Origin of the sequence: Rhodoferax ferrireducens (genome assembly GCF_031458075.1) — a bacterium.
In the GTDB taxonomy this organism is placed as follows: Bacteria; Pseudomonadota; Gammaproteobacteria; order Burkholderiales; family Burkholderiaceae_C; genus Rhodoferax_B; species Rhodoferax_B ferrireducens_A.
Genome location: NZ_JAVDXT010000001.1, coordinates 1,085,787 through 1,141,043, shown reverse-complemented (window position 1 = coordinate 1,141,043; position 55,257 = coordinate 1,085,787). Strand labels below are relative to the sequence as shown.

Annotated in this window: 57 protein-coding genes and 1 tRNA gene (2 of these 58 running past the window's edge); 16 read left to right on the top strand and 42 right to left on the bottom strand. The window is 63.4% G+C overall.

The window, feature by feature from the left end:
- A protein-coding gene (locus J2X19_RS05390) for an LLM class flavin-dependent oxidoreductase (protein WP_310371310.1) crosses the window boundary here: on the top strand, positions 1–882 show its 3' portion. It extends 471 nt beyond the left edge of the window; 882 of the gene's 1,353 nt are visible here — the last part of the coding sequence; the start codon falls outside the window, past its left edge; its stop codon occupies positions 880–882.
- A 66-nt stretch (positions 883–948) separates the two neighbouring features.
- Here the strand turns inward: J2X19_RS05390 and adk are convergent, their stop codons facing one another.
- The 9 genes from adk to J2X19_RS05345 all read right to left on the bottom strand — a co-directional run bounded on the left by adk (position 949) and on the right by J2X19_RS05345 (position 10,643).
- Positions 949–1,605: an adenylate kinase gene (gene adk / locus J2X19_RS05385; RefSeq protein WP_310371309.1), complete on the bottom strand. Its 657-nt coding sequence runs from the start codon at positions 1,603–1,605 to the stop codon at positions 949–951.
- A 24-nt stretch (positions 1,606–1,629) separates the two neighbouring features.
- Positions 1,630–3,528, bottom strand: coding sequence for an acetate--CoA ligase (gene acs, locus J2X19_RS05380; protein WP_310372637.1), 1,899 nt, complete (start codon positions 3,526–3,528; stop codon positions 1,630–1,632).
- Positions 3,529–3,658: 130 nt separating this feature from the next.
- Positions 3,659–4,522 carry a triphosphoribosyl-dephospho-CoA synthase gene (locus tag J2X19_RS05375; RefSeq protein WP_310371307.1) on the bottom strand — a complete coding sequence of 288 codons (864 nt, stop codon included), beginning with the start codon at positions 4,520–4,522 and terminating at the stop codon, positions 3,659–3,661.
- 14 nt (positions 4,523–4,536) lie between these two features.
- Positions 4,537–5,238, bottom strand: a complete 702-nt coding sequence (locus J2X19_RS05370) for a biotin-independent malonate decarboxylase subunit gamma (RefSeq protein ID WP_310371305.1) — start codon at positions 5,236–5,238, stop codon at positions 4,537–4,539.
- Positions 5,239–5,251: 13 nt separating this feature from the next.
- Complete coding sequence (locus J2X19_RS05365) at positions 5,252–6,130, bottom strand: biotin-independent malonate decarboxylase subunit beta (protein ID WP_310371303.1); 879 nt, start codon at positions 6,128–6,130, stop codon at positions 5,252–5,254.
- On the bottom strand, positions 6,127–6,459 hold the full coding sequence (gene mdcC, locus J2X19_RS05360; RefSeq protein ID WP_310371301.1) for a malonate decarboxylase acyl carrier protein: 333 nt from the start codon (positions 6,457–6,459) through the stop codon (positions 6,127–6,129). The genes J2X19_RS05365 and mdcC overlap by 4 nt, the downstream gene beginning before the upstream one ends.
- A 13-nt stretch (positions 6,460–6,472) precedes the next feature.
- A complete protein-coding gene (mdcA, locus tag J2X19_RS05355; RefSeq protein WP_310371299.1) occupies positions 6,473–8,155 on the bottom strand; it encodes a malonate decarboxylase subunit alpha in 1,683 nt (560 codons plus the stop codon).
- Positions 8,156–8,194: 39 nt separating this feature from the next.
- Positions 8,195–9,568, bottom strand: a complete 1,374-nt coding sequence (locus J2X19_RS05350) for an SLC13 family permease (protein ID WP_310371297.1) — start codon at positions 9,566–9,568, stop codon at positions 8,195–8,197.
- 160 nt (positions 9,569–9,728) lie between these two features.
- The gene (locus J2X19_RS05345; RefSeq protein WP_310371295.1) at positions 9,729–10,643 is read right to left on the bottom strand and encodes a LysR family transcriptional regulator; all 915 of its coding nucleotides are present in this window, start codon (positions 10,641–10,643) and stop codon (positions 9,729–9,731) included.
- A gap of 414 nt (positions 10,644–11,057) precedes the next feature.
- Here J2X19_RS05345 and J2X19_RS05340 point away from each other — a divergent pair, with 414 nt between their 5' ends.
- Both J2X19_RS05340 and pyrF read left to right on the top strand, forming a co-directional pair.
- Complete coding sequence (locus J2X19_RS05340; RefSeq protein ID WP_310371293.1) at positions 11,058–11,549, top strand: GNAT family N-acetyltransferase; 492 nt, start codon at positions 11,058–11,060, stop codon at positions 11,547–11,549.
- Between the two features lie 619 nt (positions 11,550–12,168).
- Positions 12,169–12,870: an orotidine-5'-phosphate decarboxylase gene (pyrF, locus tag J2X19_RS05335; RefSeq protein WP_310371292.1), complete on the top strand. Its 702-nt coding sequence runs from the start codon at positions 12,169–12,171 to the stop codon at positions 12,868–12,870.
- Here the strand turns inward: pyrF and J2X19_RS05330 are convergent.
- The 3 genes from J2X19_RS05330 to J2X19_RS05320 all read right to left on the bottom strand — a co-directional run bounded on the left by J2X19_RS05330 (position 12,867) and on the right by J2X19_RS05320 (position 15,692).
- A complete protein-coding gene (locus J2X19_RS05330; protein ID WP_310371290.1) occupies positions 12,867–13,304 on the bottom strand; it encodes a hypothetical protein in 438 nt (145 codons plus the stop codon). The genes pyrF and J2X19_RS05330 overlap by 4 nt on opposite strands.
- 177 nt (positions 13,305–13,481) lie before the next feature.
- A complete protein-coding gene (locus J2X19_RS05325) occupies positions 13,482–15,080 on the bottom strand; it encodes a rhodanese-related sulfurtransferase (protein ID WP_310371288.1) in 1,599 nt (532 codons plus the stop codon).
- 21 nt (positions 15,081–15,101) lie between these two features.
- The gene (locus J2X19_RS05320) at positions 15,102–15,692 is read right to left on the bottom strand and encodes a cysteine dioxygenase family protein (protein ID WP_310371286.1); all 591 of its coding nucleotides are present in this window, start codon (positions 15,690–15,692) and stop codon (positions 15,102–15,104) included.
- Between the two features lie 198 nt (positions 15,693–15,890).
- On the opposite strand from J2X19_RS05320, the gene J2X19_RS05315 reads away from it, so the two are divergent.
- The 6 genes from J2X19_RS05315 (at position 15,891) to J2X19_RS05290 (ending at position 22,163) form a co-directional block, all read left to right on the top strand.
- Positions 15,891–16,916: an ABC transporter substrate-binding protein gene (locus J2X19_RS05315; protein ID WP_116604453.1), complete on the top strand. Its 1,026-nt coding sequence runs from the start codon at positions 15,891–15,893 to the stop codon at positions 16,914–16,916.
- A gap of 15 nt (positions 16,917–16,931) precedes the next feature.
- Entirely contained in the window at positions 16,932–17,972 is a 1,041-nt protein-coding gene (locus J2X19_RS05310) for an ABC transporter permease (RefSeq protein WP_310371283.1), read from the top strand.
- On the top strand, positions 17,966–18,751 hold the full coding sequence (locus J2X19_RS05305) for an ABC transporter ATP-binding protein (RefSeq protein ID WP_310371282.1): 786 nt from the start codon (positions 17,966–17,968) through the stop codon (positions 18,749–18,751). Before J2X19_RS05310 ends, J2X19_RS05305 begins: the two co-directional genes overlap by 7 nt.
- A 13-nt stretch (positions 18,752–18,764) precedes the next feature.
- The gene (locus tag J2X19_RS05300; protein WP_310371281.1) at positions 18,765–19,922 is read left to right on the top strand and encodes a c-type cytochrome; all 1,158 of its coding nucleotides are present in this window, start codon (positions 18,765–18,767) and stop codon (positions 19,920–19,922) included.
- 131 nt (positions 19,923–20,053) lie between these two features.
- The gene (locus J2X19_RS05295; RefSeq protein WP_310371280.1) at positions 20,054–21,208 is read left to right on the top strand and encodes an acyl-CoA dehydrogenase family protein; all 1,155 of its coding nucleotides are present in this window, start codon (positions 20,054–20,056) and stop codon (positions 21,206–21,208) included.
- A 16-nt stretch (positions 21,209–21,224) separates the two neighbouring features.
- Positions 21,225–22,163, top strand: a complete 939-nt coding sequence (locus J2X19_RS05290; protein WP_310371278.1) for an ABC transporter substrate-binding protein — start codon at positions 21,225–21,227, stop codon at positions 22,161–22,163.
- Between the two features lie 250 nt (positions 22,164–22,413).
- Here the strand turns inward: J2X19_RS05290 and J2X19_RS05285 are convergent, their stop codons facing one another.
- The gene (locus J2X19_RS05285; protein ID WP_310371276.1) at positions 22,414–23,307 is read right to left on the bottom strand and encodes a helix-turn-helix domain-containing protein; all 894 of its coding nucleotides are present in this window, start codon (positions 23,305–23,307) and stop codon (positions 22,414–22,416) included.
- Positions 23,308–23,479: 172 nt separating this feature from the next.
- On the opposite strand from J2X19_RS05285, the gene J2X19_RS05280 reads away from it, so the two are divergent.
- The 3 genes from J2X19_RS05280 (at position 23,480) to J2X19_RS05270 (ending at position 24,876) form a co-directional block, all read left to right on the top strand.
- Entirely contained in the window at positions 23,480–23,611 is a 132-nt protein-coding gene (locus J2X19_RS05280; protein ID WP_310371274.1) for an EthD domain-containing protein, read from the top strand.
- A gap of 29 nt (positions 23,612–23,640) precedes the next feature.
- Entirely contained in the window at positions 23,641–24,186 is a 546-nt protein-coding gene (locus tag J2X19_RS05275; protein ID WP_310371271.1) for a DUF2867 domain-containing protein, read from the top strand.
- Between the two features lie 84 nt (positions 24,187–24,270).
- Complete coding sequence (locus tag J2X19_RS05270; protein WP_310371270.1) at positions 24,271–24,876, top strand: DJ-1/PfpI family protein; 606 nt, start codon at positions 24,271–24,273, stop codon at positions 24,874–24,876.
- Between the two features lie 148 nt (positions 24,877–25,024).
- Here J2X19_RS05270 and J2X19_RS25905 read toward each other — a convergent pair whose 3' ends face one another.
- The 15 genes from J2X19_RS25905 to J2X19_RS05200 all read right to left on the bottom strand — a co-directional run bounded on the left by J2X19_RS25905 (position 25,025) and on the right by J2X19_RS05200 (position 36,418).
- Positions 25,025–25,162: a helix-turn-helix domain-containing protein gene (locus J2X19_RS25905; RefSeq protein ID WP_405048620.1), complete on the bottom strand. Its 138-nt coding sequence runs from the start codon at positions 25,160–25,162 to the stop codon at positions 25,025–25,027.
- 25 nt (positions 25,163–25,187) lie between these two features.
- Positions 25,188–25,982, bottom strand: coding sequence for a MetQ/NlpA family ABC transporter substrate-binding protein (locus J2X19_RS05265; RefSeq protein WP_310371268.1), 795 nt, complete (start codon positions 25,980–25,982; stop codon positions 25,188–25,190).
- A gap of 160 nt (positions 25,983–26,142) precedes the next feature.
- Positions 26,143–26,811: a methionine ABC transporter permease gene (locus J2X19_RS05260; protein ID WP_310371266.1), complete on the bottom strand. Its 669-nt coding sequence runs from the start codon at positions 26,809–26,811 to the stop codon at positions 26,143–26,145.
- Positions 26,804–27,844, bottom strand: a complete 1,041-nt coding sequence (locus tag J2X19_RS05255; RefSeq protein WP_310371263.1) for a methionine ABC transporter ATP-binding protein — start codon at positions 27,842–27,844, stop codon at positions 26,804–26,806. The genes J2X19_RS05260 and J2X19_RS05255 overlap by 8 nt, the downstream gene beginning before the upstream one ends.
- 19 nt (positions 27,845–27,863) lie before the next feature.
- Positions 27,864–28,079 carry a TOBE domain-containing protein gene (locus J2X19_RS05250; RefSeq protein ID WP_092758745.1) on the bottom strand — a complete coding sequence of 72 codons (216 nt, stop codon included), beginning with the start codon at positions 28,077–28,079 and terminating at the stop codon, positions 27,864–27,866.
- 25 nt (positions 28,080–28,104) lie between these two features.
- Complete coding sequence (locus J2X19_RS05245) at positions 28,105–28,701, bottom strand: malonic semialdehyde reductase (RefSeq protein WP_310371260.1); 597 nt, start codon at positions 28,699–28,701, stop codon at positions 28,105–28,107.
- A gap of 98 nt (positions 28,702–28,799) precedes the next feature.
- Positions 28,800–30,092, bottom strand: a complete 1,293-nt coding sequence (locus tag J2X19_RS05240; RefSeq protein ID WP_310371257.1) for an O-acetylhomoserine aminocarboxypropyltransferase/cysteine synthase family protein — start codon at positions 30,090–30,092, stop codon at positions 28,800–28,802.
- Between the two features lie 27 nt (positions 30,093–30,119).
- Positions 30,120–30,926 (bottom strand): ATP-binding cassette domain-containing protein, encoded by an 807-nt coding sequence (locus J2X19_RS05235; RefSeq protein WP_310371254.1) that lies wholly within the window; start codon positions 30,924–30,926, stop codon positions 30,120–30,122.
- Between the two features lie 8 nt (positions 30,927–30,934).
- Positions 30,935–31,816: an aliphatic sulfonate ABC transporter permease SsuC gene (ssuC, locus tag J2X19_RS05230; protein ID WP_310371252.1), complete on the bottom strand. Its 882-nt coding sequence runs from the start codon at positions 31,814–31,816 to the stop codon at positions 30,935–30,937.
- Positions 31,813–32,199, bottom strand: a complete 387-nt coding sequence (locus J2X19_RS05225; RefSeq protein ID WP_116604470.1) for a VOC family protein — start codon at positions 32,197–32,199, stop codon at positions 31,813–31,815. The genes ssuC and J2X19_RS05225 overlap by 4 nt, the downstream gene beginning before the upstream one ends.
- A gap of 15 nt (positions 32,200–32,214) precedes the next feature.
- Positions 32,215–33,384 carry an FMNH2-dependent alkanesulfonate monooxygenase gene (ssuD, locus tag J2X19_RS05220; RefSeq protein WP_310371250.1) on the bottom strand — a complete coding sequence of 390 codons (1,170 nt, stop codon included), beginning with the start codon at positions 33,382–33,384 and terminating at the stop codon, positions 32,215–32,217.
- A 33-nt stretch (positions 33,385–33,417) separates the two neighbouring features.
- The gene (locus J2X19_RS05215; RefSeq protein ID WP_310371247.1) at positions 33,418–33,645 is read right to left on the bottom strand and encodes a hypothetical protein; all 228 of its coding nucleotides are present in this window, start codon (positions 33,643–33,645) and stop codon (positions 33,418–33,420) included.
- Between the two features lie 10 nt (positions 33,646–33,655).
- The gene (locus J2X19_RS05210) at positions 33,656–34,606 is read right to left on the bottom strand and encodes a sulfonate ABC transporter substrate-binding protein (RefSeq protein ID WP_310371245.1); all 951 of its coding nucleotides are present in this window, start codon (positions 34,604–34,606) and stop codon (positions 33,656–33,658) included.
- 91 nt (positions 34,607–34,697) lie between these two features.
- Positions 34,698–35,294, bottom strand: coding sequence for an NADPH-dependent FMN reductase (gene ssuE / locus J2X19_RS05205; protein WP_116604473.1), 597 nt, complete (start codon positions 35,292–35,294; stop codon positions 34,698–34,700).
- Positions 35,295–35,395: 101 nt separating this feature from the next.
- Positions 35,396–36,418, bottom strand: coding sequence for a sulfate ABC transporter substrate-binding protein (locus J2X19_RS05200; protein WP_116604474.1), 1,023 nt, complete (start codon positions 36,416–36,418; stop codon positions 35,396–35,398).
- Between the two features lie 457 nt (positions 36,419–36,875).
- Here J2X19_RS05200 and J2X19_RS05195 point away from each other — a divergent pair, with 457 nt between their 5' ends.
- Both J2X19_RS05195 and J2X19_RS05190 read left to right on the top strand, forming a co-directional pair.
- Positions 36,876–37,433 carry a C40 family peptidase gene (locus J2X19_RS05195; protein ID WP_116604475.1) on the top strand — a complete coding sequence of 186 codons (558 nt, stop codon included), beginning with the start codon at positions 36,876–36,878 and terminating at the stop codon, positions 37,431–37,433.
- Positions 37,434–37,598: 165 nt separating this feature from the next.
- Positions 37,599–38,489: a dienelactone hydrolase family protein gene (locus tag J2X19_RS05190; protein WP_116604476.1), complete on the top strand. Its 891-nt coding sequence runs from the start codon at positions 37,599–37,601 to the stop codon at positions 38,487–38,489.
- 23 nt (positions 38,490–38,512) lie between these two features.
- Here J2X19_RS05190 and J2X19_RS05185 read toward each other — a convergent pair whose 3' ends face one another.
- From J2X19_RS05185 to J2X19_RS05120, 14 genes are all read right to left on the bottom strand, one after another.
- Complete coding sequence (locus J2X19_RS05185; RefSeq protein ID WP_310371240.1) at positions 38,513–39,655, bottom strand: HPP family protein; 1,143 nt, start codon at positions 39,653–39,655, stop codon at positions 38,513–38,515.
- Positions 39,656–39,739: 84 nt separating this feature from the next.
- A tRNA-Pro gene (locus tag J2X19_RS05180) sits at positions 39,740–39,816 on the bottom strand.
- Between the two features lie 26 nt (positions 39,817–39,842).
- On the bottom strand, positions 39,843–40,292 hold the full coding sequence (locus tag J2X19_RS05175; protein ID WP_310371238.1) for a MerR family transcriptional regulator: 450 nt from the start codon (positions 40,290–40,292) through the stop codon (positions 39,843–39,845).
- 161 nt (positions 40,293–40,453) lie between these two features.
- A complete protein-coding gene (locus J2X19_RS05170; RefSeq protein WP_176955070.1) occupies positions 40,454–40,765 on the bottom strand; it encodes an integration host factor subunit alpha in 312 nt (103 codons plus the stop codon).
- 40 nt (positions 40,766–40,805) lie between these two features.
- Positions 40,806–43,253, bottom strand: a complete 2,448-nt coding sequence (gene pheT / locus J2X19_RS05165; RefSeq protein WP_310371236.1) for a phenylalanine--tRNA ligase subunit beta — start codon at positions 43,251–43,253, stop codon at positions 40,806–40,808.
- A gap of 20 nt (positions 43,254–43,273) precedes the next feature.
- A complete protein-coding gene (gene pheS / locus J2X19_RS05160) occupies positions 43,274–44,326 on the bottom strand; it encodes a phenylalanine--tRNA ligase subunit alpha (RefSeq protein WP_116604480.1) in 1,053 nt (350 codons plus the stop codon).
- Positions 44,327–44,433: 107 nt separating this feature from the next.
- Complete coding sequence (gene rplT / locus J2X19_RS05155) at positions 44,434–44,793, bottom strand: 50S ribosomal protein L20 (RefSeq protein ID WP_092758774.1); 360 nt, start codon at positions 44,791–44,793, stop codon at positions 44,434–44,436.
- A 26-nt stretch (positions 44,794–44,819) separates the two neighbouring features.
- Positions 44,820–45,023, bottom strand: a complete 204-nt coding sequence (rpmI, locus tag J2X19_RS05150) for a 50S ribosomal protein L35 (protein WP_092758776.1) — start codon at positions 45,021–45,023, stop codon at positions 44,820–44,822.
- 221 nt (positions 45,024–45,244) lie between these two features.
- On the bottom strand, positions 45,245–45,847 hold the full coding sequence (infC, locus tag J2X19_RS05145; protein WP_116604481.1) for a translation initiation factor IF-3: 603 nt from the start codon (positions 45,845–45,847) through the stop codon (positions 45,245–45,247).
- Between the two features lie 89 nt (positions 45,848–45,936).
- The gene (gene thrS / locus J2X19_RS05140; RefSeq protein ID WP_310371232.1) at positions 45,937–47,844 is read right to left on the bottom strand and encodes a threonine--tRNA ligase; all 1,908 of its coding nucleotides are present in this window, start codon (positions 47,842–47,844) and stop codon (positions 45,937–45,939) included.
- 220 nt (positions 47,845–48,064) lie between these two features.
- Positions 48,065–49,630 carry a DHA2 family efflux MFS transporter permease subunit gene (locus tag J2X19_RS05135; RefSeq protein ID WP_310371230.1) on the bottom strand — a complete coding sequence of 522 codons (1,566 nt, stop codon included), beginning with the start codon at positions 49,628–49,630 and terminating at the stop codon, positions 48,065–48,067.
- A gap of 28 nt (positions 49,631–49,658) precedes the next feature.
- On the bottom strand, positions 49,659–51,011 hold the full coding sequence (locus J2X19_RS05130; RefSeq protein ID WP_310371228.1) for an efflux RND transporter periplasmic adaptor subunit: 1,353 nt from the start codon (positions 51,009–51,011) through the stop codon (positions 49,659–49,661).
- A 52-nt stretch (positions 51,012–51,063) separates the two neighbouring features.
- Complete coding sequence (locus J2X19_RS05125; protein WP_310371226.1) at positions 51,064–52,548, bottom strand: efflux transporter outer membrane subunit; 1,485 nt, start codon at positions 52,546–52,548, stop codon at positions 51,064–51,066.
- Positions 52,538–53,068: a MarR family winged helix-turn-helix transcriptional regulator gene (locus J2X19_RS05120; protein WP_310371224.1), complete on the bottom strand. Its 531-nt coding sequence runs from the start codon at positions 53,066–53,068 to the stop codon at positions 52,538–52,540. The genes J2X19_RS05125 and J2X19_RS05120 overlap by 11 nt, the downstream gene beginning before the upstream one ends.
- A gap of 81 nt (positions 53,069–53,149) precedes the next feature.
- On the opposite strand from J2X19_RS05120, the gene J2X19_RS05115 reads away from it, so the two are divergent.
- Both J2X19_RS05115 and yccS read left to right on the top strand, forming a co-directional pair.
- Positions 53,150–54,982, top strand: a complete 1,833-nt coding sequence (locus J2X19_RS05115) for an ABC transporter transmembrane domain-containing protein (protein WP_310371222.1) — start codon at positions 53,150–53,152, stop codon at positions 54,980–54,982.
- A 106-nt stretch (positions 54,983–55,088) separates the two neighbouring features.
- Positions 55,089–55,257: the 5' end (the start) of a YccS family putative transporter gene (gene yccS / locus J2X19_RS05110; RefSeq protein ID WP_310371220.1), read on the top strand. Its footprint extends 2,015 nt past the window's final position; the window shows 169 of its 2,184 coding nt (coding positions 1–169); its start codon is at positions 55,089–55,091; its stop codon lies off the right edge, out of view.

Below are 55,257 nucleotides of genomic sequence, written 5' to 3'. Positions count from 1 at the left end.
CAAGGCCTGTGGGATTCCTGGGAAGACGACGCCCTGGTGCGCGACAAGGAAACCGGCGTGTTCTTCGACCCGAAGAAGCTGCACCGCCTGGACCACAAGGGTGACTTCTTCTCGGTCGAAGGGCCGCTGAACATCAGCAGATCCCGCCAGGGCCAGCCGGTGATCTTCCAGGCCGGGGCCTCCGAAGACGGCAAGCAATTCGCCGCCACCCAGGCCGACGCCATCTTCTTCCACGCCGACACGCTGGAGGAAGCCCAGGCCTACTACCGCGATGTCAAAGCCCGCGTCGCCGCCGCCGGTCGCAACCCCGATGAAGTGCACCTGCTGCCCGGCATCCGCCCCATCGTCGGCCGCACCGCCGAAGAAGCCGAGCGCAAGTACGAAGAATCCGCCAGTCTGGTGCCGATAGAGAACGCCATCGCCGCCCTGGCCCGGCCCTTCAACGACCACGACTTCTCGGCCTACCCGCTGGACGCCCCCTTCCCCGACCTGGGCGACCTGGGCCGCAACAGCCAGCAAAGCGCCAGCGACCGCATCAAACAGGTCTCCAAAGACAAGGGCTGGACGCTGCGCGAAGTGGCGCTGTGGCACGCCCGGCCCAAGCGCACCTTCGTCGGTACGGCCGAGCAGGTGGCCGACGAGATCCAGCGCTGGTTCGAAAACGGCGGCGCCGACGGCTTCAACTTCTTCGAAGCCCTGCCCAACACCTCGCTGAAAGACTTTGTGGCGCTAGTGGTGCCGCTGCTGCAGGCGCGCGGCATCTACCGCACCCAGTACGGCCAGGGCACGCTGCGCGACAACCTGGATCTGCCGGTGCCGGTGAACCGCTATGTGGAGGTGGAGGAAACAGCCGAGGAGGAAGCTACTGCCTGCAGTTTCTAAGGAAAAAGAGCTGCTAGCGCTTTCAACATCTGCGCCAGCAGCTCTTTATTTGATAGCAAACCAGACTCAATCGCCCAAAGCGGCGAAGACCTGCGACTTGATCTGATCGACGCTGCCGACCCCGCTGATGGCCCGGTATCGGGGTGCGGCCGCGGGATCGGACCGGGCCCAGCGGGAGTAGTAGTCGATCAGCGGACGGGTCTGCTGGCTGTAGACCTCGAGACGCTTGCGCACGGTGTCTTCTTTGTCGTCCTCGCGCTGGACCAGGTCTTCTCCGGTCAGATCGTCCTTGCCGGCGAACTTGGGCGGGTTGAACGTGAGGTGGTAGGTGCGCCCCGATGCGGGGTGCGAGCGGCGTCCGCCCATGCGCTCGACGATGTCGGCGAAGGGCACATCGATCTCGAGTACGTAGTCGAGCCGAACACCGGCCGCACGCACGGCATCGGCCTGTGCAAGTGTGCGCGGGAAGCCGTCAAACAAAAAGCCGCTGGCGCAGTCGGGTTGCGCGATACGGTCCTTGACCAGGCCGATGATCAGCTCGTCGCCCACCAGCGCACCGGAAGCCATCACAGCCTGGGCCTGCAGGCCCAGCGGCGTACCGGCTTTGACTGCCGCACGCAGCATGTCGCCGGTCGAAATCTGTGGAATGCCGAACTTCTGGCAGATGAACGCAGCTTGCGTGCCTTTGCCCGCGCCGGGGGCCCCCAGCAAAATCAGTCTCATGGTGTCTCCTGTGCCATTGCCATCTCAATTGCTTTGCGCCAGTTGCTCCAGCACCGCCGGGTTCTCCAGCGTGGAGATGTCCTGTGTGATGGCCTCGCCCTTGGCCACTGCACGCAGCAGCCGCCGCATGATCTTGCCGCTGCGTGTCTTGGGCAGGTTGTCGCCGAAGCGGATGTCCTTGGGCTTGGCGATGGGGCCGATTTCCTTGGCAACCCAGTTGCGCAGTTCGGTCGCAATCTTCTTCGCCTCGTCGCCGCGCGGGCGCGGCCCCTTCAAGACCACGAAGGCACAGATGGCTTCGCCCGTGGTTTCATCCGGGCGTCCCACCACGGCGGCTTCCGCCACAAGGGCCGTGCACGACACCAGGGCGGACTCGATCTCCATGGTGCCCATGCGGTGGCCGGAGACGTTCAGCACATCGTCAATGCGCCCCGTGATGGTGAAGTAGCCGGTTTGCGCGTCGCGGATCGCGCCGTCGCCGGCCAGGTAATAGCCTTTGAGCTCGGGCGGAAAGTAGCTGGACTTGAAGCGCTCGGGGTCGCCCCAGATGGTGCGGATCATGCTGGGCCAGGGCTTCTTGACCACCAGGATGCCGCCCTGCCCGTTGGGCACATCGCCGCCCATCTCATCCACGATGGCCGCCGCGATGCCCGGAAATGGCAGAGTGCAGGAGCCGGGCACAAGCGGTGTCGCGCCGGGCAACGGCGTGATCATGTGGCCGCCGGTTTCGGTCTGCCAAAAGGTGTCGACGATCGGGCAGCGGCCACCGCCGATATGCTCGTGGTACCACTCCCAGGCCGCCGGATTGATGGGCTCACCGACCGAGCCGAGGATGCGCAAGCTCGACAGATCGTAGCGCCGGGGATGCACGCTCTCGTTGCTTTCTGCGGCCTTGATGAGCGACCGGATCGCGGTGGGTGCGGTGTAGAAGATGCTGACCTTGTGGTCCTGGATCATCTTCCAGAAGCGCCCGGCGTCCGGGAATGTGGGTACGCCTTCGAACACCACCTCTGTCGCTCCCAAAGCCAAGGGGCCATAGGTGATGTAGGTATGGCCGGTAACCCAGCCTATGTCGGCGGTGCACCAGAACACGTCGTTCGGTTTCAGGTCGAATGTCCATTGCGTGGTCAGCGCGGCATGCAGCAGATAGCCGCCGCTGGAATGCTGGACGCCTTTGGGCTTGCCGGTGGAGCCGGAGGTGTACAGCACGAAGAGCGGATGTTCAGCCCCCACCCATTCGGGTTCGCAGGTTTCCGGCTGGTCTTGCATCTCCTCGTGCAACCAACGGTCGCGGGCTGCGTGCCAGTGGATGGCGCCGCCGGAACGCCGATACACCAGCACATTCGCCACCGATTCGCAGCCACCCATGGCAATCGCATCGTCAACAACGGCTTTGAGAGGCAGCGGTTTGCCGCCCCGCACCTGCTCGTCCGCTGTCACCACCATCACCGCACCGGCATCCTGGATGCGGTCGCGCAGGCTCTGCGCCGAAAACCCGCCAAAGACCACCGAATGGGTGGCCCCGATGCGCGCGCAGGCCTGCATCACGACCACGCCTTCGATGCTCATCGACATGTACAAAACAACGCGGTCGCCCTTTTTGACACCGCGGGCCTTGAGCGCATTGGCCATGCGGCAGGTACGGGCCAGCAGTTCACGGTAGTTGATACGCGTCACCTGCCCGTCGTCGGCTTCGAAAATGATGGCGGTCTTGTCACCCAACCCGTTCTCGACATGGCGGTCCAGGCAGTTGTAGGAAACGTTCAGCGTGCCATCCTCAAACCACTTGAAGAAAGGTGCCTGGCTTTCGTCCAGCCCTTTGGTGAACGGTGTGCGCCAGCTCAGGAATTCGCGTGCCAGCCGCGACCAGTATGCGTCGTGGTTGGCATCTGCCTGGGCAACCAGTTCGTTGTAGGCCGACATGCCCGGCACATGGGCGTCCCTGATATCCGCTGCGGGGATCAAACGGTTCTTTGCATCATTCGTACTCACGGTGAATCTCCTAGGGCCTGGGGGGTTGCGACTTTGAAACGGACGGGATGATTTGAGAGGCTCATGGGCTGGCACAGACACGTGTGACCCAGCAAGCTGCAGCGAGCGTGTCTGCCGAACCGCCGGGCGACAGCCGCTGTGCCACAAAGGCATCGGCAATCGCATGCAACTCCAGCAATCCTCCGGCACGGGCGATACCACCACGATCCAGGAAGCCTTGCGCGCTGCGTTGGGCGTAGCGCAGGCCGGCCAGGCCTCCACGGTGGGCAAGATTGCTGTCGTCCAGAACGGCCAGGGTATGGAACAAAGCGTCAATCCGCGCCTCCTGGGGTGCCAGGCCGCGGTTCAGTGCCTGCGTGAGCGCGGGCAGCGCCGTGTCGAACAGCACCGGGAAAGCCAGAGCTGCTTCTTCAGATGCGCCGCGCAGACCGAAGCGTGCCGCGGCCATGCCTCCAGGCAAGCGGGATGTGCGCTGGCTGCGTCTGGACAGCGCATCGCCCCAGTACCTGCGCAAGGAGGACCGCAACAGGTCTGGATGCAATACACCACCGTGGTCGCGCAGGGTGGCGCCAGCCGATGCACACAGCAGGCCAAGCATGAAGATGGCCCCGCGGTGCGTGTTGATGCCACCGGTCGCGGCCAGCATGCGGGCCTCTGCGGCCATGCCGTATTGCTCCAGCACCCCGAACTCGGCGCCGCCGAAGCCCGCCTCGGCGATCTGCACAAAGTAATGGCGAAGCGAGAACAGGCTGCGCATGAATGTGTGGGCATCCATGTCGCCATGGCTACCACTGTCGATCAAGGTCACCAGCCCGGGCTTGGGGGTCAGCGACAGCTCGTCATACAGTGCCAGCGTGGCGGCGCGCCCGATCTCAGCGGGGCTCAGCCGGGGCTGGGCAAGGGGGTGGCTTCGCAAACCGCGCATGGCTGTTGCTTCTTTCAGGCGGCGTCCAGCACACGCTGTACCACGGGTGCGGCAAGACGGCGCCCGCCGCGCTGGGCACCGTCTTGCGCACGGGTGTCTTCGGTGGGGGTATGGCGCAGCGCGTCGCGCAAGGCGGCCGGCAGGTCGCCCTGCCACAGCGCACGCACGCCACCCATGGCCACGTAGTTCTGCACGCCAGGGGCAAACACCGGGTTGGATTGCGAGAGCGCCGCCAGCTTTTCCTCGGGCAGCTTGGTCACGCGTGCCATTGCGGGAATCCGCATCACCCGGATCTCCGCTTCTGGCAGGGCATAGCAGGCGTCGGCAATCAGGCCGGAGGTGATGAAGCCACCCGACAGTGCCTGGTCGTACACCAGCCCGATAACCCGATGGCCGCGGCGGCGGGCCACGTCAATGGTGGTGCCAAGGTGCGCCATCGCACGGTTGATGCCCAGAAGCTCGTCCCGGCGGCGCAACTGCTGCCCCTGGGTGTCGATCAGCAGCAGAATCGGCCGCCCCGGATGCTGCGCCATGGTGTCTAGCACCACGCGGGCCTGGGCCAGCGCGAGCTTGACGCCAATCGGCGCATGATTCGTCGTGCCGATCACGGTGACATGTTCGCCTTCGAACACCACATCGCCCTGCAGGAAGTCGCCGTCAGCGCGTATGCCGTGGCCAGAACCGAAGAGTTGCGTGGCGAGAGATATCCACTCCATATGAGGCTCCTTCTTAGATGGTGCGCAGCGCGCGCACCGCGTCGACCGAAAGCTCGGGCACCTTGTCCGCGTCGACAACGCCGAGCGCGGTCCAAAGCAATTCCGCATCGTCGCGCTCGATGTTGTCGGGTGGCAGCGCGAGCCATCGCCGGGTCAGCAATGCATGCTCGACTTCCAGCGCGGCGGGGGTCAGCGGCATGGATTGCCCGATGGCCGCAATCGCAGCTTCGCGAAAGGCTGCGACGTCGTCCTCCACCAAGCTATCGCAATCTCCGGTGAGCCAGCGGTGTTTGCCACCGGTGGTGCGCCAGACCAGCGCGCGGTCGCGCGAGTCGAACTCGTCCACACCGTGCGAGGCTTCGATAACCTCGGGACCTGACATGGCCAGCCGGCCGGAGTCGCTCATCACAATATGGTCGGCACAGCGCGCCACGATGCCCATGCCACCGAAGCAACCGTTGGCACCGCCAATCAGCACCACCACCGGGATACCTGCAGCACGTACATCAAGCAGCGCGCGCATCACTTCCGATACCGCAATCAGTCCCGCATTGGCCTCGTGCAGCCGCACGCCGCCGGATTCGGCCAAGAGCAAAACCGCCGTGGGACGGTCACGCAGCGCACGCTGCAGCAGACCGACCAGCTTGGCGCCGTGGACTTCGCCGACACCGCCGCCCATGAATTCGCCCTCTTGCGCGGCCACGAACACGCTGTGGCCATCGAGTGTCGCCCGGCCTACGGCCACGCCGTCGTCAAAGGCCGATGGCACGCCCAGCTGCGCCAGGTGCGGGCTCCTGACCCGCTCGCTGGGCGGCAGCCATTCATGGAAGGTGCCTGGATCGAGCAGCAGCGCGATCCGCTCGCGCGCCGAGCATTCGGCAAAACTGATCATGCTGTTCCCCCGTGGATGCCGGCCACAGCCTGGTCGAGCCGCAGGCTGACCACCGCGGGTGTGGCCCCCATGTCGTTGATGGAGACGCGCACACCGGCCAAGGCGTGGCGCGCGTTGAAGTCATTCACCACCGCCTGCCAGATCGGAGCAAAGCCACGTGCCGAAGTCTCAACATGCACCACGCAATCGGTACCTTCGGCTGCCTCCAGCAAGATTTCAAGATTGCCGGAACCCACGACGCCCGCCAGCACCGGCGCAAAAGCGCCTGCAGGCCGACCGCCGGAAAAAGAGAAGTCCAGGGTTTCGAGCCCTGCGGGAATATCGCTCATGCTGAATCTCCTGCTACCAGTTTCTGAAGCGCTTGGGCGGCTGGTACAGCCCACCCGAGGCGCGGACCAGGTCGCGCATGCTGCGCGCGGCCAGTAAGTTGCGCGTGGCATGGCGGGGGTCGATACCCAGGTCCTGTGGCCGCCGGATCACGCCCCGATCACGCAGGTTTTCTACCGCACGCAGGTCGCGCGCCAACCCCACGGCGGTGTAGCCGGCTACGCCACGGATGGCTTGCTCACGCTCTGCATCGCTTCGGCACAGCAACAGGTTCGCGATGCCCTCCTCGGTCAGGACGTGCGAGACGTCGTCACCGTAGATCATGATGGGCGGCAGATCCATGCCGGCCTGTTCCTGCAAGGTCCAGGCATCCAGCCGGTCGACGAAGGCCGGTTGCATGTGCTCACGGAAGGTTTCCACCATCTGCACCACCAGCTTTTGCCCGCGCGGCGTGCCGGCCGCGCCCGTGCGGCCGTTGCGCGCCTCGCGTCCGGCCTTCAGCCAGGCAGGGCTTGAATGGCGGCGACCGCGCGCGTCCGCGCCCATGTTGGGCGCGCCGCCGAAGCCGGCAATCCGCCCCAGCGTCGCCGTGGAGCTATTGCCATCGAGGTCCATCTGCAAGGTAGAGCCGATGAACATGTCGCAGGCATAGTGGCCGGCCGCCTGGCAGAACGCACGGTTGCTGCGCAGACTGCCGTCCGGCCCGGTAAAAAACACGTCGGAGCGTGCACGGATGTAGTTCTCCATGCCCAGCTCGGAGCCAAAGGAATGCACAGATTTCACCCAGCCCGCCTCAATGGCGGGAATCAGCGCGGGGTGGGGATTCAACGCCCAGTGCTGGCCAATCTTTCCCTTGAGCCCCAAGGACTCGGCATAGGTAGGCAGCAGCAGTTCAATGGCCGCGGTATCGAAGCCGATGCCGTGGTTCAGGCGCTGCACACCGTACTCGGCATAGATACCCTTGATCGCCATCATCGCCATGAGGATCTGCACCTCGCTGATTTGCGCGGGGTCGCGCGTGAACAGCGGCTCGATGAAGTTGGGGCGCGGTGCCTTCACCACGAAGCTCACCCAGTCGGACGGTATGTCGATGCGCGGCAGCGTGGTGGTCTTGCCGTCAACAAACTCGTTCACCTGGGCAATCACGATCCCGCCGGAGAACGCCGTCGCCTCCACGATGGCGGGGGTGTCCTCTGTGTTGGGGCCGGTGAACAGATTGCCTTCGGCATCGGCCGCATGGGCGGCAACCAAGGCCACCTTGGGCGTCAGATCTACGAAGTAACGCGAAAACAACTCCAGGTAGGTATGGATGGCACCAATCTCGATGCGCCCCCCCGATACCAACTTGGCCAGCCGCGCGCCCTGGGGCCCGGAGAAGCTGAAGTCCAGACGCGATGCCACGCCGTTCTCGAACACGTCCAAGTGCTCCGGCAGTGCCAGCACGGACTGCACCATGTGCAGACCATGGACCCGCTGCGGATCCACCTTCACCAGAGCCTTCGCCAGGAAATCGGCCTGCTTCTGGTTGTTGCCTTCCAGACAGACGCGGTCGCCGGGCGAAAGCACCGCTTCGAGCAAGCGGCCTATGGCTTCTGTTTCAACGCGCTTGCCAACAAGCAGCGTACCCAAGGCGCCCGACGCGCGCGCCAATCTGGCATTGCGGTCATCTGCCTTGGAGGTCCAGGAATGGGTGTTCATGGCTAAGTTGGGTTGAGCGGATGTGAAAAGACCGGCGCTCTACAGCACCACGAAGAGAAACCACACGACGACCGGAGCCACCAGGGTCACGATGGCGCCATAGATCATCAGCTGCCGGAAGAACACGTCACGGTCTATGCCCTTGGCATTGGCCAGCACCAGGGCGCCGTTGGTGGAAAACGGACTGACATCGACGATGGTGGACGAAACCGCCATGGCCGCGATGAAGCCAATCGCCCCGACGGCAGAATCGCCTTGCAGAAATGGCACAGCCAGCGGAATCAACGAGCCCAGCACGGCAGTCGACGAGGCAAAAGCAGACACCACGGCACCGACGAAGCAGAGCAACAGGGCCGCCATCAGCGGTGAGGTCAGGCCCGCCACGCTGTGGCCCACGAAATCGATGGTGCCCATCTTGTCCATCACGCCGACATAGGTGCTCACGCCGACGATCAGCATGATCTCGGGCCAGGACACTTGCCCCAATGCGCGCTTCTGGAGATTGGGCGCCATCAGCGTGAGCAGCAGGCCGATGGTGATCGACACGAAGCCGATGTCCTGCTTGAAGAACAGCGTCAACACAGCCAAGGCCAGCAAGCCCAGCACAGTGACAGCCTGGTACATACGCGAGCCAGCCTCGGCGGGAGACGATGACGAAGGGTCCATCAGCGAATCAGCGCCCGGCGTGGCGGTGCGCCGTTCTTCGGCGAACGACTCGCCTTCCGCATCGCCGTACATCTGCGCACCGCCTTGCCCATGTGCGACTCGGCCCACTGCGGGCACCGCACCAGTCGCATCGGCCTTCTGGCGGACCAGCTTCATCCCGCCAAAAACGAAGAACAGCAGCGTCGCTACGGCCAGATTGACGCCCAGACTGGCCATCATGGTTGCCATCTCGTTGAGCGGCAGCCCCGCCTTGGCCACGATCTTGTTGGTGATACCACCATAGATACTGATCGGAGAGAACCCACCACCCTGCGCGCCGTGCACGACCATCAGGCCCATGAGCAAGGGATTGATGCCGTACTTGGCGGCAAAGCCCAGCGCGATGGGTGCAATGATGGCAACTGCTGCCGGGCTCACCGCACCTACCGACGTGAGCAGGGCGGCGATGAAAAACATGATCCATGGAATCGCGGCGATACGCCCGCGCACCGCCCGCACCGCCAGCCTGACCAGCCAGTCGATGGTGCCGTTGTTCTGGGCCAGCGCAAACAGATAGGTAATGCCCACCAGCGTGAGAAACAGGTCGGCGGGAAAGCCACCCATGATCGCCTTGGCATTCATGCCGGCGACCAGCGTCCCGACCAGGAATGCGCCAACAAAGGCGATCACGCCCATATTGATCGGCAGCACAGTGGCCAGCACAAACATGCCCACCAACGCGTAAATTGAAATCCAGTGCGAACTCATCGATGTGTCTCCGGAGATTTTTATGGCAACGCACAATGGATGCACGTCTGGGTGCGAACAATACGCACGCCCTCCGGGACGATCAATGAAGCAGTTGGATCGATCTTTACGCCAACTGAAACGATCGGGGGTTAACCCGAACGATGGGTATGCGGCGTACTCAGCCCAGTTCCGCGCTCAAGCTGCGGCAGACCGAGAGCAGCGCCAACAGATTGGGATCACGTTCCCGTGTGCGCAGAAAATTCAGCGATATGGTCTGGCGCATCAGGTACTTTTTCTGCAGCGGAACCAGCTGCACTTTCTGCGGCATGATGCCGCCCACCCGCCCGGGCAGCAATGTGTAGCCCACACCGCCGCCCACCAGGTTCATCAGGGAAAAAATGTCGCCCGTCTTCATCACCACATTGGGCGTGAAGCCGGCGACGCGAAACGCATCCACGAACCCGGCGTAGGTGACAAAGCCCTCGCTCAAGGTAACGAAACGTTCATTGGCACAGACGGCCAAGTCAATCTCATCCATCCCGCCGTAGCGAGACCCCACTGGCGCGGCAAAAAAAATATCGTCTTCGAACAAGGGCTGGGACTCCACATCCGCCGCATTTTCGGGCGTGCCCATCAACACCGCATCGATGGCACCGTCGCGCAACTTCTGCAGCAGGTCCGCATTGGAGCCCAGCACCAGTTCCGTCTGTATGTCGGGCTTGCGGATCTTCATGCCCATGACCAGTTTCGGAACCGTCCGGTCGGTGAGGGAATACAGAGAGCCTATGCGGATGCGATCAGCGGAGTAACCCGCCACCTCGCGGGTGGAACGCACGCCCTCGGACATTGTGCGAAGCACCTCGCGGGCCACATCTGCCAGCGCCTGGGCGGCCTCCGTCGGATGCAGGTTGCGCCCTTCGTGTCGGAACAAGGCACAACGCAGCCCCGTCTCCAATCCATGCAAAGCGCGGTGCACGCTCACGGAGCTGATCTCCAGCATCTCGGCCGCGCGCGTCAGGTTGCCGGTCTCCATAAAGGCCAGCAGAATCTCTAGCCTGCGGAAGGTGATCTCTTCATCGAGGTGGAGGTGCATGGTCAACCTGCGTTTGGACGGCGCATTCTAAGTGAACAGCCCTGCATGCCTGCTGCCACCCCGCCCTTCACAGCGCATGCCAAAAGCCATAAATTTCATGGATAAAAAGTGCCGCTAGCGCATATAAAAATTGCACGATCCGCTACCAATTGAATAGCAAAATACAGCTTGCAGCATCAGATTGCCGGGATCCCCTGCATCCCCGCACGCCCCCTTACTTCCCCCAAACAGCCAGCAAAGCGCCGGCGACTACATCAAGCAGGTCGCCAAAGACAAGGGCTAGACGTACCGCTGCTGCAGCACAAGTAGCACCTGCGCCTGCAGCTCTTTATTTCATAGCAAGCATGCCGCGGAGCCGCAATCGTGGAGAAGCAGGAGAATCTAGGCTGCCCGCCACTCGCAACCGCCCCTGCCATGCCGATCCGTCCAGAAACGCCCGCCGACACCCAAGCCATCTTTGCGCTGACCGAACGCGCGTTCGCCGGGCACCCCCACTCCAGCGGCACAGAGCCGCACATCGTCTCCGCGCTGCGCACCGCGGGCGCATTGACGCTGTCTCTGGTGGCCGAAATCGATGGCACCGTCGTCGGCCACGTAGCCATTTCGCCCGTGACCATCAGCGATGGCACGGCGGACTGGTATGGGCTGGGGCCGATCTCGGTGGGCCCGGCCTTCCAGGGCCGCGGCCTGGGGTCCGATCTGGTGCGCGCGGGCCTTGCGCGCCTAGCAGCGCTGGGTGCGGCGGGCTGCGTGGTGCTCGGCGATCCGGGCTACTACACACGCTTCGGCTTCCAGGCCCAACCCGGCCTGGTGTATCCCGGCCCTCCGGCGGAATACTTCATGGCGCTGGCGTTTGGGGCCTCCCACCCGGAAGGACGGGTCGCGTACCACGCGGCGTTTGCTTGAAGCTGCTAAGCCAATCCCAGCAGGTCCGATGGCTCGAATCGCGCAAAATCGGCCTGCGGGGTTTGTCGAAATTTTTATACCTGTATAAAGACCGGAAAGAACCCAGAAAATCAAGGCTGCAAGCCACTTTCAAGAGAACTCGGATGGATGATTTAAACCTCGACAGTCAATTTAAACCGCAGATTTTGCGGTGTGGATCACGTTAGCCAGATCGTGAGCTATTACCAGCGTCCAGTTTCAGAGCTGCTTCGGGGGCCGCTTTTGCACACTCCTCAAGGTTGGGTCGTGCTAGCGTCCGTCTTACTTTATGCCGGAATTGCTGGGCTCGGTTTAATTCTGGGGGTTAGTCCATTGCTCGCGAAATCTTCTTCCACATTTTTCGTGCTTTGCGCGGCTTGGCCGTTCATTACATTTTTGTACTTTGTGCGCGGTTCTGCTCCGCACTTTGCACCATCGAAAGCACGCACGGTCGAGCTTGCCGTCGCGGCTTTGCTTCCTATTGCCTTTTCTGCTTGGCGGGCTTATGTCTAGTGCTGTTTTGGCTAACATTTCTTTCCATCGGATCGCCTTCGGCGTCCGCTGAAATCTGACATTAAGCCCCTCAGGCGCCATCCCGCTCATGCAATCTCCCGTCATCGTTGCCCTGGATTTCCCGAGTAAAGCGCAGGCGCTCGCACTCGTCCATGCGCTGGGGCCGTCCGCTACTGCGTACAAGGTTGGCCTGCAACTTCTGACCGAGGAGGGGCCCAGCATCGTGCGCGAGCTCGTCGCTATGGGCAAGGAAGTTTTCTTGGATCTCAAGCTGCACGAGATTCCAAACTCTGTCGCGGGCGCAGTGAAGGCGGCCGGGAAGCTTGGCGCCACCATGGTCACCGTGCACGCGTCGGGTGGTTCGGCGGTGCTGCGCGCGGCAGTCGCGGCCGCAGCGCCATTCCCTGGCCTCAAGATCATGGCGCTCACTGTCATCACGAGTCTGGGGGACGAAGACCTTTCGGAAATTGGCCTTGCACCGTCTGTACGCGCACAAGTCGAACGCTTGGCCAAGCTAGCCGCAACCTGCGGTTGCCACGGCGTAGTGGCATCCGCAAACGAAGCCGGGTATCTGGTGGCGCAGTTGCCTGCGGGAACACTCATCGTCACGCCAGGCATCCAGCTCAGCGGTGGCGGGAGCACGGACCAGGTACGCATTGCAACCCCGCAGGTGGCGCGTCGCAATGGAGCAACCCACGTCGTCATAGGTCGCTCCATCACACAAGCCGCAAGTCCATTGCTCGCGTTCGAAGAGGCTGTCGCAGGCATGGCTCCAGCGAGTGGGGACTAAAACCGCTTCTCAAAATGCCATTTACACCATTCCACTTCGGTCCGGGCGGTGCGATCCATGCCATTGCGCCACGCCACGTAAGCTTCATTGCTTTCGTTGCGGCGAATGTCCTCATCGATACCGAGCCCCTGTATTACATCCTCACCCAACAAGAACCTCTTCACCGATTTCTGCATACCTACGTTGGAGCCACGCTTGTTGCTGCGGCAACCGTTTTGCTTTTTCTTCTTGCGCGAAAAATGGCTCCGTTGGTCAAGCTCCCCAATTTTTTCCGTTGGCAGGAACTCAAGCCAAGTCCAGTGGCCATTGGAGCGGCCACAGGCTGCTACTCCCACATCATTCTTGACAGTGTGATGCACGCAGATATCCGGCCGCTGGCGCCGTTTAGCCAGGCCAACCCGTTGTACCTCTTGATTTCCATCGACGAGCTCCATGGCTATTGCCTTTGGGCCGGTGCGGCATCGCTTGTACTTCTTCTGGGCCGAAGGCTATTTATAGGCTATCGCGCCAACTAAACATTTGACAGTTTTTGCTACGGTTTTATTGAATGAAAAGTGCCACCAGCGCATATACAAGCTGCGCAAGCAGCTACTTATTCAATAGCACACTATTCAGATCACCCTGAACCCATGCGTCCCATCGCGCCCCAGCTGTTCCACCAAACCAAACTCCCAATCCAGATAGCCTTGCATCGCTTCGCGCGGGCTGTCCGTGCCCTCGTACGGGCGGCGGTAGCGGTCGGTGCGCGGTGAAGCCAAGCGGGTTTCGCCGTGTTCCAGCGGTAGCCCGGCGGCGATCCAGGCGATGGTGCCGCCCTTGAGCACAAACACTTCGGCGCCCGTCAAGCGCTCCAGCTCGACCACCGCGTAGCGCGCCAGCAGGCTGCTGCCGCAGGTCAGCACGTAGCGCTTGGCCTTGGGGATCAGGGCCAAGGCCTGGGCCAGGCCGGCGCGCGACAGGTACCAGGCACCGGGGATATGGCGCTTCACGTAGTTGACGCTGGTGGTCATGTCCAGTACCGCGATGTGGTCGGCGGGCTCGGCCTGCAGCCAAGCCGCCAGCTGGGCGGGGCTGATCCATTCAGCATGGCCTTCGGGCTCCGGCACTGGTGCAGGCGGGTGGCCGGTTTCGCGCCAATCGGCGACCTGGCTGCCGTCGAGTACCCATACATCCCAACCCATCTGGGCCAGCCAGGATGCGCTCATGTTGGCACGGACTCCGTCGGTGTCGGCCAGCACGATGCGGGCGCCGCGCACCGGTGCGGACACATCGGTTTCCTGCACCAGTTGGCCGCCGGGGGCGTTCGAGAAGCCCGGCAGATGGCCAGCGGCAAATTCCTCGCTGGTGCGTACATCAAAACGGTAAGTGGTGCGGCCGGCTTCGGCCTGGAAGCTCAACAGGTCAGCGGGCTGGGCGCGCTGCACGCCCGAGCGGTCCGCCACGGCACGCGCTTGGCTGGCGGCATCGGCGCTGGTCTGTTCGGTGATGGCCCGGCCTTGCCGCTCAGCACCGTGGTCCAGCACCTGGCCGGCCAGCTTCCAGCCTATGGTGCCGTTGCGCAAGGCGGATACGGGGTTGGGGATGCCGGCGTTGACCAGCGACTGCGTGCCGATGATGCTGCGGGTGCGGCCCGCGCAGTTGACGATGATGCGGGTCGCAGGATTCGGCGCCAGCGCCTGGGCACGCAGCACCAGCTCGGCACCGGGCACGCTGATGCCGGTGGGGATGCTCATGGTCTGGTATTCGTCGAAACGGCGGGCGTCCAGCACCACCACGTCGGCCTGCTGGTCGATCAAGGCTTTGACTTCTTCGGCCGACAACGAGGGCGTGTGGCGCTGCGCTTCGACCAGTTCGCCGAAGGCCTTGCTTGGCACGTTCACGTCCTTGAAGATTTCGCCACCGGCATCGCGCCAGCCCTGCAGGCCGCCGTCCAGCAAGGCCACATCGGTGTAGCCCAGCTTGTGCAGCGTGCGCGCGGCCGGCTCGGCCAGACCTTCGCCATCGTCCAGCACCACGATGGCGGTGTCGCGGCGCGGAATGCGGCTCCAGGCATCCAGCTCGATGCGCCCGGCCGCAAAGTTGGCGGCAAACAGCGGATGGGCCTGGGCAAACGGGTCTTCTTCGCGCACGTCGATCAGTGCAATCTCCTGCCGCGCCAGCAAGGCCTGGCGCACGTCGTGGAAGGTTTTGAGGGGCAAGGGGGTGGACATGGAACTCCTGGGGAAAATCGGTTAAATCGTTTGCGTCGAAAGGAACGCGGCGGCATTGCTGTAGCCAGAGACAAAGGGTTTGCGGGTGCCGTCCTCCAGGTACACCGAGCGCTGGACTTTGCCGATATCGGCGCCGTACACGTGGATGCTGATCGACACCTGGTCGGCCAGGGTATTGCGCACGCGGTGCACGTCGCCTATACGCGGCGACACCGCATCCACCTCGCCAGGCGCCAGCGCGCGGGGCTTGCCCTGGGCCACCCAGCGCTCGCTGGCGTCGCGCGCAAAAGCCTGCGATTCCTCGGCCCCGCGCAGCATGCCGATCAGCCCCCAGACCGTGTGGTCGTGGATGGGTGTGGCCTGGCCCGGCCCCCAGACAAAGCTGACCACCGAGAACCGCCCCAGCGGGTCGGCGTGCAGCAGGTACTGCTGGTAGTACTGCGGATGCGGCTGGGCGTAGGCCGTGGGCAGCCAGTCGTCGCGCTCCACCAGCTGGCCAAGCAGGCTGCCGCCCTGGGCCAGTATTTCCAGCTCGGTGGGCTGGCGGTCCAGCAGGCGGCCAAGTTGCTGCACAAAGCTGCTAAGCCGTGCGGTGTCGTAGGGGGTGGTCATGCGTGGTGAAGGCGTCGTCAATGGTTCGTAGATGGCCATGCGCAGGCGCACAGCCCATTTTGAAGATGGCTTATTGCAACCGATTTGCGGGCCGGGCGCGGATGATTCTTTGCATATGCATCCCTGTTTTTCTTATTTCCCTTGGAAGCTGGAATCCATTGCAATCTGCCTCCTGCACAGATTTAACAGAGGTACTGCATGTTCACGTCCGACGATCGCACCCGTTTCAACCCCGGCTGGTCACGCCGCCAATGGCTGCGCGCTGCCGGCCTGGCCGGCGTGGTGGGAGCCGCCGGTGTGGCCGGCCGCAATGTGCGGGCCGCCGGCAAACTGCGCGACATCAAGCTGGCCTGGAATGCCGGTGCGGTCTGCCTGTCGGCCGTGCCGGTGGCACTGGAGCGCGGCATTTTTGAAAAGAATGGCCTGAATGTCGAGCTGGTGAACTTTGCCGGCTCTACCGACCAGTTGCTGGAAAGCATTGCCACCTCCAAGGCCGACGCCGGCGTGGGCATGGTGCACCGCTGGATCAAGCCGCTGGAGTCGGGCTTCGACGTCAAGCTGGTCAGCAGCTCGCATGGCGGCTGCACCCGCCTGGTGGGCTACGCACCGGCCGGCGTGACCAGCCTGGCCAAGCTCAAGGGCAAGACCATCGCCGTGTCCGACCTGAATAGCCCGGGCAAGAACTTCTTCTCGGTACTGCTGGTGAAGGCCGGCCTGGACCCGGAGAAGGACGTGAGCTGGCGCCAGTTCCCAGCCGACATGCTGGGCTTGGCGGTAGAGAAAGGCGAAGCCCATGCGATCGCCGATGGCGACCCGAACCTGTTCCTTGTCGAGCGCCGCACCAAGGGCCTGGTCGAGCTGGCCACCAATCTGTCGGGCGAATACGCCAACAAGACCTGCTGCGTGTTGGGCGTCAGCGGCAAGCTGGTGCGCAACGACAAGCCTACCGCGGCCGCATTGGCGCGCTCCATCACCGAGGCCTCGGACTTCATCGCCAACTACCCGAACGAAACCGCCAAGATCTACAGCCCCTATTCCAAAGTGCCGGTAGAAGACCTGCGCGCCGTGCTGGGCACGCTGACGCACCGCAACCACCCCAGCGGCAACGACCTGAAGAAAGAGATAGAGTTCTATGCCCGCGACTTCAAGCTGGTCGGCGTGCTCAAGCCCAGCACCGACCCGGCGCGCTTTGCCGAGTACGTGTACGCCGACGTGCTTGCCTGACGGAGCCCCCACGCGATGACTACGGCTGACAACATCCTGTCTGCGCCAACCCTGTCACCACGGCAGCGCAGTCCATCGGCGGCGGTTAGCGCAACCGCCTACGCACCCTGGTGGACCGGCCTGGCAGCCGGCCTGGCCTGGGGTGTGCTCGCGGTGCTAACCGGTACCTGGCCCAACAAGCCACTGGGCTTCAGCGAGTGGGCTTACACCACCGAATTCGCCTGGTTCGCCGGGCTGGTCGCGGTAGCGCTGCTGACGCTGAGCCTGGCGCCGGGGCGGATCGCAGCGGTCCCGGCCAAGCTGCGTGCGGCCGGCCCCTGGCTGATCGCCGTAGCCCTGGGCCTGGCGGTATGGGAGGTATTTACCGCCAAGCTCGGCACCCTGCCACCACCGTTCTTTGCGCCGCCCCAGAGCCTGGCCGAGGTCTACATAACCGACTGGCGGCGACTGCTGGAAAGCGGCGCCCATTCGCTGCAGCTGCTGGGCCTGGGCATAGGCATTGGCGCCTCGGTCGGCTTCCTGGTCGGCGTGCTGATGGGCTGGTCGCGGCGCGCCAGCTACTGGGTGCACCCGGTGCTGCGCGTGCTCGGGCCGCTGCCCACCACGGCGCTGTTGCCGATCTCGTTCTATTTCTTCCCGTCCAGCTGGTCTACGGCAATTTTCCTGATCGCTGTCGGCACCGCGTTTCCGGTCGCCATCCTCACCGCATCGGGTGTGGCCAGTGTCAACAAGAACTACTACGACGTGGCCCGCACCATGGGCGCATCGCCCTGGTTCCTGGTGCTGCGGGTGGCGATTCCCGCCGCCCTGCCCCAGGTGTTCGTCGGCCTGTTCATGGGCCTGGGCCATGCGTTTGCCACGCTGGTAGTCGCCGAAATGCTGGGCGTCAAAGCCGGCCTGGGCTGGTACCTGACCTGGGCCCAGGGCTGGGCCGCCTACCCGAACATGTACGCCGCGCTGCTGGTGATGGCGCTGCTGTTTTCGGGCCTGATCAGCCTGCTGTTTCTGGTACGCGACCGGGTGCTGTCCTGGCAAAAAGGAATCGTGAAATGGTGAGTCCCGTACAGACCCAGGCGAACGCTGGCGCACACATTGCGGTGCGCAACGTCAGCCACTGGTTCGAGCAAGCCCAGGGCCCGCTGCAAGTCATTGCCGACCTGGATCTGGAGATCCAGCCTGGCGAATTCGTGGCCCTGCTCGGCCCCAGCGGCTGCGGCAAGTCCACGCTGCTGCGCCTGGTCGCCGGGCTGGAACCTGCCACCACGGGCAGCCTGCAGCACGACAGCCAAGCCATCACCCAACCCGACCCGTCGCGCATCGTGGTGTTCCAGGACCCGACGCTGTTCCCCTGGCGCACGGTGTGGAACAACGTGGCCCTGGGCCTGCAGGCGCGCGGCCTGCTGAAGACCCAACGGCACCGGGTCGATGAAGCGCTGGCGCTGGTCGGCCTGCAAAGCTTTGCCCAGGCGCTACCGCACCAGCTGTCGGGCGGTATGGCGCAGCGCGTGGCTTTGGCACGCGCGCTGGTCAACGACCCCAGCCTGCTGGTACTGGACGAACCGCTGGGCAAGCTGGACTCGCTGACCCGGCTGGCCATGCAGACCGAGCTGGTCGACCTATGGCAGCGCAAGGGCTTCTCGGTGCTGCTGGTCACGCACGATGTGGAAGAAGCCTTGTTCATGGCGCAGCGCGTGGTGGTGCTGTCCGACCGGCCGGCGCGCATCAAGCAGGTGCTGGTCAACGACCTTCCCTACCCGCGCCACCGCGGCCACCCACGGCTGGCCGAACTGCGGCACCAGGCGCTGTCGCTGCTAGGCCTGGCGGCCAGCTGGTAGCTGTTCCGCACGCATGGCCTGGAGCTTGCCTGCCGAAGGCCTGAGCCTGCTGCTGTCGGCGCTGCAACAAGCCCAGCTGGGCCTGCGTGCAGTTCTGCATATCCTGGGCTTGGCGCCCGACATCCATGGCCAGCCCGCCTGGCCGTTTGCCTACCGCATTGCCGGTGAGATGCTGGCCCTGGATGCCGGTCACGCCCGCCGTGTGGCTATCTGCATTGCCTGCCTGCTGCTGGCCGGGCTGAGCCTGCTGGTCTCGCTGGCGTGGCGCCGCGGCAGGCCGGGGTTGTGGGTGTTGGCGGCGGCGGCATTGCTGCTGGCACCCTGGCCCGAGCCGCATCTCTTGCTGGCCCCCGCCGTCCCCACCAGCCTGCATGCATCGCCCACTGGCTTCACAGCGCAAGGCATTGTGCGCGGACAGGCGGTGTACCAGCAGCAGTGCGTGCGCTGCCACGGTGCCGATGGCCGGGGCGAAGGCGTGGACGCGGCCAAGCTGCCCATGTGGCCACCCACCTTGACTGGCTCCCTGCTGTGGAAGCGGCTGGACGGCGAACTGTTCTGGCGGGTACGCCACGGCATGCGCGCGCGCGACGGTAGCAGCACCATGCCCGGCTTTGGCCCACCCCTCAGCGATGTCCAGGTGTGGGAAGTGCTTAACTATCTGCAAGCGAATGCGGCGGGCCAGATGTTGAAGGAATCTGGTGGCTGGAGCTACCCGGTGCGCATGCCAGACGCTGCCGTACTGTGCCGCCACCAGGCGCCACGCACACTGCACAGCCTGGGTGGCCAACGGCTGCGCCTGCTGACCGATACCGCCCCGCTGCAAGAAGATCCCCGGCTGGTCAGCGTGTACACCGCAGTCAACGCAACCGATCCCGAATGCCAGGCCAGCGCGCCCGAGTTGCCAGATCTGCGCAGGGCTTTGTCCCTGGTACTGGGCGTACAGCCCGCGCAACTGGCCGGCCACCAATTGCTGGTAGACCGCGACGGCTGGCTGCGCGCCCGGGGCCAGCCCGGGCAAGCCGGCTGGTCGGCCAGCGACCTGGTGTGCCGCTCTACGGCCACACCCCTCACACTGGCTTCCACCACACCGGCAGGCGATGGACTGGACGGCCTGATCCGCCGCATGGACGATGAGCCCGTGCGCTTGCTGCGCGGTGGTTTTCCGCATTAGTAGTTCCAGCTCATTCAGAAACCGCATGTAGACAGGCTTTTTTCTTCGTTGTCGCGCCCGGCTATCGCTTCTATCGTCGGCAGCATGCACCCATTTCTTTCCGCATCACCCCAAATTTCCGGGGCCCAGCCATGAATGCCTCGTTGACCCCGGGCCAGATTGCCCGCACCCTGGCCGCAGAGTTCGCCACCCGCGCCGCCGAGCATGACCGCGATGCCAGCTTCCCTTTCGAAAACTTCAGCCAGCTGCAGCAGGCAGGCCTGCTGGCACTGGCCGCACCGCGCAAGCTTGGCGGCCAAGGCGCCACATTGGCGCAGCTCGGCGAAGTCATAGGCGCAGTGGCGCATGGCGATCCGGCCACCGCCCTGGTGCTGGTGATGCAGTACATGCAGCACCGCAGCATGGGCTATGCCGACAACAAGAGCCGCAGCTGGCCGCAGCACCTGGCCGAGCGCCTGGTGCGCGAATCGGTGCATTCCGTATCGCTGGTGAATGCGCTGCGGGTCGAACCCGAACTGGGCTCACCCGCGCGCGGCGGCCTGCCCGGCACCACCGCCCGCCTGACGCCCGAGGGCTGGCGCTTGTCGGGCCACAAGGTGTACTCCACCGGTGCGCCCATCCTGCGCTGGTACGCGGTATGGACGCGCACCGACGAAACCCCGCCCCGGGTCGGCACGATCCTGGTACCAGCCGGTTTGCCCGGTATCCGCACCATCGAGACCTGGGACCACCTGGGCCTGCGCGCCAGCGGCAGCCATGACATCGTGTTCGACGACGTGCTGGTTCCGCTGGGCAACGTCATCGACCTGCGCCTACCGCAAGAATGGGGCCCAGGCGACCCCAACCTGCAAGCCGATATGGCTGTGCTGCTAGGCGCGCTGTACAGCGGCATCGCCCGCGCCGCGCGCGACTGGGTGGTCGAATTCTTGCGCCAACGCAAACCGGCGAACCTGGGCGCGGCCCTGGCCACTCTGCCGCGGGCCCAGGAGGTCGTCGGCAGTATCCAGGGCCTGCTGCTCACGAATGAACGCCTGCTGGCCAGCCTGGCCCGCGACGTGGACAACAGCACGCCGGTGTCCGCCACCGACAGCGGCCTGATCAAGTCGCTGGTCACCAACAACGCCGTGCAAGCGGTAGAGGCTGCGCTGTCGCTGAGCAGCAACCACGGCCTGTCGCGCAAGAACCCGCTGGAACGCCATCTGCGCGACGTGCTCTGCGGGCGCATCCATACGCCGCAAGACGACAGCGCCCGCATCGCCGCCGGCAAGCAGATCCTGATTTCTTAACCACCCATTCCACGCCATGCAAAGACGTACCTTCCAACAATTCCTGTCCGCTGTGGCCTTTCTGTCCCCCGCGCTCGGCCACACCCAAACCCGCGCCGTGGTGCGCGCGGGTGACCAAAAGGGCGGCCTGCGTGCCCTGCTGGAAGCCGCGGGCGAACTCAAGGGCCTGCCCTACGACATCCAGTGGACCGAATTTCCCGCCGCCGCCCCGCTGGCCGAGGCATTGAATGCCGACGCGGTGGACTTCGGGCCGATCGGCGATGCGCCCTTGCTGTTTTCGCTGGCCGCGGGCAGCCGGGTCAAGGCCTTTGCGGTCAACCGCTCCGACCCCTATGGCACAGCCATCCTGGTCGCACCCAACTCGCCGCTGAAAGACGCCAGCAGCCTGAAGGGCAAAAGCGTGGCCACCAACCGCGGCTCCATCGGCCACTTCGTGACCCTGAAGGCGCTGGCCTCGGTAGGCCTGAAGGCCGAAGACATCAGCCTGCGTTTTCTGGCCCCGCCGGATGCCAAGCTGGCGCTAACCCAGGGCTCGGTCGATGCCTGGGCTACCTGGGAGCCGTATACCGCGCTGGCCGAAACAGGAGGACATGCGCGGGTGTTGGTGAACGGCCGCAACCTCTGGAGCGGCCTGAGCTTCCTGGCGGCCACCGACAACGCCCTGCGCGACAAGCGTAACCAGCTGCAAGACCTGCAGCAGCGCATCGTGCGCGCCCAAGCCTGGGCGACCCAGCATCCGGCGGAATTCAGCGCCACACTGGCCCGCATCATCGGCATCCCCGCCGAAGCAGCGCGCCTGCAGTTCGAACGCCGCCAGACCCGCTGGCAATCGATAGACACCCAGGTCGTGGCCGACCAGCAGCGCACTGCCGACTTCTATCTGGATGCCGGGCTGATCAAGCAAAAGCTGGATGTGCGCGCCACCTTCGATACCGGCCTGCCGCTCGCGGCCTGAATGCTATGGAATAAAGAGCTGCTCGTGCTGGTGGGATAAGCACCAGCTGCCAATTTCTTGCACAAATTCAGCGCTTGCCCAGCAACAACGCGATGTCACTGTCAGGCTTTCGGCCCTAGCGGTGGTTGATTCACCCAGTCAGCGGGTTGATCCGCAAGCGCTTGCTGCGGCGAATTGACGAGGCGGCCCTGCGGACGACCAACTAAAGGCGCTGACAACGGGCCAGGCACCCCACCAGCGAAAAACCCTATCAGCGCACAATTCGGTACACCCAGAAGCATTCATCCTCGTCGATCGCCCTGCGCAGTTCGGTCGGGGTCAGTCCGGTGATGCGCCGGGTTTCGCGGCACAGATGGGCCTGGTCGGCAAAGCCCGCGTCGGCGGCGGCATCGGCCCAGTTGAAGCTGGCCGAATTCTGCGCCTGGCGCACCTGAAAGTAGGCGGCCTCCAGGTGACTGAAGCGCCGCAAATCGCGCAGCGGCAACCCGGCCCAGGCCTTGATGCGGCGCTCGATCTGCCGCAGGCTCTGGCCCATGCCGGAGGTGGCGGCACGCAGCGCCAGGCCCTCGGCCCACAGTCGATAGCGGTCGGCCCGGGGCATGGCCGCACTGCGCACGGCGGCCCAGCGCGGCTCCAGAAAGGCCTCGATCAGCTGAATGCGCACGGCATCGTCCGGGGCATCCATCACCGTCTGCGCCATGGCTTGCCAGGTCGCATCGAAGACCTGGCGCAAAGGGACCTGCCTGTCCACAAACTGGCTCATGTCCACCCCCGTCATCGCCTGCACCGCATCGGGTGTTAGCACTAGCATGAAGCCTTGGACCGGCCCGGGGTTGAAGCTCACAATGGGAGCGGTGTGCGGGCCGTTGAAAAACTGGGTCGGCACGGCTTCATGGATCCGCTCGTCGCCGCGCTGCACCACAATGGACGCACCCAGGATGATCCACTGGATCGCGCACATGGGTGCCGCCGGAAAGTAGTTGTAGCGCTGGGCCGGTGCCAGATCCGCCCCCAGCGTGCTGTGCGACAGGTAGGCCCGCACGCAGGCGGCCAGCGACAAGCGGGGCGCGTAGAGGGCGCTGTGGGTGGCGGCTGTGGGGGTGGCCGTGTCGGCCATGGCGGGCTGGGCAAGGGCATCAAGCATGCGGGCAGTTTAGCGAAGCCGCCATGTCGCAAGCGTTCAATACATCGGCGGCCCGAGCGCGCACAGTAGCGCCCATGTCCACCGAAACCGCTACCCGTCCACCCGGCCCCCGTTCGTTCTTCTTTGGCCTGCCGCTGCTCGGCGAGATGAAACGCGACACGCTGGGAATTCTTTGCTGTTCAACTCGCTTGAAAACTTCCTGGCAGCTTTCATGCACCACGCGCCAGCGATGCAGGGCGATATGCTCAACTACACCGACGTGGAGCCGGTGATACAGGTGAGTGAAGTGCTCATTGCTTGTTAGACCTCAGAAACGAACCATTGATTGCATACATGTCGACCGAACACTATCACGCAACATCTGTGTCGATTCCTCCGCAGTCGGCCATTGCTAAAGCCTACGCGTTTATGAATCTCGCCGACGCTTACTCGATCGAGCTTCCCGCCGGAGCGTCGACCAATCCCGAATTGTTGGCAAGGTTCATCTTCGCTCACCAAGCGCCCTGGATTGGCAGCCTCATGACGGTTCGAGACGCGCTCGTAGCCGGGTTCGGCCTCAAGACGGCTAAGCGTCTCGCATCACTGGAGGCGGAGAGCGGAGCGGGCCGACTCAGTATCTTTAAGATCTACAGTACAAGTCCAACCGAAATTGTTCTTGGAGAAGACGACAAGCACTTGAACTTCAGGCTCTCTGTTCTGTGTTCCGGTCAGTTGTCGCCGGGAGCCAAACGTCACTTGATTCTGTCGACCGTTGTCCATTGCAACAATCGCTTAGGTCGTCTCTACATTTCTCTCATTGCCCCGTTCCATCGCTTAGTCGTTCAGTCCAGCCTTCGTAGTGCGGCACGGGTCGGCTGGCCGTCGGCGACGGAGACGTAAGCCAGAGTCCAGATCATCATGCGCGGCCAACTGAGGTCTAAGCCAAACGATAGCTTGGTGTGCGTACACCCAACGGAGCGACAAATGAAGTATGAGATTTCGATCATCGTCTTCGACGATTTCACCGATATCGATTTCTTTTTGATGCGAGATATTCTGGGGCGAACCAGCACGGATTGGGACGTCAAAGTTCTGGGCACCAAAAGCATCCATACCTCCACATTGGGCCAGACGGTCAAAACGGATGGCCATGTATCGGAGGCCAACGCCGCAGATGTTGTTCTGTTCGTCAGCGGCTATCGAGGTGTACCGGCCGCATTGGCGGACGAGGCGTTCATGGCATCCTTCCATCTGAACCCGCAAAAGCAACTCATTGGCTCCGTCTGTGCCGGTTCGATCATCTTGTTTCGATTGGGTTTGCTGGACGGCATCAAGGCAACCACGCATCCAGATGCCAAGCCAGGGCTGGTGTCCATGGGTGTGGATGTTCAGGACAAGGCACTGGTAGTGGAAGGCAATATCGCCACAGCCGGTGGCTGTTTATCTGCGCTGTATCTGACCGGGTGGCTGGCTGAACGCCTATATGGAGAGGACAAGCGGCGAGAGATCCATAGACAACTCATTCCCGCAGGGCAGGCGCATATTTTTGAGGAACTCATCAAGTCGTCCATTGCGGTTGCGAAAGTTTGACACGGGGTTTTCGATCGCGGCCTGAACGCTATGAAATAAAGAGCTGCCTGTGCTGAGGTAGACGCTAGTGGTGAACATGTCGTAGGCGGGCGAGAGATGCACATCGGCTCACGACGCAGCTCGTCCAGGTTGCCAGACTGGCCTTGCGCTATAACGTCCAGCACGGCCAATACGGCAGCAGCTTACGCGAGCCAAACTCGGCGGCCCTGCCGCGCTCGAAGCGGGACAACGACTCAGCCGTTACCCCCACCTGCACGGCCACGTCGGCCTGTTTCAGACCCAGCAGCTTGCGCCGTGCAAACAGATTGCCCTCAGAACCCGGCCAGCACCGCGCCCTTGAACTCGGTCTGGATGTACTTGCGTATTTCGTCCGAGTGGTAGGCCGTCACCAGCTTGGCGACCCAGGGCTTGTCCTTGTCCTGGTCGCGCACGGCAAGCAGGTTCACGTAAGGGCTCTTGGCGTTCTCCTGGGCGATGGCATCCTTGGGGTTCAGGCCGGCCGACAGCGCGTAGTTGGTGTTGACGGCCGAAGCGTCCAGGTCGTCCAGCGTGCGTGGCAGCTGGGCTGCATCCACTTCAACGAACTTGATCTTCTTCGGGTTGTCGATCACGTCCAGCGGCGTGGCTTTCAGGCCCGCATCGGGCTTGAGCTTGATCAAGCCCTTGTCCTGGAACACCAGCAGCACGCGGCCGCCATTGGTGGGATCGTTGGGGATGCCGACGCGCGCACCCTCCTTCAGCTCGGCCAGGCTCTTCACCTTCTTGGAGTAAATGCCGATGGGGAAGTTGACGGTATAGCCCACGGAGACGATCTTGTAGCTGCGGTCCTTGACCTGCTGGTCCAAGTAGGGCTTGTGCTGGTAGCTGTTGGCGTCCAGGTCGCCGGCGGCCAGTGCGGCATTCGGCTGGATGTAGTCGCTGAACTCGACGATCTGGATCTTCAGCCCGTCCTTTTCAGCGATCTTCTTCACCTGCTCGAAGATCTGGGCATGCGGGCCGGCGGTGACGCCGATCTTCAGCGGTTTGTCCTGCGCCAGCAGGCTGCCCGACAGCGAGGCCAGCAGCGCCAGCGACAGAGCGGATTGGATCAAATGGCGTTTGTTCATAGCAAGGTCTTTCAAGTAAAAAAAGGAACGGTTCAGCCCCAACGCACAAGTTGAACGCACACCTCCAGGGATACCGTGGAACCGGCTCTGCCGGGCCACTGGTATCGCCCCCTGCAAGGGGGTTGGCGGAAAGTGCGCAGCACTGAAGCCTGGGGGTGAGTCACAACCTATGACTTAGGCGACGTACGAACCAGTCGCCGAGGCTTTGCAGTGCCTGTACAAAGACGATCAACACCAGCACCACGGCCAGCATGACCTCGGGCAGAAAGCGCTGGTAGCCGTAGCGGATACCCAGATCGCCCAGGCCGCCGCCACCGATGGCGCCGGCCATGGCCGAGTAGCCGGTCAGGCTGACCAAGGTGATGGTCAGGCCGGCGACGATGCCGGGCAGGGCCTCGGGCAGCAGCACCTTGAAGACGATCTGCCGGGTGCTGGCGCCCATGGCCTGCGCCGCCTCGACCAGGCCGTGGTCGACCTCGCGCAGCGCGGTTTCCACCAGCCGGGCAATGAAGGGTGCAGCAGCAATCGTCAGCGGCACTACCGCCGCCATCGTGCCGATGGACGAACCCGTCAGCAAGCGCGTCAGCGGAATGATGGCCACCAGCAGGATGATGAAAGGCGTGGAGCGCACGGCGTTGACGATGCCGCCAACGCTGCGGTTCAGCGCCGGGTTGTGCAGCACACCGCCGTGGTCGGTCAAGCGCAGGAACACGCCCAGCGGCACGCCGATCAGCGCACCCACTGCGCCAGAGATGCCGACCATCACCAGCGTCTCCCAGAACGAGGATGCAAACAGCTCAATCAGTTGGGGAGTAAAAGTATCAAACATGGGCGACCTCCTGTACCAACACGCCGGCGCCGCGCAGATGCGCCACGGCCCCCGCCAGTTGCTCGCGGGCGCCGCGCACATGCACGGCCAACGCGCCAAACGGTCGGCCCTGGATCTCGTCGACCTGGCCGTGCAGGATGTTCAGGTCCAGCCCGAAGCGGCGGATCACGTCCGACAGCAACGGCCGGTCCGAGTCATCACCCGCAAACGCCAGCCGCAACAGCTGGCCTTGCTGGGCCGGCTCGGTGGCCATCAGCTTGCGGATGCGTACCAGCACGCTCTCGGGCAGGTCCTGCGGCACGATCTCGGCGATCAGGCTGCGGGTGGTGGCGTGTTGCGGGCGGGTGAACACGTCGATCACCGCGCCCTGCTCCACGATGCGGCCGGCGTCTATCACCGCTACCCGGTCGGCCACCTGCTTGATCACCTGCATCTGGTGGGTGATCAGCACAATGGTCAAACCGAAGTCGCGGTTGATCTGGCGCAGCAGGCCAAGAATAGAACGGGTGGTTTCCGGGTCGAGCGCCGAAGTGGCTTCGTCGGACAGCAAGACCTTGGGGTTGCTGGCCAGCGCGCGGGCAATGCCTACGCGCTGCTTCTGCCCGCCGCTGATCTGCGCCGGGTAGCGGTCGCGCAGCGCCGACAGGCCGACCAGGTCCAGCAGGTCGTCGACCCGCGCCTTGATCAGCGCCGGGCGGGTACCGGCCAGCTCCAGCGGCAGCGCCACATTGTCAAAAATCGTCCGTGAGGACAGCAGGTTGAAGTGCTGGAACACCATGCCGATCTGGTGCCGGGCGGCACGCAGATCGGGGGCGTTCAGCGCCGTCAGGTCGCGCCCATCGACGCGGACCTGGCCTTGCGAGGGCCGGTTCAACAGGTTGATCACGCGCACCAGCGAGCTTTTGCCCGCGCCGCTGCGCCCGATCACCCCGAAAATTTCACCCGCCTGTATCTGCAGGTCGATGCCCTGCAATGCTTGCACCGGGCCTTGTGGGCCGGGGTAAGTCTGGTGGATGTTGTGCAACTCAATCATGTCGTGGCGATGCCGGTCCTCACAGCTTGGCGATGGAGACTTCGGTGGACTTGACCAGCGCGACCACTTCGCTGCCGACCTTCAGCTCCAGGTCGACCACCGAGCGGGTGGTGATGACCGAGGTGACGATGCCCCAGGGGGTTTCGACATCGATTTCCGACACGACATCGCCGCGGATGATTTCTTTGATCTTGCCGCGGAACTGGTTGCGCACATTGATGGCTTGGATGGACATGGGGATACTCCTTGGGGTTAAAAAATCAGACGATTTGGGCGACTTCGTCAAACGCTAAACGGGGTCCGCGCGGGTGCGTGGCCTGGTGGTCGGCCACGCCCAGGTTGACCAGGAAATTGGCTTTCCAGCGGCCATCGGCAAAGAAGGCCTGGTTCACCGCCGCCGCGTCAAAGCCCGACTGCGCACCGACATCCAGGCCCAGCGCGCGCGCCGCCAGGATCAGGTAGGCGCCTTGCAGGCTGGCATTGCGGAAGGCCGTGGCCTCGGCGGCCTGGGCATTGCTTTCAAACAGCGGCTTGGCGTTGTAGGCCGGGAACTGGCTGGGCAGGTGTTCGTAGAACTGGCTGTCCTGCGCCACGATCACCGTGACGCCGGCCGCCTCGGTCTGCGCACGGTTGCCGGCCGATACCGCGGGCAGCAGCCGGGCCTTGGCCTCGGCGCTGCGCACGAACACATAGCGCGCGGGCTGGGCGTTGAAGGCGGTGGGCCCCCACTTCAGCAGCTCGTACAGCTGGCGGACGGTGTCGTCGCTCACCGGCACGGGCTGGAACGCGTGGACCGTGCGGGCTTTGCGGAACAGCTGGTCCAGCGAGAGATCGGGCAAAACATGGAGTTGCGTCATGGCTTGGGTCCTGTAGAAATACTTTATTGCTATCAAATAGAGAGCTGCCAGCGCATACATAAACTGCTCCAGCGGCCTTTTTTCTATAAATCTGTGGCTTACACCGCGGCCAGTGCCTGGTCCAGGTCGGCCAGCAGGTCGTCGATGTGTTCGATACCGACCGACAGGCGCACCGTCTCCTCCGACACGCCAGCCCGGGCCAGCTCGGCCGGGTTGAGCTGGCGGTGGGTGGTGGACGCCGGATGCGTGGCCAGTGAGCGCACATCGCCGATATTCACCAGGCGGGTGAACAGCTGCAAGGCATCCAGGAAACGGGCGCCGGCCTCGCGTCCGCCGGTGACGCCGAAAGTCAGAATGCCGGAGGCCTTGCCGCGCAAATACTTCTTGGCCAGCGGGTAGTCGGGGTGGTCTTCCAGGCCGGCGTAGTTGACCCACTGCACCTTGGCCGCGCCGCGCAGGTGCTGGGCAATTGCCAGGGTGTTGCTGTTGATGCGGTCCATGCGCAGGGCCAGGGTTTCTATGCCCTGCAAAATCAAAAACGCGTTGAACGGCGAGATCGCCGCGCCGGTATTGCGCAGCGGCACCACGCGCGCCCGGCCGATGTAGGCGGCGGCGCCCAGGGCCTCGGTGTAGACCACGCCGTGGTAGCTGGGGTCGGGCTCGTTGAGTCGCTTGAAACGCGCCTTGTGCTCGGCCCAGGGGAACTTGCCGGAATCGACGATGGCCCCGCCAATGCTGGTGCCGTGGCCGCCCAGGTATTTGGTCAGCGAATGCACCACGATGTCGGCGCCGTGCTCGATGGGCCGGCTCAGGTAGGGGCTGGGCACGGTGTTGTCCACGATCAGTGGCACGCCGTGGCGGTGCGCAATCTCGGCAATCGCGGCGATGTCGGTCACATTACCGGCCGGGTTGCCCAGCGACTCGACGAAGACCGCCTTGGTCTTGTCGTCGAACAGGCCTTCGAAGCTGGCTGGGTCGCGGTGGTCGGCAAAGCGGGTGGTGATGCCGAACTGCGGCAGCGTGTGGGCGAACAGGTTGTAGGTGCCGCCGTACAGCGCGGTGCTGCTGATGATGTTGTCGCCGGCCTCGGCAATCGTCTGGATCGCATAGGTCACGGCCGCCTGGCCGGAGGCCAGGGCCAGCGCGGCAATGCCGCCCTCCAACGCGGCCACGCGCTGCTCCAGGATGTCCTGCGTCGGATTCATGATCCGCGTGTAGATGTTGCCCGGCACCTTCAGGTCGAACAGGTCGGCGCCGTGCTGGGCGCTGTCGAACGCATAGGCCACAGTCTGGTAGATCGGCGGCGCTACCGCGCGCGTTGTCGGGTCCGGCGAATAGCCGGCGTGGACGGACAGGGTTTCAAACTTCCAGTTGCTGGTGTCTCTTGCCATGGTGTCTCCCTCGGATGGTGGTGAAAATCAAATCGCCCAACGGATGCCAAAAATCGGCGTCAAATCGCCGCCCCGCGCACGGTCTATATGCGCAGGCCGCTCTGGTTTCTGTAGCACGCGGTCCAGGATGCGCTTTTCGATGCGGGCGAACTCCGGGTCGCCATGCCAGCGCGGCCGGGCCAGGGCGATGTTTTCGTCCAGCGCGATGCGGCCGTCTTCGATCAGGATCACCCGGTCGGCCAGGGCCACGGCTTCCTGCACGTCGTGCGTCACCAGCAAGGCGGTAAAGCCCTGGTCCTGCCACAGGCCTTCGACCAGGCGGTGCATCTCGATGCGGGTCAGCGCATCCAGCGCGCCCAGCGGTTCGTCGAGCAGCAGCAGGCGCGGGTTGCGCACCAGGGCGCGGGCCAGGGCCACGCGCTGGCGCTGGCCGCCGGACAGCTTGGCCGGCCAGTCGTTCTTGCGGTCCGCCAGTCCGACCTGGGCCAGCACTTTTTCGCCCTGCTCGCGTGCCGATTTCGGCAGGCCGATCAGCACGTTGTCGATCACCTTGTGCCAGGGCAGCAGGCGCGCATCCTGGAACATGATGCGGGTGTCGGCGCGGATGCCTTGCACCGGCTCGGCATCCAGCTGCAGGCTGCCGCCGGTGGCCGATTCCAGACCCGCCACCAGGCGCAGCAAGGTGCTCTTGCCGCAGCCGCTGCGGCCGACGATGGCGACGAACTGGCCGGGCTCGATCGTCAGCTGGGTGTTGTGCAGCACCTGGCGTTCGCCATAGCGTTTGCTTAAATGTTGCAGCTGCAGGCGCACGCCGTTCTTGGGTTGTTCAGACATGGTGGCCCTCAGTTCGTGTTGGCTTGGTATCCAGGGTGCCAGCGCAGGAAGAAGCGCTCCAGGCCGCGGGCGAACACGTCGGCCAGCTTGCCCAGCAAGGCGTAGAGCAGGATGCCGACCAGCACGATGTCGGTCTGCAGGAACTCGCGGGCGTTCATCGTCAGGTAGCCGATGCCGGCCTGGGCCGAGATGGTTTCGGCCACGATCAAGATCACCCACATCAAGCCCAAACTGAAGCGCAGGCCCACCAGGATGCTGGACAGCGCGCCCGGCAAGATGATGTCGCGGTACAGCTGCCAGCGCGTCAGGCCGTAGCTGCGGCCCATCTCGATCAGCGCCGGGTCCACATTGCGGATGCCGTGGAAGGTGTTCAGGTAGATCGGGAAGAACACCGACACCGAGATCAGAAACAGCTTGGCCGTTTCGTCAATGCCGAACCACAGAATCACCAGCGGAATCAGCGACAGCGCGGGGATGTTGCGCACCATCTGCAGGCTAGAGTCGAACAGGGTTTCGAAGAACTTCACCGAGCCCGTCAGCAGGCCCAGCAGCAGGCCCAGGCCGCCGCCCATGGCCAGGCCGGACAGAGCGCGCCAGGCGCTCACGCCCACGTGCTTGGCCAGCTCGCCGGAGGCCGCCAGGGTCCAGGCGGCCTTGAACACATCGAAGGGTGCGGGCAGGATGCGGGTCGCCAGCCAGCCGACGCTGGAGGCGATCTGCCAGACCACGATCAGCACGATGGGCAGCAACCAGGGCAGCAGGCCCTGGCCTACGCTGGCCGCAAATGCTTTGAAAGGGAAACGCGACTCGGCTGCAGCCGGAGCATCTTCGGCCGTGTGGGGAAACGGCGTGACCTGCAGCTCATGCTCGTATGTACGGGGGCCGCTCATACCGTGCTCGCCTGGGATGCGTCGGGTTCCAGAAACTCCAGCTGGTTGCCCGCCGGGTCCTTGACGTAGAAGCGCAGGTAGCCGACCAGCGGGCGGCTTTCTTCCAGCGCCACGTCGGCCGACAGCAGGCGGTTGCGCAAGGTCGGCAGGCCTTGCACTTCAAACGCCAGGTGGCTGGGGATGGGGTTGGGTTGCCAGTTGTCGGTAGGCACCAGGTCGATGCGCTGGTGGCCGGCAACAAAGCGCAGCGGCGCATGGGTGTCCACGGGCTCGCCGTAGTTGAATTCGGTCAGGCCGATCAGCTGGTTGTAGAAGCGCCGGATCTGCGCCTCGTCGCCTGCGCGGAACGCCAGCTGCGCGTGGTGGATGGAATGGATGTTCATGGGTTTTCTTCCTTTTCAGCTTTGCGAAGCTTTGGGTAGATAGCTGTTGCCGACCACTTCACCAAACGGCCCGGTCAACTGCTGGCCGGGCAGCTTGAGCTTGTCTTGCACGCTGCGCGGCAGCAGCGGGAACACCAGCTCGGCGAAGCGGTAGGCTTCTTCCAGATGCGGGTAGCCGGACAGCACAAAGGTGTCCAGGCCCAGGTCCGCATATTCCTGCATGCGCGCGGCCACGGTCTGCGGGTCGCCGACCAGGGCCGTGCCGGCCCCGCCGCGCACCAGGCCAACGCCGGCCCACAGGTTGGGGCTGATTTCCAAATCGGCGCGCGTGCGCTTCTTGCCACCCGCATGCAGCGCAGCCATGCGGCGCTGGCCTTGCGAATCCATGCGCGCAAACGCAGCCTGGGCGCGGACCACGGTGTCGTCGTCGAGCTTGCTGATCAGGCTGTCGGCCGCGGCCCAGGCCTCGGCATCGGTCTCGCGCACGATGACGTGCAGGCGGATGCCGAACTTCACCGTGCGGCCGTGCTTGGCGGCACGCGCCCGCACATCGGCGACCTTCTTGGCCACCTCGGCCGGCGGTTCGCCCCAGGTCAGGTAGGTGTCGACCTGCTCGGCTGCCAGGTCGTGCGCCGCGTCGGACGATCCGCCGAAATACACCGGCGGATACGGTTTTTGCAGCGGTGGATAGAGCAGCTTGGCGCCGTTCACGCTGAGGTGCTGGCCCTCAAAATCAAAGCTCTCGCCGTCATGGCTGCGCGCCAGGATCTCGCGCCAGATGCGGATGAACTCGGCCGACTGCTCGTAGCGCTGCGCGTGGTCCAGGTACACGCCGTCGCCCTCCAGCTCGGTCTGGTCGCCACCGGTCACCAGGTTGATCAGCAGACGCCCGCCGGACAGGCGGTCAAAGGTGGCGGCCATGCGCGCGGCCAGGCTGGGCTGGTGCAGGCCGGGGCGCACAGCCACCAGGAACTTCAGGCGCTGGGTGACCGGCAGCAACGCCGATGCCACCACCCAGGGGTCTTCGCAGGAGCGGCCGGTGGGGATCAGCACGCCCTCGTAGCCCATGCTGTCGGCCGCCTGCGCGACCTGCTTCAGGTAGTCGAAATTGACCTCGCGCGCACCCTCGCTGGTGCCCAGGTAGCGGCTGTCGCCATGGGTAGGGATGAACCAGAAAACTTGCATTGCAAACAACTCCAAAAATCGTGGACGTGAAAGTTAGCGGCGGGCATCGGCCCGGTGGTTGCCACGGGTGGCCACGCAACGCAGATGGCGAACCGGTGCCACGCCCCAGGGGCGAAACAAGCCATTTGCTACCAATTTAGTAGCTACCAGCGCAGGTAATTGTTGCGCTGGAGGGCTGAAAAGCCCCCAACTCACTGCCGTGGTCACCAGCAGGCGCAGCGCATGCTGCTGTGTGTCTGCGACGGGGCTGCGGGTCGCCACGGCCCGCACCTCAGGCCGCACCGGCCAGGGCGGCGTCCAGAATGTTGATCTTCTTGGGCAGCAGCTTCAGTTCAAAGAAGGTGTCGGCAATCTGCTGTTGCTCGGCCAGGATGGCCTTGGTGATGGGCACCGTGCCATAAGCCGTGCGGTTGACCGCCACCTCGACCACGCTGCGCTCCAGACCCAGCACAGCCGCGTACTCGGTGGCCGCGTCGGCGCGCTGGCTACCCGCCCATTTCTCGATGGCGCCGACCTCTTCCACCGCAATGCGCAGGATGTCGGCGTTCTTGTCGGCATAGCTGCGCGAAGTGAAGTAGTAGCCGCGGTTGTTGACCACGCCGGTGGCATCGGCCAGCAGGCGGGCGTCCAGGGTTTTCTGGGCCGAGGCCAGGAACGGGTCCCAGATCACCCAGGCATCGACCGAGCCCTGCGCGAAGGCGGCACGCGCATCGGCCGGCGGCAGGTGTGCGTGCTGCACATCGCTGTAAGCCAGGCCGTTTTTCTCCAGCAGCTTGGCCAGAAAGAACTGCACGTTCGAGCCCTTGTTGTAGGCAATCTTCTTGCCCTTCAGGTCGCTGACCTTCTGGATCGCCGAGCCCTTGGGCACGATCAGCGCTTCGCTGGTGGGGCGCGGCACGGTGGCAGCCGCATAGACCAGCGGCGCACCGGCGGCCTGGGCGAAGATGGGCGGGGCTTCGCCCACGTCACCAAAGTCGATGGCGCCGACGTTCAGCGCTTCCAGCTGCACCGGGCCGGCGTTAAATTCGGTCCAGGTCACGTTCACGCCCAGCGGGGCCAGGCGCTTTTCCAGCGTGCCACGGGCTTTCAAAAAGCTCAGCACGCCTTTCTGGTTGCCAATGCGCAGGGTGCGCGGCGCCTGGCCAAAGGCCTGGAAGGCGGGCACGGCGAGAGCTGCAGCGGCCAGTAGCTGGCGGCGGGAAATCGAGTTCAATGGATGCATTTGGAAGTCCTTGGACACTGCGCAGGCAAAGCTCTGCCCTGCCGCTGCGCAGCATGAAAAAATGGAAGGAAGAAAAAGAAGGCCGGTGGCGTTAAACGCTACATCGCACCAGCGAGAAATGCACAGGCGCAAAAGCGGTGCTCGCGGGGATGGCCGGCTTGCCCCAGCCCTGCGCTACCGGCAGCAGATCAACCGCGCGGTACAGGCGCTGCGCCAGGTCGGCATCCAGCTGGTGCGCATCGGGCGGCAGCAGCACGACCTGGCCGTCGATGGCAAACACCCCGGGCAGGATGTGGTCAGCCGACAGGGCTTGCAGCACCGGCCGCAGCGCGTAGTCGAGCGCCAGCATGTGGTGCGGGCTGCCGCCGGTGGCCAGCGGCAACACGGTTTTGCCTTTGAAGGCGGTTTGCGGCAGCAGGTCCAGAAACAGCTTCAACACGCCGCTGTAGGCGGCCTTGTAGATCGGCGTGGCCACCACAATCGCCCGGGCCCGCGCCACCTTGGCCACGGCCTGCGCAATGCTGGGGTGGGCCACATCGGCCAGCACCAGGGCCTGGGGCGACAGGTCGCGGATCAGCACCCGCTCGACCAGCGCGCCACGCGCCTCCAGGTGCTGCTGCGTGGCATCCAGCAAAGCGGCAGAACGCGAGCGCTCGGACGGACTGCCAGCAATTAAGAGGATGGACATTCAAAGACTCCCTGGTGCATTTTTATATGTGTCTACATCTGCTCCAGCCCAACGCCCGGCCCTTCTGAGGGGCACAGTGCGGTGTGGGCTGGGCGGGACAATTACTTCTTGCTGTAGATTTGGTCGAACACACCACCTTCGGCGAAATGGGTCTTCTGCGCCTTGGTCCAGCCACCGAACAGCTCGTCGATGGTGAACAGGTTCACCGTGCCGAACTGCTTGGCGTATTTGGCCTGTGCGGCTTTGTCGCGCGGGCGGTAGAAGTTCTTGCCGGCCAGGTCCTGGCCCACCGGGCTGTACAGGTACTGCAGATAGGCTTCGGCAATCTTGCGGGTACCGCGTTTGTCGACCACCTTGTCGACCACGCTCACTGGTGGCTCGGCCAGGATGGACAGGCTGGGGGTGACGATCTCGAACTTGTCCTTGCCGAATTCCTGCAGGGCCAGATAAGCCTCGTTCTCCCAGGCGATCAGCACGTCGCCCTGGCCACGCTCGGTAAAGCTGGTGGTGGCACCGCGGGCACCGGAGTCCAGCGTAACGGCATTGCTGTACAAGGCTTTCACGAAGTCACGTGCATGGGCTTCGTCGGCGCCATTCTTCTTGACGGCAAAGCCCCAAGCGGCCAGGTAGTTCCAGCGCGCACCGCCCGATGTCTTGGGGTTGGGTGTGACGATGCCGACGCCGGGACGCACCAGGTCGCTCCAGTCGCTGATCTTCTTGGGGTTGCCCTTACGCACCAGGAACACGATGGTGCTGGTGTAGGGCGAAGCGTTTTGCGGCAGGCGTTTTTGCCAGTCGGCGGGGATTAGCTTGCCGAACTCGTTCAGCGCGTCCACGTCGTAGGCCAGGGCCAGCGTGACCACGTCGGCTTCCAGGCCGTCGATCACCGAGCGAGCCTGCTTGCCAGAGCCGCCGTGCGATTGCTTGATGCTGACTTCCTGCTTGTTCTTGGCCAGCCAGTCCTTGGCGAAGGCGGCATTGAAGTCCTTGTAAAACTCGCGGGTCGGGTCGTACGACACGTTAAGCAGTGTCACAGGTGCGGGAGCCTGGGCGTGGGCGGAAAGACCTGCGGCGGAGACAGCAAATACAGCGAGGGCTTGAGAAAGACGGCGGCGGGTCAACATAGGTAGTAGGTAGTCCAGAAAGGTGATGGGATGGATTCTGGAAGCGAACTGTCAAAACTGGAACGAATGAATTTTTGGTTGTTTATTACTTAAACATCTCAAGTCACTCACATCCGCCGCAAGCCAGCGATTTTAAAAATGTGCGGCCAATACCGGACATAGTTGGCAGGCGCTGCGCTCCTCCCGATTGCAGTTTGGTGGCAGAGGACTACATTCATTTACATGTCGGTGCCGGGGCGGATCACCCCCAGCGAACAAAGCGCCAGTGTTTCAACAACGTGGCGCCACCGACGCCATATTCACGCCGGCACAGCCATCCGTGCCAGCTTCACCAGCCGGGTAAATCTCCTTGTAACCGGGGAATTTACAAAAAACTTGGTGAAGTTCATTACAAATCAAGCACTTACGCTAGTTCGACGGCTTGACTTATGGGGCCGCAGTCTCTAACCTTCGCCCGATGCATAAATGGTTCGTTGTTTTATCTCTTGTATGCGCAACTGCACACGCAGCCCCGCAGCCCGGTTCCAACGATGAAATGGACAAGTTACTGGCCGAAAAAGGCCTGCTGACCCACACCATTGACCAGTTCCAACAGGTACGCCAAAACGTCAGCAACCGGGCATCCGACCTGGTAGTGAATGCCATGGGCTTCCTGGGCGTGCCCTACAAGCGCGGTGGCAATTCCGAAGACACCGGTTTCGACTGCAGTGGATTTGTGCGCGCCACGTTTGAAAAAACCATTGGCCTGGTCCTGCCACGCCGCGCCAATGAGCAAGCTGCCGCCACCGACCACATCGATAAAAACGACTTGCGCCCTGGCGATCTGGTGTTCTTCAACACCATGAAGCGCGCCTTCAGCCACGTCGGCATCTACGTGGGCGACGGCAAATTCATCCACGCGCCCCGCTCTGGCGCTTCGGTCCGCGTAGAAGACATGCGTGCAGCCTACTGGCAACGCCGCTTTGACGGCGCGCGCCGCGTAGCCCCCACCGACGACGTTGCGGACAAGCCCTAAGCCCATACCATTCGTTGCTGCGATTAACCCGCAGCAGGCAACGGGCTTTGCGGAAATACCTCGGGCCGATATGCTGCAGCACGATTTGCGTAGCGCTTGAAAAGCCGGCCCAAGCCGCCCACCCGGCGCTGCATAGATCCCCCTCAATCCATTTGGAGACCCGCCATGCAGCGTAAAACCGCCCAAGATTTCGACCAAGAACTCCTGATCCTGTTTGACGCCTACGTGCACGGCGCGCTGGACCGGCGCGGATTCCTGGAGCGGGCCCAGAAATTCGCTGTCGGTGGCGTCACCGCCACCATGCTGCTGGGCGCGCTGAGCCCCAACTTCGCGGCCGCCCAGCAGGTTGCCCCCACCGATCCGCGCATCAAGACCGAAACCCTGTCCTACCCATCTCCGAATGGCTCTGGCAGCGTCAAGGGCTATCTAGCCCGCCCGGCCAATGCCACCGGCCCCCTGCCTGCCATTCTGGTGGTGCATGAAAACCGCGGCTTGAACCCGCATATCGAAGACATTGCCCGCCGCCTGGCGCTGGACAACTTCGTGGCCTTCGCCCCGGATGCGCTGAGCCCACTGGGCGGCTACCCCGGCGATGAAGACAAAGCCCGCGAACTATTCGCCAAGCTCGACCAAACCAAAACTACGGAAGACTTTGTCGCTGCCGCCAACTTCCTCAAAGCCCGGCCGGAAGTGACGGGCAAGATTGGCGTGGTTGGCTTCTGCTATGGCGGCGGCGTAGCCCACATGCTCTCGACCCGCCTGCCCGACCTGGGTGCGGCAGTGCCGTTCTACGGCAACCAACCCGCCCCCACGGAGGCGGCCAAGGTCAAAGCCCCGTTGCTGGTGCACTTTGCCGAAGTAGATGAACGTATCAACGCCGCCTGGCCCGGCTACGAAGCCGCACTCAAGGCCGCTGGCGTGCGCTACACGGCCTACAAGTACCCCGCCACGCAGCATGGCTTCAACAACGACACCACGCCCCGCTTCGACGCTGCAGCGGCCAAGCTGGCCTGGGACCGCACGCTGGCATTCTTCAACCAGAACCTGCGCGGCTGAAGCGCAGACGTAGCCTCGACCGGCTAGCCTGGCTTGACCGCACGGTACAAAGCCCGTACGAAGTCAGACTGGGTGATGATGCCGGTGAGGCGCTTTTCATCGTCAATGATGGGAATGTGGTGGTGACCGCCTTCCGAGAAAAGCGGTACCAGTTCAATCGCGTGCCGCGACTCGCTCGCCACGCGGACTTGGCGGGTCATGATCTGCCCCACCACCTCCGGCCGCTCCGAATGGGATGATCCGATCGGCCGAACGAACGCCCGCAAACGCCCGACGATCCCCTGGTGGTCCTGCAGGTCCAGTTGCTGCATGAAGTCGGCCACCGTGACGATACCGACAATGCGTCGAGCCCGATCGACCACCGGCAAAGCCTTGATGCGCCGGGCCTGCAGCAGAGCCCATGCCTCGTTCAGCGGGGTGCCAAACTCCACCGTCAAGGGCGCACGCGACATGATGTCGGCGCAGCGCAGCTCACCCAGATTGCGCTGGTAGGCGGCCAGCTCGGCGTACTGCAGCAGCTGTTCCAGATCATCCCGGCTGACGTCGAGCACCTGGTTGTAGTGCGCCATTGCCACGTCCAGATCGGCGGCAGTAAACCGTGCCGCAGGCTGCGGCGCCGTGGTCGCATGCTGGGCATGCGGATAGCGGCGGCCGGTCAGACTGTTGTAGAGCACACCCGCCAATACCAGCAGCACCGAATTGAACAAAACCGGAGAAACAGCAAAATGGAAACTGGTGGTATGGCCCAGCACCATCAGCAGCGCCGTAGCGCCGCCGGGTGGATGCAGGCAACGCAGGCCAAACATCAACGCAATGGCCAAGCCCACCGCCAGTGCCGCGGCCCACACCGGATCTGGCACAAGCACCGCACAGGCTATGCCAACCAAGGCGGAAAGCGTATTGCCGCCGACCACCGCCCAAGGCTGGGCGAGTGGACTCCCCGGCACCGCGAATACCAGTACCGCGCTGGCACCCATGGGAGCCACCAACCACAGCCCAGCACCGGCGGCCCCCACCCACCAACGGCTGACCAGAGCCGTCAACAGAATGCCGATCAACGCGCCCGCAACAGCCCGCCAACGCTCAACCGCCCCGACCCGTACTGGAGCCGGCCAAAAACGGGTGAAGAAGTCACGGGTTCGCACATACGCAGTTGCGTTTTCCATAGCAGCATCCCACAGGTAGCGGACTGGATCGCCCAAGAAAAAAGCCTCTAAGAACTAAATTCTTAGAGGCTTTCTAATTTGTAATGGTCGGTGTGAAAGGATTCGAACCTTCGACCCCTTGCACCCCATGCAAGTGCGCTACCAGGCTGCGCCACACACCGATCAAGCCTTGAATTATAGCCTGGGCTTAGAGCACTTCTGACAGCAGATCACGAATTTCGAATAATTCTCTGCGCACGGATTGCAGATGCACAGAAGCCGCATCATCAGAGTCCAGCACCACCACGTCTTCCAGACGGTCGAAAGACAAATCGTCGTCGCCAATCGACTCCATGCCATCCAGCAGCACCTCGCCATTGCGCCGCTTGTCGCGCTCGCCTTGCACCAGCTCTTGCAGCTTGTTACGGGCGCCGCTGATGGTGAAGCCCTGGTCGTACAGCAGATCGCGGATGCGGCGAATCATCAGCACCTCGTGGTGCTGGTAATAGCGGCGATTACCGCGCCGCTTCATCGGGCGCAGCTGGGTGAATTCCTGCTCCCAGTACCGCAAGACGTGCGGCTTGACGCCACACAGCTCGGCTACTTCACCAATGGTGAAGTAGCGCTTGGCGGGAATATAGGGCAGGGAATTTCCCATGAGAATCAATGAGGTTTGAAGTAATGCGACAGCAACCCATGAGGTTACCGTATGTGGCCTGTGGACGGAAAATTACTTCATCGCATCGGAGTCTGTGTCACGATAAATTTCATCCTGATGCATGAAATTTGCGGCACCCCGTGCAACGTCCACCAGGCCATTCAGCCTTGGATCTGCTCTTTCAGCTTGTGGCTGGCGTGGAAGGTCACGACACGGCGCGCCTCGATAGGAATCGCTTCGCCGGTACGTGGATTGCGCCCCGGCCGCGGCGCCTTGACACGGATCTGGAAATTACCGAAGCCCGAGATTTTGACGTCCGTGCCCTCCACCAGACTGGTGCTCACCAGGTCGAAAAATGCATCCACCATGTCCTTGGACTCACGCTTGTTCAAGCCGATTTGCTCGAACAGCAAATCGGCAAGTTGCGCCTTGGTCAAGGCCGGGGTTTCCAGGCTTTCCACCGCAATTTCCACGGCTTTCTCCAGTGTGTCGTATGAAGTCAAGGCGTTACTCTCAGGCACGTAAACGGGCACCGCATTGCGCAACCAGTTGCGCCAGCACGGCTTGCACCGAAGCTTCGATCTGCGACTCGGTCAGCGTGGCCTCTGCGCTGTTCAACGTTAAGCGCAATGCCACGCTCTTCTCGCCCTGCGCCAAGCCACCAGCCGCCACAGGTTGGGCTTCCGCGCCTTTGGGCGTGGGCTTGGGGCGGTAGATGTCGAACACCAGGGTGTCGCGCAGCAAACCATGGGTTACCGCAGCTTGCGCAGCCGCCAGCAAGGCCGCATGCGTCACAGCCTCGGCCACGATCACAGCAATATCGCGCTCGACGGCCTGGAACTTGGCTACCGGCGCGAACACCGGTACGGGGCGTTGTAGCACTGCGTCCAAATCCAACTCGAACAGCATCGGCGCTTGCGCCAGCTCATAGCCTTGGCGCCACTGGGGATGCAATTCGCCAATAAAACCAATCGCCTGTCCATTGACCAGCACCCGGGCGCAACGGCCGGGGTGCAGAGCCGGATGTTCGGCAGGCTCGAACTGGGCCTGCAGCGGCGCCAGCAGCGCCTCCACATCGCCCTTCATGTCGAAGAAGTCGGCGCCTTGCTCGCTACGGCCCCATTGCAGGCGGTCGGCCGCACCAAAGCTGATGCCGGCAACACGCATGGGTTGGTGGAAGCCAGCGACGGTGGTGTCGGAGTTCACCGCATTGGCATCGCGCAGGAACACGCGGCCCAGCTCGAAGACACGCACCCGGCTGGCCTTGCGGTCCAGGTTGAATTTCAAAACCTGTAGCAAGGAACCCATGAGGGACGAGCGCATCACACTCATTTGGCTTGCAATCGGATTCAGCAGCTGGATAGGATTGGGGTTGCCCGCCAACTCCTTCTCCCAGCGCTCTTCGACGAAGCTGAAGTTGATGGTTTCCTGGTAGCCCAGGCCGGCCAGCGCACGGCGCACGGCAAATGGACTGCGCTGCGATTCGGTACGGATCTTGGCGGTAATCGGTGCCAGCGGCGGCGTGGTCGGCAGCTGGTTGTAGCCCACCATGCGCACCACTTCCTCGATCAGGTCTTCTTCGATGGTCAGGTCGAAACGGTAGGACGGCGGCGTCACGGTCAGTACGCCATCGCCCTCCACCACCGGCAGCCCCAGGCGCTTCAATGCATCGGCGCACTGGGCTTGGGTCAGCGGCATGCCGATCACCTTGGCGGCACGCGCCACGCGCAGGGTAACGGGCTGGGCTTGGGGCAGATTCACCTGCACATCGTCCATCGGTCCGGCTTCGCCGCCGCAGATATCCAGAATCAACTGGGTAATGCGCTCCAGGTGTTCCACCGTCTGGCTGGCATCGACACCGCGCTCAAAACGGTGGCCTGCGTCGGTGGAGAAGTTGTAGCGGCGCGAGCGGCCTGCAATCGATTTGGGCCACCAGAAAGCGGCTTCGGCATAGATGTTGACCGTATCGTCCGACACGGCTGTCGCGTCGCCGCCCATGATGCCGGCCAGCGATTCAACCTGCCGGTCGTCGGCAATCACGCCGACTTTTTCGTCGACGGTGACAGTATTACCATTCAGCAGCTTGAGTTGCTCACCGGGCTGGCCCCAGCGCACGTCGAGTCCACCGTGGATTTTGTCCAGATCGAAAATGTGCGAGGGCCGCCCCAGCTCGAACATCACGTAGTTCGAGATGTCGACCAAGGCCGTCACGCTGCGCTGGCCGCAACGCGCCAGACGGTCCACCATCCACTGCGGGGTTTGGGCTTTGGGATTCACCTTGCGCACGATGCGGCCGGAGAAACGGCCACACAGATCGGGTGCGCTGATCTTCACCGGCAGGCGGTCGGCATTCTTTGCGGCAACCGCAGGAAACTCAGGCTGCAGTAGTGGCGCACCGGTCAATGCGGCAACTTCACGTGCCACGCCATACACGCTCAGGCAATGCGCCAAATTCGGCGTGAGCTTGAGGGTGAACAAGGTGTCGTCCAGCGCCAGGTGCTCGCGGATGTTCTGGCCCAGCGGCGCATCGGCCGACAGCTCCAGCAGGCCGCCATGGTCCTCGGACAGCTTGAGTTCGCGCGCCGAGCACAGCATGCCCTGGCTTTCCACGCTACGCAGCTTGCCGACCTTGATCAGGAAGGGTTTTCCGTCTTCGCCGGGCGGCAACTCTGCGCCCACCGTGGCACAGGGCACGCGGATGCCGACGCGGGCATTCGGGGCGCCGCAGACGATATTCAGCAGTTCGGCCTGGCCTACATCGACGGTGCAGACGCGCAGGCGATCGGCATTCGGATGCTGCTCAGCGGTCTTGATTTCGCCCACAACGATGCCGGTAAACGGTGGCGCGACCGGCTTCAGTTCTTCGACTTCCAGCCCGGCCATGGTCAGGGTTTCGGCCAGTTGCTCGGTGGTCAGGTCGGGGTTGCAGAAGGCGCGCAACCAGGATTCAGGAAATTGCATGGTCTAGTTCTGCTGAAGGTTTATTGAAACTGGCTGAGGAAGCGGATATCGCCATCAAAGAACAGTCGCAAGTCGTTCACACCATAGCGCAGCATGGTCAGACGGTCGGGGCCCATGCCGAAGGCAAAGCCGATGTATTTCTCGGGGTCCAGGCCCATATTGCGCACCACGTTAGGGTGCACCTGGCCGGAGCCGGCCACTTCCAGCCAACGGCCGGACAGCGGGCCGCTCTGGAACTGGATGTCGATCTCGGCGCTGGGCTCGGTGAACGGGAAGAAGCTCGGGCGGAAGCGCAGCACCAGGTCGTCCGACTCGAAGAAGGTGCGGCAAAAGTCGGTGAAGACCACTTTCAGGTCTTTGAAGCTAACGTTCTCGCCGATCCACAGGCCTTCGCACTGGTGGAACATCGGCGAATGCGTGGCGTCGCTGTCGACGCGGTAGGTGCGGCCGGGCGCAATCACGCGGATCTCTGGCATGACCTGGCCGGCGTCGATGGCGGCGCGGTGTTTCTTCACATGAGTGACCGCATGGCGGATCTGCATGGGGCTGGTGTGGGTGCGCAGCAGATTCGGCGCGGTGGCAGTGCCGCCTTCCACATAGAAGGTGTCGTGCATGGAGCGCGCTGGATGGTCTTCTGGCGTATTCAGCGCGGTGAAATTAAACCAGTCAGATTCGATCTCGGGACCCTGGGCGACTTCAAATCCCATCGAGCCGAAGATGGCCTCGATACGTTCCAGGGTTAGCGACACCGGGTGTAGACCGCCCTGCCCGCGCTGGCGGCCTGGCAGGCTGACGTCCAAGGCTTCGGCTTTCAATTGCAGGTCCAGCTCAGCATCGGCCAAGGCTTTGCGGCGCGCCGTCAGAGCGGCTTCGATGGCCTGCTTGGCCAGATTGATGGAGGCGCCGCGTGATTTTTTTTCTTCTACGCTCAGAGCTCCCATGCCCTTCATCAACTCGGTGATGCGGCCGGATTTACCTAAAAACTGGGCCTTGGCATTCTCCAGATCGGCAGGCGTGCTCGCCCCCTGAAAACTGGCTTGTGCGGCACTGACGATTGCGTCCAACTCGTTCATAACATCTCTTGTCTTGAAATGACAAAGGGCTAGTGCTTTTTCAAGCTCTAGCCCTTGTATTACTTGCACAGACCGCTATCCAAAGAATAGCGGCCCAGCGTGGGGAATCAAGCAGCCAGACGGGCCTTGACTTGCTCCACGATGCTGGCAAAAGCCGCCTTGTCGTGCACAGCGATATCGGACAGCACTTTGCGGTCGATCTCGATGGCAGCCTTCTTCAGGCCATTGGCGAACTGGCTGTAGGTCAGACCGCATTCACGCGCAGCGGCGTTGATACGGGCAATCCACAGCTGACGGAACACCCGCTTGCGGGTACGACGGTCACGGTAGGCATATTGCCCAGCCTTCATTACCGCTTCTTTGGCGATGCGGTAAACATTACCGCGGCGACCGCGGAAACCTTTTGCAAGGGCGAGAACTTTTTTGTGGCGGGCGCGAGCCGTTACACCACGTTTGACGCGAGGCATGTATTTACTCCTTGTTCGTCGTTAAATTAAATGCCACGGCCTGGCAGCATCTGTGCCATGTGACCCATATTGGTCTCATGCACGGTTGCAGTACCACGCAATTGGCGTTTATTTTTGGTGGTCTTCTTGGTCAAGATGTGACGTTTGAAGGCGTGACCGCGCTTGACGGTGCCACCTGGACGAACGCGGAACCGTTTCTTGGCCGCGCTCTTGGTCTTCATTTTGGGCATTTAAATGCTCCTTTTCATTGTGCTCGTGAGGCGCTGGGAACCGATCCCAGACTTGTTGGCCCCGAGCCACTTCTTAGTGGCGAGTTTTCACTTGCCACTTTTTAGTGGTCGGCTTGCGCCTTCCACTTTTAAAACAATGGTTTTAGCCACTGTTTTAGGTAGGGAGGATTGAACTCCCCTACCTTGACAAGCCGCAGACCGAAATCTGCAGCTTGAAATTCTTACGATGCCGCTGCTGGCGCAGGTGCTGCTTCTGCAGCAGGCTTACTGGACACCGGCTTTTTCTTGCCCGGCGCGATCATCATGATCATCTGGCGGCCTTCCAGTTTGGGAAACTGCTCGACGATGATCAGATCCTGCAAGTCATTGCGGATGCGCTGCAGCAAGGCCATACCGATTTCCTGGTGGGTGATTTCTCGCCCCCGAAAACGCAAAGTGATCTTGCACTTGTCGCCATCGGCCAGGAAGCGCTTGATATTGCGCATCTTGATGTTGTAGTCGCCATCATCGGTACCGGGACGGAATTTGATTTCCTTGATCTCGATGACCGTCTGCTTAGACTTCGCGTCCGCCGCTTTCTTCTGTTCCTGGTATTTGAACTTGCCGTAATCCATCAAACGACAGACCGGCGGATTCGCCGTGGCAACAATTTCAACCAAGTCCACATCGTACTCACCCGCCAAGCGCAAAGCTTCCATCAGGCTGACGATGCCCAGGGGCTCGTTTTCAGGACCGGAAAGTCGAACTTCCGGCGCCATGATTTCACGGTTAAGACGGTGTTTGCGTTCTTCGCGGTGACGGCGGTCACGAAATTCAGTAGCGATGGCTCAAATCCTTAAAAATCAGAATGCTATATAAAAAATAGCAACTACCGCAGACAGGGCGTGCACTAAAGCCTTGGTTTACTTAAAAACTACAGTTTTAGCGTAATGTCGCTGGCAATTTTGGACTGGAAGTCCTGTAGCGACATCACACCGAGGTCAATATTGCCCCGGGCGCGCACTGCGACGGACCCAGCTTCTTTTTCCTTGTCGCCTACGACGAGGATATAGGGAAGCTTTTGCATCGAATGCTCGCGTATTTTACGCGTAATTTTTTCGTTGCGCAGATCAAGCTGAACCCTAAGCCCTTGATTCTGCAGCAATTTGGCAATTTCACGACAGTAAGCGTCTTGCGACTCGGTGATATTGAGGATGGAAACCTGTACCGGTGCCAGCCAAGTGGGCAGCGCGCCCGCATGTTGCTCGATCAAAATTCCGATGAAACGCTCGAGGCTGCCGACGATCGCACGGTGCAGCATCACGGGGCGATGGCGGGCACCATCTTCGCCCACATACTCGGCGTCCAGGCGCTCAGGCATGTTCGGATCGACCTGCATGGTGCCGCATTGCCATTCGCGGCCAATGGCGTCTTTCAGCGTGTACTCGATCTTCGGGCCGTAGAAAGCGCCCTCACCGGCAGATATCTGGAAGTCGCAGCCCGAGGCGCGCAGACCCGCCATCAGGGCGTTCTCGGCCTTGTCCCAGCTTTCTTCGGAGCCGATGCGCTTTTCCGGCCGCGTCGCCAGCTTGTAGATGATCTCGGTGAAACCAAAATCCTTGTAGACCTTTTGAAGCAAGGTGGTGAAGGCCACGCACTCAGCCTGGATCTGGTCTTCGGTACAGAAGATGTGGCCGTCGTCCTGGGTGAAGCCACGCACACGCATGATGCCGTGCAGACCGCCCGAGGGCTCGTTGCGGTGGCACTGGCCGAACTCGCCAAAGCGCAGCGGCAGGTCGCGGTAGCTCTTGATGCCTTGCTTGAAGATCAGGATGTGACCCGGGCAGTTCATCGGCTTGAGCGCGTATTCGCGCTTTTCCGACTCGGTCGTAAACATGTTTTCGCGGTACTTGTCCCAGTGGCCGGTCTTCTCCCACAGCGTCTTGTCGATCACCTGCGGACCCTTGACTTCCTGGTAACCGTTGTCCTGGTAGACCTTGCGCATGTACTGCTCGACGCCCTGCCATACCGTCCAGCCCTTGGGGTGCCAGAACACCAGGCCCGGCGCATGGTCGTCAATGTGGAACAGGTCCAGCTCGCGGCCCAGCTTGCGGTGGTCGCGCTTCTCGGCTTCTTCCAGCTGCGTCAGATAGTTTTGCAGCTCGTCCTTGGTAGCCCAGGCCGTGCCGTAGACGCGTTGCAGCATTTCGTTGTTGTGGTCGCCGCGCCAGTAAGCGCCGGCCAGCTTCATCAGCTTGAAGTGCTTGAGCTTGCCGGTGCTGGGCACGTGGGGGCCGCGGCACAGATCTTCGAACGCGCCTTCGCGGTACAGCGATACGTCTTCGTTCGCCGGAATGCTGGCAATGATCTCGGCCTTGTAGTTCTCGCCAATACCTTTGAAGTAGGCCACGGCCTCGTCGCGTGGCAGCACGCGGCGGGTCACGGGCTCGTCCTTGGCGGCCAACGCGGTCATCTTCTTCTCGATGGCCAGAAGATCCTCGGGCGTGAACGGGCGCTTGTACGAGAAGTCGTAGAAGAAACCGTTTTCGATCACCGGGCCAATCGTCACCTGGGCTTCGGGGAACAGCTCCTTCACCGCATAGGCCAACAAGTGGGCGGTGGAATGGCGGATCACGTCCAGGCCTTCGGCGTCCTTGGCAGTGATGATGGCCAGCGGGCTGTCGGCGGTGATCTGGTAGCTGGTGTCCACCACGGTGTCGTTGATCTTGCCGGCCAGCGCAGCCTTGGCCAAGCCGCTGCCGATGGAGGCAGCTACTTCGGCGACGGTGACCGGGCCGGGGAATTCGCGGATGGAGCCATCGGGGAGCGTGATGTGGATCATGGTGTGTGGTTTTTTACAGCGGTATGCCGGGACTGCAGAAAGCAAAAAGCGCGGTACGAAGACCGCGCTTGCTCACAATTTAATAGCTAGATGCACTCAAGGTGCGCGGACTACGACCTGATAGTGCTTGAAAACAAGGAGGTAGTAGTTCGCGGTGTCATAACCTGGAGTGCCTTTCTAGCTCTTGTAAAAGGAATCGGACCCTGATTTTAACCACGGATCAGTGTGCACCGGCAGCGGCTTCTGCCGCCGCCGCACCTGCCGCTTGCGGCCGACGGGTAATCCAGACCAGCGGAATCAGCATCAGGAACAGAATCGACGAGGCAAAGAACACATCGTTGGCCGCCAGCGTGGCCGCCTGCTGGCCGACCAGCTGGTTCACCTGGGCCAGCGCCTGCTCGGGCGACATGCCTGCATTCGCCAGGCCCGCCAAAGTGCTGTTGGCCGCCTGGCTGCCGTGGTTCACGTATTCAGACAGCTGCGCATGGTGCAAGGCCGTGCGGTTTTCCCACACCGTGGTGACCAGCGAGGTACCGAAGGCACCGGCGGTAATCCGCACAAAGTTGGTCAGGCCCGAGGCCGCGGGAATGCGGTCCGGCGTCAAGCCGCTCAGCGTGAGAATGCTCAGCGGGATGAAGAAGAAGGCCATGGCCACGCCCTGGATCAGCGTCGGCACCATCAGCGTGGCTTCATCGGCCTGCACATTGAAGTGCGAGCGCATCCACAGCACCAAGGCGAACACGATGAAGGCAAAGCTGGCAAAGCGCCGCGGGTCCACCTTGGCCACGTTCTTGCCGACGATGGGCGACAGCACGATGGCCAGCAGCCCCACCGGCGCCAGGATGAAGCCGGCCTGGGTGGCGGTATAGCCCATGTACTGCTGCAGCCACAGCGGCAGCAGCACCACGTTGCCGAAGAACAGGCCATAGCCCACCGATGTGGCCAGCGTGCCGGCCCAGAAATTGCGCCGGGCAAACAGGCTCAGGTCGATCACCGGGTGCTTGTCGGTCAGCTCCCAGGCCAGGAAGAACAGAAAGCCGACCAGCGCAACCGCAGCCAGTATCTGCACCTCGGTGGAATGGAACCAGTCGAGCTCCTTGCCCTTGTCCAGCATGATCTGCAAGGCGCCGACCCAGACCACCAGCAGGCCCAGGCCTACGCCATCAATCGGCAGTTGCTTGGTTGGCGACTCGCGCTTGCGGTACAGGCTCCAGGCCGCACCGGCGGCCAAGATACCGACCGGGATGTTGATGTAGAAAATCCACGGCCAGGAGATGTTGTCGGTGATCCAGCCGCCCAGCAGCGGCCCCATCACCGGCGCCACCAAGGTGGTCATGGCCCACATCGCCATCGCGGTGCCGGCCAGCGCCTTGGGGTAGCTGGACAGCAACAGCGCCTGCGACAGCGGAATCATCGGCCCGGCCACAAAGCCCTGCAGGATGCGGAAGGCGATCAGCGAAGTCATGTTCGGCGCCAGGCCGCACAGCCACGAGGCCAGCACGAACAGCAGGATGCTGATAACGAACAAGCGCACCTGGCCGAAGCGCTGCGACAACCAGCCGGTCAAGGGCACGGAGATCGCATTCGCCACGGCAAAGCTGGTGATGACCCAGGTGCCCTGGTTCGGGCTCACGCCCAAGTCCCCGGCGATGGCCGACAAGGACACGTTGGCAATCGAGGTGTCCAGCACGTTCATGAACGTGGCGGTGGACAAGGCGATGGTGCCCCACATGCGGGCCGAACCCTCGAGCGGGGGCGGCGGAACGTAAGTGAAGGAAGAAGACATCGGCGTAGACCTGAGGGACGTTGCTTGCTTAGTGCGCCAGGGCCACGGCAGCCGGCGCTGCGGCCAGCGCCGCCGGGGCTTCCACAGCCTTGTCGGCCTTGTTGGGCTTAGCGGCCTTGGCCACATTGGTAACGCCATGGCCGAGGTTGGCGGCGATCACGCGCTGCACTTCGGCATCGGCGGCCTGCTCGTTCGGCACGGCCAGGGTGGTGACAGCGCCGCTGCGCGGTGCATCGGCCAGCATCTTGCCGTCGCGCTGGCGCACGTCGATGGTCGCATCCATGGACAGGCCGACGCGCAGAGGGTTCGCTACCAGCTGGGCCGGGTCGAGGGCGATGCGCACCGGCACGCGCTGCACCACCTTGATCCAGTTGCCGGTGGCGTTCTGCGCGGGCAGCAGCGCAAAGGCGGCGCCGGTACCGACACCCAGGCCGGCGACGGTGCCGGTGTATTCCATCTTCTTGCCGTACAGGTCGGCGGTCAGCTGCACCGGCTGGCCGATGCGGATATTGCGCAGCTGGACTTCCTTGAAGTTGGCATCCACCCACACCTGGTTCAGCGGGATGATGGACATCATCGAGGTGCCGGCGGCGATGCGCTGGCCCAGCTGGATGGTGCGCTTGGCCACATAGCCATCGACCGGTGCCGCGACGGCCGCGCGCTGGCTGGCCAGATAGGCCTCGCGCACCTTGGCGGCGGCGGCTTGCACGCTGGGGTGCTGCTCGACGCTGGTGCCATCGGTCTGGGCCTGGTTGCTGGCCAGTTGCTCCTTGGCCGCCACCACACCGGCCTGGGCCGAGGCGATGCTGGCCTCCACCGTGGACAGACCGCTCTTGGCGGTGGCCAGTTGGGTTTGCGCGTGGCTGAGTTCTTCTTTGGACACCGCGCCATTGCCGCTCAGGGCCTGGCGCCGGCGCAGGTCGTCGGCCGCGCGGTCCACCTCGCTCTGGGCGCGGGCGATGTCGGTTTGCGAGCGCGCCACATCGGCACTGCGCAGCGCCACCTGGGCGGCCAGCGCGCCGTTGTTGGCGTACAAGGTGCGCACCTGGCGCACGGCCTGGGCCAGATTGGCCTCGGCCTGGTCGAGTGCCAACTTAGCGTCGGCCGGGTCCAGCTGCACCAGCGGTTGGCCGGCTTTCACGAAGTCGGTGTCATCGGCCATGATGGCCTGCACGGTGCCGCCGACCTGCGGCGTGATCTGGATCACATTGCCCTGCACGTAGGCGTTGTCGGTGTTCTCGTAATGGCTGGCGATGACGGCGTCGTAGGCGGCCCAGCCCAGGCCGGCCAGCACCACCACGGCGGCGATGGTGATCAGCGACTTCTTGCGCTGGGGGTTGGTGGCGGGAGCAGCGGCGTTAGGGGTGACTGGAGCATTCATGGTGTGTACCTGCTATCAAAAATAGGAGCGATTTATTCAAACTAAATAGGGCTTAGCCGCTGATTCCACCTGCGCGAGCAGCTATGGATTCAGGAGCATTTGCGGTATAGCCACCGCCGAGGGCGCGGATCAGCGCCACCTGGGTATCCAGGGCGCGGGCGGCCAGATCCACCTGCAGGCGGCGCTGGGCCAGCACGGCGGTCTCGGCGCTCAGCACATTCAGGTAGTTGCCCAGGCCAGCACGGTAGCGCTGCACGGCGATCTCGTAGGCGGCTTCGGACGCGGCCTGGGCCTGCTGCTGCTGGGTTTGCTGCAAGGCGATGGACTGCTGCGAAGCCAGCTGGTCGGCCACGTCGCGCACCGCGTCGACCAGGGCGGCGTTGTAGCTCTCCACCGCTGCGTCCAGGTCGGCGGTCTTGCCGCGCAGGCCGGCACGCAGGCGGCCGGCGTCGAAGATCGGCAGATGGATGGCCGGGCCTATGCCCCACTGCTGGCTGTTCGACTGCAGCAGGTTGCCCAGGCCGATGCTGGAGAAGCCGGCAAAGCCCACCAGGTTGATGTTTGGGTAGAACTGCGCCTTGGCGCTGGCCACGTCCTGGCCGGCGGCCTCGATGCGCCAGCGGGCGGCGGCGATGTCGGCGCGGCGGCCCAGCAGATCGGCGGGGATGGCCTGTGCGTTTGCTGCGGTTTTGATAGCTGCCAGCGCAGGTAGCTTGAGCGCATCTGCCACATTCGGCTTGCCTACCAGAGCCGACAAGGCATTGCGTGCCAGGGCGATCTGCTCGTTCAGGGCCTCGACCTGCTGGCGCGCTTCGGGCAGGCTGCCCTCGCTTTGCTTGAGCTCGAGCCGCGTGTCCAGCCCGGCGCTGACGCGGTCTTGCACCAGCTGCAGCAGCTCGCTGCGCTGGGCCAGGGTGCGGTTCGCCAATTGCAGCTGGCCGTCCAGGCGCAGCAGCTGGAAGTAGCTGCGCGCCACCTGGCTGACCAGCAGCACGCGGGCGGCCTGGGTGTCGGCCTGGGCGGCCTTGGCCTGGCCGAGGGCGGCGTCCAGGGCCGCACGGTTCTTGCCGAAGAAGTCCAGCTCCCAGCTGGCGGTCAACTGGGCGGTACCGGTGTCGCGGATCGAGCCGGCCAGGGGCGCGGGCACGGCGCCGGTGGCGGTGTATTTCTGGTGGGTGGCGCTGACGTCGGCGCCGATTTGCGGCAAGGTGGCGGCATCGGCCAGCTCGGTGGCGGCCTGGGCGCGGCGCAGGCGGGCCTGGGCCAGCTTCAGGCTGGGGCTGCCCTCCAGCGCCTGGGCCACCAGTTGGTCCAGCTGCGCGTCCTGGAAGCCATGCCACCATTCGGCGTCGATGCTGGCGACCGGCGCTGCAGCGGCATCCAGGCCCAGCGACGGGGTTTCGCGCAGTGTCGCCTCGGGGCGGATGCCGGAGTAGTTGGCGCAGGCGGTCAATGCGGCCAGCACGGTGGCGGCCAGCGCAAAGCGCGGCACGGAACGCAGTGAGCGCAAAGAGGGGCGAAAAGATTTAGGAGCCATTCTTGTTCTCGTCCAGAAGTTGGTTCTGTTGTTGCAGCTTGTTGGCGTTGTCCAGGATGCGGCGCAGATAGTCTTTGAGGGCCTGCCATTCCTCATAGCTAAAGCCGTCCAGAAAGGCGTTGTGCACACGGCTCAGCACCACCGGCACTTCTTTGGCGGCCTCGCGGCCGGCATCGGTGAGGGCCAGATTGACCACGCGGCGGTCTTCAGACGAGCGCTCGCGCTGGCACAAGCCCTTGGCCTCCAGCCGGTCCAACATACGGGTCATGCCGCCAGCATCCAAGGTGCAGACCCGGGCCAGCTCGGCGACGGTGGACACCTCGCCAGTGGACAGCTTGAACAGCGGCTTCCATTGGGCATTGGTCAAACCGCTGGGTTCAAACTGGCGCTCCAGCTCTTGGTGGAAGGCGGTGACCACCTGGGATATCAGGTGGCCCACGCTGCCGCCGCTGGCGACGTAGCTGTCTGGCGCATAAAAAGCCAGTGTGGTGTCGGGCGCCGGATTGGTGGGTGTGTTCATGGCCCGTATTATTAATTGCCTAGACAATTACTGTCAAGTCTTTGTTTGTTGCATCATTATCTTTCGCTACACTTGCAGACTATGGCCACCTCCACCACCCTCTCCGTGTCTGCCCCCTCCTCTACGGCCAGCGCGCCCGCCAAAGCCTCGCCGCGCGCGCTGTCGGGTCTGCTGCCCTATCTGCGGCCCTACCGCGGGCGCATCGGGCTGGCCATCCTGTTCCTGGTGCTGGCGGCGGGCGCCACGCTGGCGTTTCCGCTGGCGCTGCGGGCGCTGATCGACCAGGGCCTGGTGGCCACCGGTGCCGACGGCAGCATCGACCGCGGTGCCCAGGTGCTGGCGCTGCGCAACCATTTCTTCGAGCTGTTCGCCGTAGCGGCGGCGCTGGGCCTGTTCTCGGCGGCGCGCTTCTATACCGTCAGCTGGCTGGGCGAACGGGTCACGGCCGACATCCGCAACGCCGTCTACGCCCATGTGCTGCGGCAGAGCCCGGAGTTTTTTGAAACCACCCAGACCGGCGAAGTGCTGTCGCGCCTGACGGTGGATACCACCCTGGTGCAAACCGTGGTCGGCTCGTCGCTGAGCATGGGCTTGCGCAATGCGGTGATGGGCATAGGCGCTTTGGGCGTGCTGGTCTGGACCAACCCGGTGGTGATGACCCAGGTGTTTGGCGTGCTGCTTCTGATCGTGCTGCCCAGCGTGTGGTTTGGCCGCCGCGTGCGCAAGCTGTCGCGCGCCAGCCAGGACCGGGTGGCCGACAGCAGCGCCATCGCCGCCGAGGTGCTGAACGCGATTCCGGTAGTGCAGAGCTATACCGCCGAGGCGCGCGAATCGGCGCGCTTCGACGCCTCCACCGCCGCCGCCTTCCAGACGGCCGTGGGCCGCAGCAAGGCGCGCTCGGCGCTGGTGGCCTTCATCATCATCGCCACCTCGGGCGCGCTGCTGTGGGGCCTGTACCAAGGCACGCAGGCGGTACTGCAGGGCACGATCACGGCCGGCCATCTGGGGCAGACCGTGGTCTACGTGATCATCCTCGCCAGCGCCACCGCGGTGCTGGGCGAGGTCTATGGCGACGTGCTGCGCGCGGCGGGCGCCAGCGAGCGGCTGATGGAGCTGCTGGCCACCGAGTCACCTATAAAATCTGCAGCAAATCCGACGCCAGCGTTGATTACACAAGCGGGTAGCGCTATCGTTTTTGAGGACCTCAATTTCAACTACCCGTCGCGGCCTTTGCAGCCGGCACTCGGCCGGTTCAGCCTGGACGTGGCGCCCGGCGAGACGGTAGCCCTGGTGGGTGCCAGCGGCGCGGGCAAGAGCACGGTGTTCCAGCTGCTGCTGCGCTTTTACGACCCGCAGTCGGGCCGCATCCGCATCAATGGCCTGGACACGCGCGACATGGATTTACAGGACCTGCGCCAACACATCGGCATCGTGCCGCAGGACGCGGTGATGTTCTCTACCAGCGCGCTGGAGAACATCCGCTACGGCCGGCCCGACGCGACCGACGCCGAGGTGGTGGCCGCTGCGCAGTCGGCGTTTGCCCACGAATTCATCACCGCCCTGCCCGAGGGCTACAACACCTTTCTGGGCGAGCGTGGCGTGCGCCTCAGCGGCGGCCAGCGCCAGCGCGTGGCGATTGCCCGGGCCATGCTGAAGAACGCCCCGCTGCTGCTGCTGGACGAAGCCACCAGCGCGCTGGACGCCGAGAGCGAGCGCATGGTGCAGGCGGCGCTGGAATCCGCCATGCGTGGCCGCACCACCCTGGTGATCGCCCACCGCCTGGCCACCGTGCAGCAGGCCGACCGCATCGTGGTGCTGGAGCATGGCCACATCGTCGAGCAAGGCACGCATGCGGCGCTGGTGGCCGCCGATGGCGTGTATGCGCGCCTTGCGGCACTGCAATTCACCGTGTAAACCACACGGTCACCGGGCATAGTTTGTGCATAAAATACGGCTCTAGCGCAGTATCTACCAGCGCAGACAGCTATATTTTGAATAGCACACCCTAGATTTTTGCGCCATGCCCTTCTTCCCGCTCTCCCAGTCTCTGCGCCGCCTCTGGGCGCTGGACACCTTTCCGTACAGCCTGCGCATCTTTATCGCGTTGAGCAGCACCATGGCCGCCTGCTGGATGCGCGACAGCATGGAGCTGGTGATGCCGCTGTTCCTGGGCACGATTGCCTGCGCAC

Coding starts and splice junctions, on each gene's coding strand:
- J2X19_RS05290 (WP_310371278.1), top strand. CDS start 21,225: ATGCAAAGACGTACCTTCCAACAATTCCTGTCCGCTGTGGCCTTTCTG.
- J2X19_RS05240 (WP_310371257.1), bottom strand. CDS start 30,092: ATGGCAAGAGACACCAGCAACTGGAAGTTTGAAACCCTGTCCGTCCAC.
- J2X19_RS05350 (WP_310371297.1), bottom strand. CDS start 9,568: ATGAGTTCGCACTGGATTTCAATTTACGCGTTGGTGGGCATGTTTGTG.
- ssuE (WP_116604473.1), bottom strand. CDS start 35,294: ATGTCCATCCTCTTAATTGCTGGCAGTCCGTCCGAGCGCTCGCGTTCT.
- J2X19_RS05310 (WP_310371283.1), top strand. CDS start 16,932: ATGACTACGGCTGACAACATCCTGTCTGCGCCAACCCTGTCACCACGG.
- pyrF (WP_310371292.1), top strand. CDS start 12,169: ATGCAATCTCCCGTCATCGTTGCCCTGGATTTCCCGAGTAAAGCGCAG.
- J2X19_RS05200 (WP_116604474.1), bottom strand. CDS start 36,418: ATGTTGACCCGCCGCCGTCTTTCTCAAGCCCTCGCTGTATTTGCTGTC.
- J2X19_RS05315 (WP_116604453.1), top strand. CDS start 15,891: ATGTTCACGTCCGACGATCGCACCCGTTTCAACCCCGGCTGGTCACGC.
- pheT (WP_310371236.1), bottom strand. CDS start 43,253: ATGCAATTTCCTGAATCCTGGTTGCGCGCCTTCTGCAACCCCGACCTG.
- J2X19_RS05125 (WP_310371226.1), bottom strand. CDS start 52,548: ATGGCTCCTAAATCTTTTCGCCCCTCTTTGCGCTCACTGCGTTCCGTG.
- J2X19_RS05325 (WP_310371288.1), bottom strand. CDS start 15,080: ATGTCCACCCCCTTGCCCCTCAAAACCTTCCACGACGTGCGCCAGGCC.
- J2X19_RS05370 (WP_310371305.1), bottom strand. CDS start 5,238: ATGGAGTGGATATCTCTCGCCACGCAACTCTTCGGTTCTGGCCACGGC.
- J2X19_RS05225 (WP_116604470.1), bottom strand. CDS start 32,199: ATGAACATCCATTCCATCCACCACGCGCAGCTGGCGTTCCGCGCAGGC.
- pheS (WP_116604480.1), bottom strand. CDS start 44,326: ATGAACGAGTTGGACGCAATCGTCAGTGCCGCACAAGCCAGTTTTCAG.
- J2X19_RS05265 (WP_310371268.1), bottom strand. CDS start 25,982: ATGAACAAACGCCATTTGATCCAATCCGCTCTGTCGCTGGCGCTGCTG.
- J2X19_RS05190 (WP_116604476.1), top strand. CDS start 37,599: ATGCAGCGTAAAACCGCCCAAGATTTCGACCAAGAACTCCTGATCCTG.
- J2X19_RS05295 (WP_310371280.1), top strand. CDS start 20,054: ATGAATGCCTCGTTGACCCCGGGCCAGATTGCCCGCACCCTGGCCGCA.
- mdcA (WP_310371299.1), bottom strand. CDS start 8,155: ATGAACACCCATTCCTGGACCTCCAAGGCAGATGACCGCAATGCCAGA.
- J2X19_RS05175 (WP_310371238.1), bottom strand. CDS start 40,292: ATGGGAAATTCCCTGCCCTATATTCCCGCCAAGCGCTACTTCACCATT.
- J2X19_RS05270 (WP_310371270.1), top strand. CDS start 24,271: ATGAAGTATGAGATTTCGATCATCGTCTTCGACGATTTCACCGATATC.
- J2X19_RS05320 (WP_310371286.1), bottom strand. CDS start 15,692: ATGACCACCCCCTACGACACCGCACGGCTTAGCAGCTTTGTGCAGCAA.
- acs (WP_310372637.1), bottom strand. CDS start 3,528: ATGTCGGCCTACAACGAACTGGTTGCCCAGGCAGATGCCAACCACGAC.
- J2X19_RS05115 (WP_310371222.1), top strand. CDS start 53,150: ATGGCCACCTCCACCACCCTCTCCGTGTCTGCCCCCTCCTCTACGGCC.
- rplT (WP_092758774.1), bottom strand. CDS start 44,793: ATGCCTCGCGTCAAACGTGGTGTAACGGCTCGCGCCCGCCACAAAAAA.
- ssuD (WP_310371250.1), bottom strand. CDS start 33,384: ATGCAAGTTTTCTGGTTCATCCCTACCCATGGCGACAGCCGCTACCTG.
- J2X19_RS05300 (WP_310371281.1), top strand. CDS start 18,765: ATGGCCTGGAGCTTGCCTGCCGAAGGCCTGAGCCTGCTGCTGTCGGCG.
- J2X19_RS05245 (WP_310371260.1), bottom strand. CDS start 28,701: ATGACGCAACTCCATGTTTTGCCCGATCTCTCGCTGGACCAGCTGTTC.
- J2X19_RS05260 (WP_310371266.1), bottom strand. CDS start 26,811: ATGTTTGATACTTTTACTCCCCAACTGATTGAGCTGTTTGCATCCTCG.
- adk (WP_310371309.1), bottom strand. CDS start 1,605: ATGAGACTGATTTTGCTGGGGGCCCCCGGCGCGGGCAAAGGCACGCAA.
- J2X19_RS05340 (WP_310371293.1), top strand. CDS start 11,058: ATGCCGATCCGTCCAGAAACGCCCGCCGACACCCAAGCCATCTTTGCG.
- J2X19_RS05185 (WP_310371240.1), bottom strand. CDS start 39,655: ATGGAAAACGCAACTGCGTATGTGCGAACCCGTGACTTCTTCACCCGT.
- J2X19_RS05250 (WP_092758745.1), bottom strand. CDS start 28,079: ATGTCCATCCAAGCCATCAATGTGCGCAACCAGTTCCGCGGCAAGATC.
- ssuC (WP_310371252.1), bottom strand. CDS start 31,816: ATGAGCGGCCCCCGTACATACGAGCATGAGCTGCAGGTCACGCCGTTT.
- rpmI (WP_092758776.1), bottom strand. CDS start 45,023: ATGCCCAAAATGAAGACCAAGAGCGCGGCCAAGAAACGGTTCCGCGTT.
- mdcC (WP_310371301.1), bottom strand. CDS start 6,459: ATGAGCGATATTCCCGCAGGGCTCGAAACCCTGGACTTCTCTTTTTCC.
- J2X19_RS05135 (WP_310371230.1), bottom strand. CDS start 49,630: ATGTCTTCTTCCTTCACTTACGTTCCGCCGCCCCCGCTCGAGGGTTCG.
- J2X19_RS05275 (WP_310371271.1), top strand. CDS start 23,641: ATGTCGACCGAACACTATCACGCAACATCTGTGTCGATTCCTCCGCAG.
- J2X19_RS05255 (WP_310371263.1), bottom strand. CDS start 27,844: ATGATTGAGTTGCACAACATCCACCAGACTTACCCCGGCCCACAAGGC.
- J2X19_RS05235 (WP_310371254.1), bottom strand. CDS start 30,926: ATGTCTGAACAACCCAAGAACGGCGTGCGCCTGCAGCTGCAACATTTA.
- J2X19_RS05375 (WP_310371307.1), bottom strand. CDS start 4,522: ATGCGCGGTTTGCGAAGCCACCCCCTTGCCCAGCCCCGGCTGAGCCCC.
- J2X19_RS05285 (WP_310371276.1), bottom strand. CDS start 23,307: ATGCTTGATGCCCTTGCCCAGCCCGCCATGGCCGACACGGCCACCCCC.
- J2X19_RS05195 (WP_116604475.1), top strand. CDS start 36,876: ATGCATAAATGGTTCGTTGTTTTATCTCTTGTATGCGCAACTGCACAC.
- J2X19_RS05130 (WP_310371228.1), bottom strand. CDS start 51,011: ATGAATGCTCCAGTCACCCCTAACGCCGCTGCTCCCGCCACCAACCCC.
- J2X19_RS05305 (WP_310371282.1), top strand. CDS start 17,966: ATGGTGAGTCCCGTACAGACCCAGGCGAACGCTGGCGCACACATTGCG.
- thrS (WP_310371232.1), bottom strand. CDS start 47,844: ATGATCCACATCACGCTCCCCGATGGCTCCATCCGCGAATTCCCCGGC.
- J2X19_RS05345 (WP_310371295.1), bottom strand. CDS start 10,643: ATGCACCTCCACCTCGATGAAGAGATCACCTTCCGCAGGCTAGAGATT.
- J2X19_RS05330 (WP_310371290.1), bottom strand. CDS start 13,304: ATGGAGCTCGTCGATGGAAATCAAGAGGTACAACGGGTTGGCCTGGCT.
- J2X19_RS05120 (WP_310371224.1), bottom strand. CDS start 53,068: ATGAACACACCCACCAATCCGGCGCCCGACACCACACTGGCTTTTTAT.
- J2X19_RS05210 (WP_310371245.1), bottom strand. CDS start 34,606: ATGCATCCATTGAACTCGATTTCCCGCCGCCAGCTACTGGCCGCTGCA.
- J2X19_RS05365 (WP_310371303.1), bottom strand. CDS start 6,130: ATGATCAGTTTTGCCGAATGCTCGGCGCGCGAGCGGATCGCGCTGCTG.